Source organism: Cupriavidus sp. UGS-1 (genome assembly GCF_021213615.1).
Lineage (GTDB): Bacteria > Pseudomonadota > Gammaproteobacteria > Burkholderiales > Burkholderiaceae > Cupriavidus.
On the sequence record NZ_JAJQJF010000018.1, the window covers coordinates 55887 to 111306 of the forward strand.

Here is a 55420-nt window from a genome sequence, read left to right on the forward strand (position 1 = left end):
CAGTCCGGTTTCTAGCGCAACCAAGCAATCCGGCAGGCGCCGCCGCCTTGGCGCCAACTCAGTCATGCAGCCGCACGAGCCGCAGGGCCCCGTGTTGCCGCAAGACTTCCGCTGACGCCTTACCGAAGAGGACCACCATGCTGCAAGCCGACCGCTCCCTGACCCGCTACCCCGTCAAGCCGACGCCGTTCCGCCAGTCCAAAGGTGTCCGCATCTATCAGGGCGCGCAGCGCCGCACGATGGTCGGCAGCATGGCCGCGATCTGCCGGATGCTCGAACTCGATCAGCCGGGCGTGAAGCTGAACGCGTGAGCAAGTCTCGCTCGTGGGACCGCTGCGACAAGATCGACTGCGTTGAAGGTGTGAGAGCACGCTTGCGCGAAGCGTGAGATACGGCGGTCCGGCGACAAGCGACGCTTCTCGCGCATCGCAACAAACCTTTACAACTCGGACCGTGAATTCGTCGAAGCTTGGCCTAGCCTTTTCCCATGCTTTTCGAAGGAGACGGCCATGCCTTCGTCAGACGACACCATCAAGCTGCTTCGTCCCGGTCGCCGCACCATGAACTGGCACGACGTCGCACTGATTGCAGCCGGTTGGATCGCGCTGTGTGTCGGTGTCGGATGGACGATCACCAAGGCCGCTGCTCGGTTGGTCTGAAGACCACGAGCGCCCTCGCCCGCCAGCCGGTTTGTCTCGGCACAAAGCAAAACAGCCGCTCGATGAGCGGCTGTTTGCATGGGATCTTGGGGTGGCTGATGGGACTCGAACCCACGACGACAGGAATCACAATCCTGGACTCTACCAACTGAGCTACAGCCACCGTAGCGCCGTCGTCAGTACTGCTCGACGGAAACCAAGATTATACAAACTTCGTTTGGCGATGGCTAGTACTACGCACAAAAATTTTCGTGCAACCGAATGACGTATCAGGACCACCGGGCTTCGAGCCGAATTGCCTCGTGGATCGCATCGAGCGTCTCCTGCTCGGTCTGATAGGTGCCTGGCAGTCTTCGGCTCCTGCCGTTCAGCACATCGGTCTGCAGTGAGGCGGCGGCGGCCGCATCGGTGCCGCGATGCCAGCAGTAGCGCGCGGTCCAGGTACCGTTCTGCAGCCGCTCGACCACCCAGACGACGCGGAAGCCTTCGAACGCGACACCAAACAAGCCGTCTTCTTCTTCCATTCCACCCTCCGAGGCCAGATCTTCTTGTCGTTTTTGGCTACATCTTGCCATCACCCGGTTGGGGGGTCATCTCTTTGGATGAGGTAAACGAGAACTGTTAGCGGCGACGTTGCTCCGCGGCATCATGCAGAACGGGGAGAAAGCGAGCCGCGGACCGAGCGGAGCGGCAGACAGAGAGCGGGAAGGAGGACCGCTGCGGGAAGCGCCAGGCAAAAAAAAGTCCGCACACGGCGGACTCTTAAACTCTTGCGATCTCAATGCCCTGAAGGCAATTGCAATGTAACTGTCATCGCCGCCAAGCACTATTCGGGTAAACGAAAGGACCGGCGACCGCCGGGGCCCGAGACAAAAAAAGCCCGCGCGAGGCGGGCTCCAAAATCAGTTGAAGAAAGCCCTGTATTCGAGGGCACAGACAGTTTAAGAAAATCGGAATCGGCTTGGCTATCTAGGGGAATCCCTTTCCTGGTGCCTGGAATCGCCCCAACCGGCGCCGAAAGTGCCTCGAACACGGCGGTACGGAGCTTCGGGCACCATGCCGGATTCGAAATTAGAGTCTGGCCTCCAATCGGCGGGCGCCATCCTTTCGCAACAACTACGCGGCGACCCGTCCTTCGGTCACGCCGCCTGCAGCGAGCGCTCGGCATGCAGATGGCTGCGGGCCTCCTCGAACAGTGCGTCGACGCCGTCCCGCGTGCGGATCGCGTGCATCCGGCGCGCGTCCGACAGCACGCGCCGCCATCCTCGCCCACCGGCCACGCCGCGGTACAGGCCGAGCATGTGCCGCGTCGCCGCGCCCATATACCCGCCCCGCTCCACCAGGTCGCCGATATAGCGCTGCATCGCCAGTTCGGCATCAAGGCGCGACGGCGACGGCCCCGTATCGCCGTAGTAGCGACGATCGACCTCCGCGAGCAGGAAGGGCTGATGATAGGCTTCGCGGCCAATCATCACGCCGTCGACATGGCGCAGATGCGCGTCGATCTCGTCGTAGCGCGTGATGCCGCCATTGATCAGGATTTCGAGCCGCGGAAATTCCCGCTTCAGCTGGTAGGCGACCTCGTAGCGCAACGGGGGAATCTCGCGGTTCTCCTTGGGGCTCAGCCCCTTCAGGATCGCGTTGCGCGCATGGACGATAAAGGTCTGGCAGCCAGCTTCGGCGATCGTCCCGACGAAATCGCGAACAAAGTCGTAATGCTCGATCGTATCGATACCGATGCGATGCTTGACAGTGACCGGCACCGACACCGCGTCGCGCATCGCTCGCACGCAGTCCGCGACCAGTTGCGGCTCGGCCATCAGGCAGGCGCCGAACGCACCGCGCTGGACACGTTCGGACGGACAACCGCAGTTCAGATTGATTTCGGCGTAGCCCCAGCGCTCGCCCAGCTTGGCGGAGGCCGCCAGATCGGCCGGCTCGCTGCCGCCCAGTTGCAGCGCGACCGGTTGCTCGGCCGGATCGAAGTCCAGATGGCGGGCGACATCGCCATGCAGCAGCGCACCGGTCGTCACCATCTCGGTGTACAACCAGGTGTGGCGGCTCAGGTGGCGATGAAAGGTGCGGCAATGACGGTCAGTCCAGTCCATCATTGGCGCCACCGAAATGCGCCTCGGATTGGCCTTCTCGGGACCGGCTGGGGCCGGGGCCGCGCCAGCGGCAAGCGATTCGGACATGACTTCGGTCGGTTATCCCGTCCATCGACGGGAACGAGGAAAACCCGCGAGTTTACCAGCCAGCCCGCAACCTTGCCCGCTCGGCGGCTCAGTCGTTCAGTCGCTGCTGCCGAGGCTGCAGTTCCAGCCCCAGCTTGACGAACAGGTCGAAGGCGTCGGCCAGCAGGTGCTGCTGGCGCGGCAGCAGACTCGCATACGGCATGTCGTAGATCGACTGGTGCGCGCCGCGGTTGCCCTTGAGTCCGCGATCGCGGGCGATATCGGACAGCAGCGCCGCGAAGCCGGACAGATCCTCGGCATCGATGGCGTTGTTCAGCACGGTGGCCAGCAACTGCGGCGAGGCAGTGGCCCAGCACCCGACCAGTTCGGCGTTGGCCGCCCCTTCCGGGAAATCGGAGGAATTGTCGCTTGCATCCATATCAGCATTGTCGGCGCTGATTTCGCCATCTTTAGACCCCCCCTACGAGAGGGGGGGGGTCTCCAGGCGGCCGCGCCGTCACGGTCAGCTTGCGGCGTTGCGCTCCACCCAGGCCGCAAAGGTCGTCAGGAATTTGCCTAGAAAGGCACGTGTCGATTCGTTGCCAATATTGCCCTGCTCATCGAACAGCTTGTCGACACCACCGATATAGGCCTCCGGCATCTGGAGCACCGGTACGTTGAGAAACACCAGCGACTGGCGCAGATGGTGATTGGCGCCAAACCCGCCGATCGCGCCCGGCGAGGCGCTGATCACGGCCCCCGGCTTGCGATCCCACGCACTCTGCCCGTACGGGCGGGAACCCACGTCGATGGCATTCTTCAGCGGCGCGGGAACCGAGCGGTTGTATTCCGGGGTGACGAACAGCACCGCGTCGGCGCGGCGAATCCGGTCACGAAACGCGGTCCAGGACGCCGGCGGGTTCTCGTCTTGGTCCTGGTTGTACAGCGACAGCTGGCCGATCTCGACGATGTCGAGCTTGAGCTCGGGCGGGGCCAACTGCGCTAGCGCCAACGCCAGCTTGCGATTGAAGGAATCCTTGCGGAGACTGCCCACCAGTACCGCGACGTCGCGTGGAGTGCTCATCGTGCTTCCTTTTCTGAAAGAGACGGGGAAAGGAAAGACTGCCGAAAGGCCGCGGGAGCAGCGATCGCCGGCCCGCGCCCAGACCACACTCTAACCCGATGTCGTTTCAGCCGTGCGCAGAGAGCCCCTGTACACCGAAGCGCGTGGTGGATTACGACCGCAAGCCAGCGAGCGGATGCTCGTCGGTGCGCCACGGACTGTCGAAGAAGGCGAGCACCTTGTTGCGCTCGACCTCGTCGAGCCGGGCTGGCCGCCACTTCGGCGCATGGTCCTTGTCGATCGCCAGCGCACGGATGCCCTCGACGCCGTCGCCGTAGCGGAACACGTCGTGCATCATGTCGAGCTCCATGCGAAGTTCGTCCTCGAGCGCCATCGTCCGCGCGCGGCGGATCTGCTCCAGCGTCACACAAAGCATCAGCGGGGAGCGCGTACGCAAGGCGGCGGCCGTTTGCGCCGACCAGTCGTCGCCGGCATCACTGACGATGGCGACGATGTCCTGCACCGTGGCCGCGCCGAAGGCCGCGTCGATCGCGTCCAGCTGGCGCGCCAGCAGGCTCGCCGCCGGATCGCAAGTGGCGCGATGCACCGCGCTGCTGGCGTCGATCGCGGCCAGCACCTCATCGCCGCTGGCAAAGTTGCCGGCACGCAGCGACGCCACCAGCTCGGCCAGCGCGTTGCTCGGCACGAAGGCATCTGCCAGGCCGGCGTACAGCGCGTCGGCGGCGTGAATCACGTTGCCGGTCAGCCCCAGAAATTCACCCAGGCGGCCGGGTGTCCGCGCCAGGAACCAGCCGCCGCCCACGTCGGGAAACAGGCCGATATTCGTCTCCGGCATCGCCATCTTGGTCCGCTCGGTGACCAGGCGCCGCCGCGCCCCTTGCGAGATGCCCATGCCGCCGCCCATCACCACGCCGTCCATCAGCGCGATATAGGGCTTCGGATAGCGGTGGATCTTGTGATTGAGCGCGTATTCCTCGACGAAGAAACGGTCCAGCGTCGGGTCGCCGGCCAGCGCGGCCTGATGGAAGAAGCGGATGTCGCCGCCCGCGCAGAAGGCCTTGCCGCCCGCGCCCGCGACCACCACGGCGACGACGCCGGGGTCGGCCGCCCACTGGTCCAGCGCTTGCGTCAGGGCGCGCACCATGTCGAGAGACAGGGCGTTCAGGGCCTGAGGGCGAGCCAGCGTCAGATAGCCGACACCGCCGACGACTTCGGTTGCAACAAACTCGGTCATGTCTCCTGTTCCTGTGGTGACGAAATGCAGGCCGCCACTGTACACCAGCCATGCCGGCCCGCTATCCGTACCAGCGGCCGGATGGCGGGATTCGGGCGGGAATCAAGCGGAATCTACGCGAGGCGGAAGCGCCCCATCAGGCCGGTCAGCCGCTGCGCCTGGTCTTCCAGCGAGGTCGCCGCGGCCGCCGCCTGCTCGACGAGCGCCGCATTCTGCTGCGTCATGCCGTCCATCTGGGTCACCGCCTGGTTCACCTGCTCGATGCCCTGCGACTGCTCCATCGAGGCGGCGCTGATGCCGCCGACGATCGCGCTGACGCGGCGAACCGCGCCGACGATGTCTTCCATCGCGCGGCCTGCATCGGCGACGATATCGCTGCCGGCGCGGACGTTGCGCACCGACTCATCGATCAACCCCCGGATTTCCTTGGACGCGGTCGCGCAACGCTGCGCCAGATCCCGCACGTCGCCCGCCACCACGGCGAAGCCACGGCCATGCTCGCCGGCGCGCGCCGCCTCGACCGCCGCGTTCAGCGCCAGGATATTGGTCTGGAACGCGATCTTTTCGATCACGTCGATGATGTCGACGATCTTGTTGGCGCTGGCGTCGATCGCCTGCATGGTGTCGACCACGCGCGTGACCGCCTCCCCGCCCCGCTCCGCCAGCCCGCTGGCGTCGCCGGCCAGCGCATCCGCTTCGCGCGCATTGTCGGCCGTCTGACGCACCGTGCCGGTCAACTGCTCCATGCTCGACGCAGTCTGTTCCAGCGAGGCCGCCTGCTCCTCGGTGCGTTGCGACAGATCCGCGTTGCCCATCGCGATCTGCCGGCTCGCCGCGGCAATCGCATCGGCGCCGGTGCGCACCTCTCCCACCATGCCGGCGAGACTCGCTTCCATGCGCGCCAACATGGCCAGCATGCGGCTGGTCTCGTTGCGGCTCTCCTCCCCGGCCAAGCCGCCGTCACGGGCTCCAGCAGGACTATGCCGCTGTGGCGACGTATCGAGAGTCCGGGCCGCGCTCAAGTCCCCGCGCGCGATCCGCTCGAATCGCCCGATCGCAATATCGAGCGGACCGACGATCGATCCGCGCAGCCGCCAGGCAAAGACAGTGCTGAATGCCAGACCAAGCACCAGCAGCGCCACGGACCACGCGCGCAGCTTCGCATAGCGCTGCTGCGAATCCTGATAGACGGCCTCGGCCGCGGCGGTCTGCAGCTTGTTCAATTCCGCATTGGCCGATGTGAACGCGATATCGAGCTTCGGAATGGTGTCGAGCACCAGCGCCATCACACGCTCGCGATCGCCCGCCTTCAGCGCGGCAATCATCGGCTCGACCCCTTGCTTGTGCAGCGCCTCCCGGCGCGCCGACACCAGCTCCGCGGCACGGTCCTCCTCCCTCCCGCGCGGCAGTGCGAGATAGGCCTTCCACGCCGTCTCCGACGCACGCGCGAATCCGGCGGCGGTATCGGCGCGCGCCAGCGCATCGGCCGGATCGGCGGCGAACGTGGCCTGATCGAGCAGCACGCGCACCAGCAACTGGTTCGCGCGCGCCTCGGACAGGTGCATTGCAGCGGTCAGCTGATGCTGATAGATCTGCCGCGTGGCATCGTTGCTGCGGGACATGCCAAGCCAGCCAAAGGCGCCGACGATCAGCAGGATCAAATTGGTAACGACAATCAGGCCCCACAATCTGGCGCCAATGGTGGTGTTGCGAAACATTCGAGCTCCCCGGTCTTTTCGTGCGATCGCGGCATGTGCGCCGCCCCGCTATCAACGGCGTGCCCGGGCATTCCTTGACGGCATCGGAACGAAAGACTGTGTAACCGTCCGATGTACGAATCGGGCCGCCGCCGACCGCTCGAATCGAGCGATGGACCGTAGAATCGCCAGATCTGATCGCCGGAGAACCACCATGACCGTCAAGCGCATCGTCGCCAATATCGCAACCCCGAACATCGACCAAGCCCAAGCGTTCTATGGCGATTTGCTCGGCATGGAAGTCGTGATGGATCACGGCTGGATCCGGACTTATGCGACCGGACAGCACACCACGCCGCAGATCAGCATCGCGACCGAAGGAGGCTCCGGTACCCCGGTGCCGGACCTGTCGATCGAAGTCGACAACCTCGACGAGGTCCATGCCAAGGCCGTACAGGCTGGCTTGTCGATCGAATACGGCATCGCCGAGGAACCCTGGGGCGTGCGCCGCTTCTTCGTCCGCGATCCGTTTGGCAGGCTGGTGAACATCCTGTGCCACCTCTAAGCAAGATGGCTCCGCTTCGCAACGGCGCGGGCATAAAAAAGCCCGATGCCGGTGAAGGCATCGGGCAAATACAACCGACTAGGAAATAGGCGCTGACGAGACACGGCGACCGGCGCAGTACCGCTGATGGGGGCAGCGGCTCTGTTACCGCCCTACGCATCTCGTCCTCGCCCGCTGATACCTTAGTTCCAGCGTGCCGTGTCTCATACTGAAAACAGGCTCGGTTCTGTAGAGAACCGACGGCGCTGGCCCAACGCGAAGCGAAGACGGTCGCCATCATCGCGAAAAGGGCATCTTCTATCGCCTCAAGGCGGGAAACGCCCTTGTTGACCTGCGCGGCCTGGCGTCGCCTTCGAACACAGCAATCCGGACTGGCTGACGGAGCGCCCAATGCGGGACGGCCTTGCCGGAGCGGCCCTTTCGGAAGCACGAGCGTTGATCATGGAATGTGAAAGAAGGAAACCCGAATCCGACAGAAGCTTCTCCGACTGGTGGCGTAATGGCTGCCCGGCCCTTTCCATGGAGGAGATATGCCGTTCTGCAACGACACCCGCTATTTCACGCAAGAGGAAGATCCCGCTTACGAGCTCGTCCTCGCCCCTGGTGCCCAGGCACCGTACTCGGGCATCTATCGATGTGAGGGCTGCGGTTCCAGCGCCATCTCGCCTCGTGAACAACCATTGCCCCCGCCGAACCACCATGTTCATGGGGCCCTGCAGGGACACATCCGCTGGCGGCTGATCGCCAGAACGACCCACCCGTAATCCCGATGCCCGCAATGGGTTGACCCGTCAGGCCGGTACCCGAAACGCCCGATGAAGCTCGTCGGGCGTTTTGCATTGGAGCCTTGCCCGGTACGGCTGACGGGCAAAAAAAAGCCCGATACCACCAAAGGTATCGGGCAAAAACAACCGATCAGGAAATGGGCTCGGACGAGACGCGGCGACCGGCGCATTGCCGCCGATGGGGGCAGCGGCTCTGTTACCGCCCTACGCACCTCGTCGTCGCCCGGTGATACCTTAGTTCCAGCATGCCGCTCCTCATACTGAAAACGGGCTCGGTTCTATAGACAACCGACGAAGCCCGGCCAAGCACCAAGCCATGATGGTCCGATCGCCCGGCGAAGCACCGCCCGCAGACAACAAAAAAGCCCGCGTGGCGCTAACTACGCGGGCTTCTTCTTCGACTCGACTGCGTTTCTACTCGTCTTCCAACACTGCGATCAGGGCGTCGGCGTACTGAACGGCCCGCTTCGCGGTGGCCTCCACTTCGAGTTCGCCCGACATACTGGTGACCAATCCTTGCATCGCCATCGCGGCAAGATGCAGTCGTTGGCTTGTCGACGAAGCGGCGTAGAAGGACAGGTCGTCGAGACGTTCGACGATCTCTCTCACATGCTTGACGAGCTCTTGCGAATGGCTTTCGTCCATACTTCCTCCCTTCAGGGGTTGAGGAGCTGTCATGGTGCCAAGCCGAACCGGAACAAAGAAGCAGTTGATGATGGGAATCTTCGATACCGGAACGGAAATCGAAGGTTTGCGGTGCGCGGCTTTGCAGCTCGTCGATCGATGAGGCGCCGCAGTGACATGACCCATGCCCAAGCGGCACTCCCCGGCCGACCTGCCGGCGCCGACGGCTGAAGAGCCGCGCGACATCTGGGAGCGAAGCGGCTGCCTGACGTGACATGCTATGGGAAATCGCGCGCCTGCGGCAGCGTGTCGCCTCGACACACTAGTTCATAGCGCTGTTCGAGGCCGGCCAGCCCGGCGCAAAGTTGTGGCACACACCTACCTGGCCAAGTTCGACCGAGCCGTGCGCGCTCGAGGACATCGAGGCCGACTACAGCGGGCACACCTTGGCTCGCGGAAATGGCGCGGCGAGATCCGTACAGACGAAGAGCTGCAGCAGTTCAAGGCGATGCACCGTGAGGCGCACGGGGATCAACAAGCGGAAGCGCCGGGGGCGTCGGTGAACCTACATTGCCATCGACGCGCCCCAACTAGACTTGATGCCATGGGGATACTGCGTTGCAGGGAGGAGCCATGACCGCCACGACCGAGTCCGTCAGGCTGCTGCGCCCCCCGCTTCTGTTCGACCGGTTATACGCGGACGCAACCGGCGAATCTCACTTCGCTCCGCTCTCCGTCGCCATGACGGAACGGGTGTTTGCCCCACCAGCGCCCGCATTCTGGGTGTCGTCCCTGGCCGAAGCCACACAGCAAGGGTTTCTCTTCCTGCCCGCCGGCTGGACCGGGGAACGCCATCCATCCCCGATTCGCATGTGGATCTTCGTGCTGTCCGGCGCCATGGAATTCCAGGCCAGCGATGGCGACAGCCGCCCACTGCCGACCGGCAGCGCGTTGATGCTTGAGGACACCTCGGGCAAGGGACATCTCAGCTGGGTTGTCGACCCCGACGATGTCACGCTGGCTGTCGTGCAGCTACCAGAGGCGTAGGCCATGGCCACCGCTCGGCCGCCCGCCCCCTACGCTGGCCGAACTCTCGCCAATCTTCTGAACCGGATGCACGTACTTGGGAAAGAGAAGGGATCAATCGTGATCGTGCCCGGCTCTCAGTGGAGCACTTGGCTGGCGTGCCGCGACCTGAGGTTGTGCGCACGTTCCTGGGCTTGTACCCGGCAGACAGGATGGCACCCGAATCAGCGCCGCCCCCGCCGCGAACGAAGAAGCCCCAACAGTCGCGAGGGGCCGTCTCCGCTTCCTGATAGGGAGTCGGGCCCCTCGCGCAAGATGGAGAGGGACGCCGATCTACGTCAACCCGCCGCCTTTTCCTTGCGATGTACCTTGGCCTTGTGGGCGGAGCGATGCGTCCGCTTGTGCTCAGCCTTTGCTTTGGTGTGAGTGTCCTTGGTGGCGTTGTCTTTGGTGGCTGCCGGCGCCGCGGGGGTCGCCGGTGTGGCCGGTGTCGCCGGGGTCGCGGGAGTGGCGCCCTGAGCGAAGGCAGCCCCGGATACCAGCATGGAAACGGCAGTGGCAAACACAGCAAGCTTGCCGGTGGTTGCAATACGCATGGAATTTCTCCTTGGGTCGATGGGAGAACTGCTGCACGGAGTTGTCGGGGTTGGCACACCACTGCCACGCCCGACAAGTCCAAGAACGCGCCGCTCAGCGGGGTCGTTGACGCGATATCAGGGGGCAGTTACGGGGCCGACTGTCGCCGCCGATTTCCTGGCGATCCGCAAAGCGCCCATAGTCTTCGCATACGAGGGCATGCGCCGAGGGAAGGTGGAAAAGGTCGAGGCCAAAGTGGCCACCGGTAAGGGAGTGCAAGCCCTTGTCGGCCTTTGCAATGTGACATACCAACGTTCCGCTGACATCCGTCATCGCCCATGGTCGCAAGCAGATGAGGCGGCCGGCGTCATTCGCTTCGTGCCGAGCAAGGCGGAGGACAGCACCGGAGAGCCGGTCGACCGGCCACTCACACCAGAGATCGCCGCGGTGCTGAAGCGGGCGCAGGACTTGCGCACATCCCGTGAGGTTCAGAAGTTGGGCGACGACTATGTCCTGACGGACATGCACGGAAGCAGAAGACAGCGCCAGCTTGCCGCGCCCAGTGGCGCGAAGCGATGGCGCGTGCGGGCCTAGGTGAGAAGGACTACACCATCAAGGATATTCGCGCGAAGGCCATGACCGATGCGAGCAAGGTCGGCTACGACCTGGACGAACTGCAGGCGGCCGGCGCTTACGCTGCCCCCCCGACGACGCAGGGCTACATCAAGCAGCGCGAGGTTCCAGTGTCACTGTCCGACTGCTGTTGCCGGCGACTTGATATTGGATGCCATCCAAGAACCTGCCTCTAGCGCGCCACAGTAGAAAAAGCAAAAGCCCGCGCAATCTTGCGATTACGCGGGCTTCAATTTGGTCGGGGCGAGAGGATTTGAACCTCCGACCACCTGCACCCCATGCAGGTACGCTACCAGGCTGCGCTACGCCCCGAAAGCACAAGAGTATATCAGAAGCCCCACCGAAATGAATAGGCGGTGGGGCGCATTTTTTAGTCCTTGGCGGCGATCTGCTTCAGTTGCGCGAGCACGTGCTGCACCTGGATCAGGTCGGCACGCAGCGCGGGGACGTCGACGGTCAAGACGGACGCGGACGGCGCGATGCCGGTGCTCGCCGGAGGCAGCGGCGCGGCCTCTTCGGGCATGGCAGGTTCGGCGTGATGCCGCCCTTCGTCGAGCCGGTTGCGCGCGCCGTTGATGGTGAAGCCCTGCTCGTACAGCAGTTCGCGGATGCGGCGAATCAGCAGCACTTCGTGGTGCTGGTAGTAGCGCCGATTTCCGCGTCGCTTGACGGGCTTGAGTTGCGTGAATTCCTGTTCCCAATAGCGCAGCACGTGCGGCTTGACGGCGCACAGTTCGCTCACTTCACCGATGGTGAAATAGCGCTTGGCGGGAATAGGCGGCAACGTGATGCGCTCGCTCGATTTATCCGACATGCAGTGGACGGACGGGTTTCAGGCCGGGCCGGCGGTGGTTGGAGTGGGATGGCGCGCCGACTCGGCGCGCAGCAGCAGCATACAGACTGGCCGCGGGAGCGGCAATGGACCGCGTCGCTACGGCCGTCGACTGTCGTCAGTTGGTCAGTCGCTGGACGCCAGCCCGGCGCGTTCCTCGACCAGGCTCTTGAGCTTCTGGCTGGCGTGGAAGGTCACCACGCGGCGTGCGGTGATCGGGATGATTTCGCCGGTCTTCGGATTGCGGCCGGGGCGTTGCGGCTTGTCGCGCAACTGGAAGTTGCCGAACCCGGACAGCTTGACGCTGTCGCCCTGCTCCAACGCTTCGCGGATCACGTCGAAGAACGCTTCGACCATGTCCTTCGATTCCCGCTTGTTGAGACCGACCTGGTCGAACAGCATCTCGGCAAGTTCGGCCTTGGTCAGGGTAGGCACCTCGGTGACGCGCGGTTCCGGCGCTTCTTCCGGCTGCGTAGCCGCGCGCCGGTCGTCAGCTTCGCCCAATGCTGCTGCGGTCATCAGAGTCGCGTGTTGGTCGTTCATCTCGTCAGTCTGCCGCCCGGATGCGGGTGCCCGGGCGGCCCATTCAGGGTTCGGGCTGTGGCTAGCCGCGCAGCCTGGCGCCGAAGGCGGCGGTGGCGGCTTCGACCATGCAGCGCACGGCGCTGTCGACGGTCTCGTCCTGGAGGGTCGCCCCAGTATCTTGCAAGGTCAAGCGGAAGGCAAGGCTTTTCTCGTCCGCGCCGATGGCCGCTGAAGCGGCCTTCGGGCGGAATTCGTCGAACAGCACGAGGCTCTGCAGATAGCGTCCGAAACCCTGCTTGTCGAGGGCGGCGCGCATCGCATCCGTGAGATCCTGCACACGCACCGTCTGCTTGACTACCAGCGCCAGGTCGCGCACGGCGGCCGGGAACTTCGAGATCTCGGCATAGCCGGGCAAGCCGATGTCGCGCACCGCGTCCAGGTCCAGTTCGAACAGCACCGGCGCGTTGCTCAGCTCGTATGCCTGCAGCCACTGCGGATGCAGCTCGCCGATGACGCCGACCGGCTTGCCGTCGAGCAGCACCGTGGCGGCGCGGCCCGGATGCAGCGCGGGATGCGAGACCGGTTCGAAGCGCGCCTGGCGCGGATGCAGCAGCGCTTCGACATCGCCCTTGATGTCGAAGAAATCGACCGGCCGCGTCGGCACGCCCCACTGTTCTTCGAAGGCCGGGCCGTAGGCGATGCCGGCCACGCGCATCGGCTGATCGTAGCCTGCGACCGTCAGGCCGCCATCGGTGGTAGCGGCGTTGCGCAGGAACACGCGGCCAACTTCGAACAGGCGCACGCGTGCGGCCTTGCGGTTCAGGTTGTAGCGAACCTTGTCGAGCAGGCCGCCGATCAGCGTCGAGCGCATCACGGCGAGCTGGCTGGCGATCGGGTTCAGCAGGCGGATCGGGTTGCCGTTGGCGGCGAAATCGCGCTCCCACTTCTCCTCGACGAAGGCGAAGTTGATCACCTCGTGATAGTCGCGGGCGGCGACGGCATGGCGCACCGCATGGGTCGAGCGGCGTGCCTCGCCGGTCGGGCGCATCTCGCTCTCGGCGACCGGCGGCCGGGCCGGAATCCGCTCGAAGCCGTAGATGCGAGCGACTTCCTCGATCAGGTCCTCTTCGATTTCCAGATCGAAGCGATAGCTCGGCGGCGTGACCTCGAACACGGTGCCTTCCGCGCCCTCGTTCTGCGCGAACGGCAGGCCCAGCCGCTGAAACACGTCGGCGATGTCTGCGGGGTTCAGCGCGATGCCGAGCACGCGTTCGGCGCGCGCGACGCGCAGCCGCACCGGCGGACGCTGCGGCAGGTTGACCGCCTGATCGTCGACCGGGCCGGCCTGGCCGCCGCAGATCTGCAAGATCAGTGCGGTGATGCGCTCGATATGCTCGACCGTGGTCGCATAGTCGACGCCGCGCTCGAAGCGATGCGCGGCATCGGTCGAGAAGTTGTAGCGGCGCGCGCGGCCCTGGATCGCCTGCGGCCACCAGAACGCGGCTTCCAGATAGATGTTGGTCGTGTCCAGCGTCACGGCGGTGCTGTCGCCGCCCATGATGCCGGCCAGGCTCTCGATTTCCTTGTCGTCGGCGATCACGCCGACGTTCTCGTCGACCTCGACGGTATTGCCGTTCAGCAGCTTCAGCTGCTCGCCCTTGCGGCCCCAACGCACGTCAAGGCCACCGTGGATCTTGTCGAGATCGAACACGTGCGATGGACGGCCCAGTTCGAGCATCACGTAGTTCGAGATGTCGACCAGCGCCGAGATGCTGCGCTGGCCGGCGCGCTCGAGCCGCTGCACCATCCACGCCGGCGTCGCGGCGCGGGCATTGACGCCGCGGATCACGCGGCCGCTGAAGCGGCCGCACAGGTCGGGCGCGGAAATCTTGACCGGCAGCCGGTCATCGATGGTGACCGCCACCGGTTCCATCACCGGCAGCGTCAGCGGCGCGCCGGTCAGTGCGGCGACCTCGCGCGCGACGCCGTGGATCGACAGGCAATCGGCCTTGTTCGGCGTCAGCTTGATCACGAAGACCTGGTCGTCGAGGTCCAGGTAGCGGCGGATGTTCTCGCCGACCGGCGCATCGTCGGGCAGGATCAGCAAGCCTTCATGGTCCTCGGACAGCTTCAGTTCGCGCGCCGAGCACAGCATGCCGTAGCTTTCGACGCCACGCAGCTTGCCGACCTTGATCTCGAACGGCTTGCCGCCGGCTTCGGTCGGCGGCAGCACGGCGCCGACCAGTGCGCACGGCACCAGGATGCCGGGCTTGACGTTCGGCGCGCCGCAGACGATCTGCAGGGTCTCGCCGGTGCCGGCGTCGACCTGGCAGACGTTGAGGCGGTCGGCGTTCGGATGGCGCTCGGTGGCGAGCACGCGGGCGACCACGATCTTGTCGAACGGCGGCGCGACCGGCCCGACCTCCTCGACTTCCAGCCCGGCCATGGTCAGGCGGTGCGAAAGCGCGTCGGTGGTCAGGTTGTCGGGATTGACGAAGGTACGAAGCCAGGATTCCGAGAATTGCATGGCGCTACTGATCCGGTGGGTATGCTGTGGGCGGCGGCACGGCGCCGCCAGGGTTCGACGATGACGCTACGGCCGTTCGGGCTGGCAGGCAAGGCGCGGTGAAATCACGCGCCCGGGCCTTCACGCAAACTGGCGCAGGAAACGCACGTCGCCTTCGAAGAACAGGCGCAGGTCATTGATGCCATAGCGCAGCATCGTCAGCCGCTCCAGCCCCGAGCCGAACGCGAAGCCGATATAGCGCTCGGGGTCCAGCCCCATGTTGCGCATGACGTTCGGGTGCACCTGGCCCGAGCCGGAGATCTCCAGCCAGCGGCCCGCATTCTTGCCCTCCTCGAAGGCCATGTCGATCTCGGCCGACGGCTCGGTGAACGGAAAGTACGACGGACGGAAGCGCACCTGGATATCGTCGCGCTCGAAGAACTTGCGCAGGAAATCGGTATAGACGCCCTTCAGGTCGGCGAAGCTGACGTTCTCGCCGATCCACAGGCCTTCGACCTGGTTGAACATCGGCGAATGGGTCGCGTCGCTGTCGACGCGATAGGTGCGGCCCGGGCAGATCACCTTGATCGGCGGCATCGCCTTGCCGCGGTACTTCTCGACGTGCATGCGCGCATAGCGGACCTGCATCGGGCTGGTATGCGTGCGCAACAGCAGCAGCTTGTCTTCGCTGTCGCGGCCGTCGACGTAGAACGTGTCCTGCATCGAACGCGCCGGGTGGTTGTCCGGGTTGTTCAATGCCGTGAAATTCATCCAGTCGGTCTCGATCTCGGGACCGTCGGCGACATCGAAGCCGATCGATCCGAAGATCTGCTCGACGCGCTCCCAAGTGCGCATCACCGGATGCAGGCTGCCGCGCGCGACGGCGCGTCCGGGCAGCGTGACATCGATCGCCTCGGCCGCCAGCCGCGCGTTCATCAGCGCGTCGGCCAGCGCCTGGCGGCGCGCCTGCAGCGCGGCCTCGACCTGCTGCTTGGCCTGGTTGATGCGGGCGCCCTGCTCCTTGCGGGCCTCCGGGTCCAGTTTGCCGAGGCCCTTGAGCAGCTCGGTCAGCGCGCCGGTCTTGCCGAGAAAGCGCGCTTTCTCGTTTTCCAGCGTGGCGTTGTCGTTGGCGGCGGCGAAGGCGGCCTGCGCGTCGGCGACGATTTGGTCCGGATCCAGTGACATGGCGGTGGTCGGCGATGAATGGTGTATGGCTCTGGGTCCCGCACGCGGCGGGACCGGCAAAAAAAAACGGGACTCGATTCGGAGCCCCGTTTCGGCGGCCCCTTGGCGGAGGCCGCTTTCGACCTTGCGGTCGGTGCATGCGCCCGGTCGCTTGCGCGACCGGAACCGGCATCAGGCAACGGCGGCTTTCACCTGGTTGACGATGGCGGCAAAGGCAGGCTTGTCGTGAATCGCCATGTCCGACAGCACCTTGCGGTCCAGCTCAATCGAGGCCTTCTTCAGACCGTTCATGAACACGCTGTAGGTCATGCCATGCTCACGCGTCGCCGCGTTGATACGTGCAATCCAGAGGGCGCGGAACACGCGCTTCTTGTTGCGACGATCGCGGTATGCGTACTGGCCAGCACGCATGACCGCCTGCTTGGCGATGCGATAGACATTATTGCGACGGCCGCGGTAACCCTTGGCAGCGTCAATGACTTTCTTGTGGCGGGCCCGTGCGGTGACCCCACGTTTGACTCGAGGCATGAAACTCTCCTTTCGTTTTCGTCAGGGGTTAGGCGTAGGGCATCATCGCGCGAACGGACTTCAGGTTCGTCTCATGGACGTCCTGAGTGCCACGCAGTTGACGCTTGTTCTTGGTGGTCTTCTTCGTCAGGATGTGACGCTTGAAGGCCTGGCCACGCTTGAACGAACCGTTCGGACGCGCAGTAAAGCGCTTGGAAGCGCTTTTCTTGGTCTTCATCTTCGGCATGAAAAACTCCAGCTCTATGACATGCATGCAGGTGGACGGCTGACGCCGACGCTTGCAAGACCCGCATCCACTTGTTTTGCACGGCGCCGCGAGCGGCCCGCGCTGTGTTCGCGTGTCGTCCGGACGCACAACCGGCGCCCGCACGCCACGCAAAACCCGCTTACTTTTTCTTCTTGGGCGCCAGCACCATGACCATCTGGCGGCCTTCCATCTTCGGCATCTGCTCGACCTGGCCGAACTCCTCCAGATCGCTCTTGAGCCGCTCGAGCATGCGCGCGCCGATTTCCTGGTGGGCCATCTCGCGACCACGGAAACGCAACGTGATCTTGGTCTTGTCGCCGTCTTCCAGGAATCGCTTCAGATTGCGCAGCTTGACGTTGTAGTCGCCATCATCCGTGCCCGGGCGGAATTTGACTTCCTTGACCTGGATGATCTTCTGCTTCAGCTTGGCCTCGTGGGCGCGCTTGGCTTCCTCGTACTTGAACTTGCCGTAGTCCATGATGCGAACCACGGGAGGAGACGCGTTGGGCGCGATCTCCACCAGATCCAAGTCCTTGTCTTCCGCCTGGCGCAGTGCGTCCATGAATTTGACGATGCCCAGCTGCTCGTTATCAACCCCTACCAGGCGCACTTCGGGCGCGCTGATCTCGCGGTTGATGCGATGACCTTTGTCCGTAGCGATGTTCCGTTACCTCAAGAAGAAAAAAACAAGCCGTGCTCCCATCAGGCTTTGGTGGCGACGTCGTTGTTCAGACGCTCCACGAACGCGGAGACGGGCATCACACCCAGATCCACGTTGCCACGGGCACGCACGGCCACTTGATTGGCGTCCCGCTCCTTGTCGCCGACCACGATCAGGTACGGCACCTTCTGGAGCGAGTGCTCGCGGATTTTATACGTAATTTTCTCGTTACGCAAATCCGCCTTGGCCCTAAACCCTTGTTTTTGCAGCAGTTGCACGACGTTTTCCGCATATTCCGCCTGCGAATCCGCAATATTCATCACCACGACCTGCTCTGGGGCCAGCCAGGCCGGCAGCGCGCCGGCGTGGTTCTCCAGCAGGATGCCCAGGAAGCGCTCGAACGAGCCCAGGATCGCCCGGTGCAGCATCACCGGCCGCTTGCGCGAGTTGTCCTCCGAGACGAACTCGGCATCCAGCCGCTCCGGCAGCACCAGATCCAGCTGCAGCGTGCCGCACTGCCACGAACGGCCGATCGCGTCCTTGATGTGGTATTCGACCTTCGGGCCGTAGAAGGCGCCCTCGCCCGGCAGTTCCTCCCACTGCACACCGCAGGCGCGCAGCGCCATCCGCAGCCCCTCTTCGGCGTGGTCCCAGACCGCGTCCGAACCGGCACGCTGCTCGGGACGAAGCGACAGCTTGACGGCGACGTCCTTGAAGCCGAAGTCGTCGTAGACCGAGAACGCCAGGTCGTTGAAGGCCTTGGCCTCGGCGACGATCTGCTCTTCCGTGCAGAAGATGTGGGCATCGTCCTGCACGAAGCCGCGGACGCGCATCAGGCCGTGCAGCGCGCCGGACGGCTCGTTGCGGTGGCAGGAGCCGAATTCGGCCAGCCGCAGCGGCAGGTCGCGGTACGAACGCAGGCCGTGGTTGAAGATCTGCACATGGCCGGGACAGTTCATCGGCTTGATCGCGTAGTCGCGCTTCTCCGACTCCGTGACGAACATGTTTTCCTTGTAGTTCTGCCAGTGGCCGGACTTCTCCCACAGCGAACGATCCATCACCTGCGGCGTGCGTACTTCGCTGTAGCCGGCCTCCGTCAGCCGGCCGCGCATGTATTGCTCGACCGCCTGCCAGATCTGCCAGCCCTTCGGGTGCCAGAACACCATGCCGGGCGCCTCTTCCTGCAGGTGGAACAGGTCCAGCAGCTTGCCCAGCTTGCGGTGGTCCCGCTTCTCGGCTTCCTCGAGCATGTGCAGGTAGGCGTCCTGGTCTTCCTTGCGGGCCCAGGCCGTGCCGTAGATCCGCTGCAGCATCTCGTTGTTGGCATCGCCGCGCCAGTAGGCGCCGGCCACCTTCATCAGCTTGAAGACCTTCAGCTTGCCCGTGGACGGCACGTGCGGGCCGCGGCACAGGTCGACGAACTCGCCCTCGCGGTACAGGCCGATTTCCTCACCGGCGGGAATCGACGCGATGATCTCGGCCTTGTACTTCTCGCCCATCGACTCGAACAGCTTGACCGCCTCGTCGCGACTCCAAACCTCGCGCGACACCTTCTCGTCCTTCTTCGCCAGCTCCACCATCTTTTTCTCGATGGCTGCCAGATCCTCCGGCGTGAAGGGGCGCTTGTAGGCGAAGTCGTAGTAGAAGCCGTTCTCGATCACCGGACCGATCGTGACCTGCGCGTCGGGATACAGCGACTTGACCGCATAGGCCAGCAGGTGGGCCGTCGAGTGGCGAATGACCTCGACGCCCTCCGGATCCTTGTCCGTGACGATGGCCAGCGAGGCATCGCGATCGATCAGGTAGCTGGTATCGACCAGGTTGCCGTCGACCTTGCCGGCCAGCGCGGCCTTGGCCAGGCCGGCACCGATGCTCTGCGCGACCTGGGCGACCGTGACGGGTTCGGGGAACTCGCGGCGGGAGCCATCCGGCAGCGTGATTGCGATCATCTTGGACCTCTTACAGGGAATCCGCCGGCAACGATCGTCGCTTCGGGGCGGATGAATATTTCTCGACTGGCCGCCCCGCATGGGACCGGGCGACCGGCAGCTTATCAGGGTGCTGGCAGGCGACAGGCGAAAAAAAACGCGGCCAAGGCCGCGTTTTTCATAATTTCACCCAATCGATCGGCCCGATGTACCGGGCGACCTGGGACGAAGACGCACCTCGACCTACTGTCGCTTGTCAGCGGTAGTAGTTCGCGGTGTCATAACCATGGCGTCTGGATGTCCTTCGGTGAAATGTACTGGGTACTGCTGTCTTCGGTACTGCAATTCGTTGGTAGGCTCGATTGGACTCGAACCAACGACCCCCACCATGTCAAGGTGGTGCTCTAACCAGCTGAGCTACGAGCCTAGCGAAGCCGCAAGTATAGCATCACTTTCTTTGAGCCTGCAACACCCCGGACACCTCTTCGATCAGACCGAGCGCGCGCTGCAGCTGGGTGGCCTCAGCCACCTCGGCGGTGAACTGCATCCGGGCCACGCCCTTGCTGCTCAGCGTCTTGACCCCGGTGACGTTGATCTTCTCGCGCGACAGCACCTCGGAGATGTCGCGCAGCAGCCCCTGGCGGTCGATCGCCTCGACGTGGATCGTGACCGGATAGACCGCGTCGCTCTTCTTGCCCCACTCGGTCTGGATGATCCGCTCTGGCGCGCGCGCGGCCAGCTGCTGGAACGTATGGCACTGGCGCCGGTGGATCGACACGCCGCGTCCGCGCGTGACGAAGCCGACGATATCGTCGGGCGGCGCCGGCTTGCAGCAGCGCGACATCTGCGTCATCAGCGAATCGACGCCGACCACCAGCACGCCGCTCTTGGCGCCGCGCGCCACGCTGGTGGCGCGGCTCTTCTTGGTGACCGCCTCTTCCTCGCTGACCTGCGGCGCGCCCTCGCCCTCGGGATGGCGCAGCGCCTGCTCGACGTGGCGCAGGCTGAATTCCTCCTTGGCCACCGCCGCATACAGCTCATCCGGCGTCTTGAAGCCCAGCCGCGTCGCCAGCACGTCCAGATTGACCGCGGTCTTGCCCTCGCGCTGCAGCGTCTTGTCGATCAGCACGCGGCCCTGCGCGATGGTTTCCTGCGAATCGAGCGCGTTGAACCACGCGCGCACCTTGGCGCGCGCCCGCGAGCTGGCCAGGTAGCCGAGGTCCGCATTGAGCCAGTCGCGCGACGGGCCGCCCTGCTTGACCGCGACGATCTCGACCGTCTGGCCGTTCTTCAGCGGCGTGTTCAGCGGCACCATCGCGCCGTCCACGCGCGCGCCCCGGCAGCGATGGCCGAGGTCGGTATGCAGGTAGTAGGCGAAGTCGACCGGCGTCGCGCCCTGCGGCAGCGCGACCACCCGCGCCTGCGGCGTCAGCACGTAGATGTGGTCGTCGATCGCCGCATGCTTGAGCTGCTCCCACGGCGATTCGTCGTGCGCCACCGTGTGGTCGGCATCGTCCTTCCACGCCAGTAGCTGCCGCAGCCAGGCGATTTTCTCGTCGTAGCTCTCGTTGGCGGCGAACTGCCCGCTGTAGCCCTTGCCGCCGGCCTCCTTGTAGCGCCAGTGCGCGGCCACGCCGTACTCGGCGAAGTGGTGCATCTCGTGGGTGCGGATCTGCACCTCGAAGGCGCGCCCGTCGTCGCCGATCACCACCGTGTGCAGCGACTTGTAGCCGTTGGCCTTGGGACGCGAGATGTAGTCGTCGAACTCGCGCGGAATCGGCTGCCAGACGTGGTGCACGATGCCGAGCACCGCGTAGCAGTCCTTGATGTCGTCGACGATCACGCGGAAGGCGCGCACATCGTACAGATCGGCAAAGTCGAGATCCTTGCCCCGCATCTTCTTCCAGATGCTGTAGATGTGCTTGGGCCGGCCGCTGACCTCGGCGCGGATGCCGGCCGCGGCCAGCTCGCGCTGCAGCCGCTCGATCGCCTGCGCGATGTAGCCCTCGCGCTCGATGCGCTTTTCATCAAGAAGGCGCGCGATGCGCTTGTAGGTGTCCGGCTGCTCGAAGCGGAAGGCCAGGTCTTCCAGCTCCCACTTCATCTGCCAGATGCCGAGCCGGTTGGCCAGCGGCGCGTAGATGTCCAGCGTTTCCCGCGCCACGCCGGGCAGCGGCGCGTTCTTGGTCTGCGCCAGCCAACGCAGCGTCTGCAGCCGCGAGGCCAGTCGCACCAGCACGACGCGGATGTCCTGCGCGAAGGCCAGCAGCATCTTGCGCAGCGCCTCGACCTGCTCGTGGCGCGCCTGCGCCTCGTTGCGCGAGGACGGCGCCTCGACGGTATCGCCGCGATTGACCGCGATCGCGCCGATGCGCAGCAGCTGACGCACGTCCTTGACCAGGCGGGCGACCTCGTCGCCGAAGCGCTCGGGGATCTCCGCTTCGGTCTCCGGCACGAAGGCCGCCACCGGGAACAGGCAGGCCGCGGCGCGCGCGGCGTCGTCGATGCGCAGGCCGTCGAGAATGCGCAGCATCCCCTCGGCATGCGACAGCACGCTCTCGCCGGTGGGCAGCGCTACCGCCTCGCCATGCTCGCGCGCGTACGCCAGCGCCTGCTCGACCAGGCCCGCGTCCGGCGTACCGGCGATCTGCCCGGCCGCGTCGGTGGACGTCACCATGTCACCACTTCCCCTGCTGCACCTTTCAACCTACCTTCAATGCACCCTCAACGCACCCTCAACCCACCTTCAACGCCATTCGAACCAATACGCGTTCCGGCTCAATTCAGCGCCGCGGTGACCACCACTTCGATCCGATACTTCGGATTGGCCAGCTTCGCTTCGACCGTCGCGCGCGGCGGCGTATTGCCCTGAGGCACCCATTCGTCCCAGACCTCGTTCATCGCGCCGATATCGGCGATGTCGGTCAGGAAGATCTGGCACGACAGGATGCGCGTCTTGTCGCTGCCGGCCTCGGCCAGCAGACGGTCGATATGGCCGAGCACCTCGCGGGTCTGACCGCGGATATCGGCGTCGGGATCGACCTCGGGCACCTGGCCGGCCACGTAGACCACGCCGTTGTAGACGGCATATTCGGAAAGGCGTTTGCCCACATGGGCGCGTTTCAGTTCGGTCGTGCTCATCGTTCTATGAAGGCAGCCTGCGCTGCTCTGGGTTGACTGGCGCGGCAAGGGGCTCAGGCCCCTGCCGCGCCGATGAAGAATTCTCGCGCGATCGCGATCTGTGCCGGATCGACGAAGGTCGGCGCATGGCCCACGTCCGGCACCTCGACCGAACGCACCTGCTTGCCGCGCGCGACCATCTCGGCGACGGTCTCGCGCGTCAGCAGGTCCGACTGCGCGCCGCGCACCACCAGCACCGGCACCGGAATCGCCTCGAACATGCGCCACATCGTCGCCTCGCCGGCCGCGGCCATCTCGGGCGTGGTTTCACGGAACGGTACCGCGAGCGCCGGATCGTAGTGCAGGCCCCATTCCAGCCCTTCCGCGCCCTGCACCGGCTTGAGGATCGCGCCATTCAATTCGCGCCACTGCTCCGGCGTATGGCGGCCGAACGACGCGCTGATCGTCTGCAGATACGCGAGGCCCTCCTCGAAGGTCTTGAAGCGGACCGGCAGTCCCAGATACGAGCCGATGCGCTCGAGCGCCGAGGCGGCGATGCGCGGGCCGACGTCGTTCAGCAGCAGCTTGCGCACCGGGCTCTTCGGCAACGCGGCCAGCCCCATGCCGATCAACCCGCCCATCGAGGTACCGAACCAGTCCACCTGCTCGACGTTCAGCCGCGCGATCAGCGTCACCATGTCGGAGACGTACTGCGGCACGATGTAGCGGCGCGGATCGGCGAGCCAGTCGGAACGCCCGCGGCCGACCACGTCGGGACAGACCACGCGATATTCGCCGCTGAACGCGCGCGCGGTCTCGTCGAAATCGCGGCCGGTGCGGGTCAGGCCGTGCACGCACATCAGCACGCGCGGATTGCTTGGGTCACCCCACTCGTGGTACGCCATGCGGTGCAGGCCAGCGGGGCTGATGCACTGCACGAAGCCGAGGCGCGGACTGGCTGACATCTTGACTCCCTGCGCGAGGAACGCGAATAAGGCGCGGCAATGGCGCGCGTCGAACACCGCGACACGTATGCGTCGCGCATGGCGCCGCGGGGCGGCGCCGGCTGGGCAAAGCCCGATTGTACGCCAGCGCTACAATGCGACAGCAACGACGGCCGTGCCGCGGCGGCACGGCGCATTGCCACCCCATTTCTCCACGGAGGCTCATATGCTGAAGGGCAAGACGGCGCTGGTGACCGGTTCGACCAGCGGAATCGGTCTGGGCATCGCCCAGGCGCTGGCCGCGCAGGGCGCGCATCTGATCGTCAACGGTTTCGGCGATGTGGACGGCGCCAAGCGCCAGATCGAGCAGGCGGGCAGCGGCATCCGCGTCGGCTATCACGGCGCGGACATGAGTAAGGCCGCCGAGATCGAGGACATGATGCGCTATGCCGACAGCGAATTCGGCGGCGTCGATATCCTGGTCAATAACGCCGGCATCCAGCATGTGGCCAATATCGAGGATTTCCCGATCGAGCGCTGGGACGCGATCATCGCGATCAACCTGACCTCGGCCTTCCACACCACGCGGCTGGCGCTGCCCGGCATGAAGCGCAAGGACTGGGGCCGCGTGATCAATGTCGCGTCGACGCACGGGCTGGTCGCCTCGGCGCAGAAGTCGGCCTATGTCGCCGCCAAGCACGGCATCGTCGGCCTGACCAAGGTCACCGCGCTGGAAACCGCGCAGACCGGCGTCACCGCCAACGCGATCTGCCCGGGCTGGGTGCTGACGCCGCTGGTGCAGAAGCAGGTCGAGGCCCGCGCCGAGCGCGAGGGCATTCCCGTCGAGCAGGCCAAGCGCGAGCTGGTGCTGGAGAAGCAGCCCTCGGGGCAGTTCGTCACGCCCGACGAGCTCGGCGCGCTGGCGGTCTTCCTGGCAAGCGACGCCGCGCGCCAGGTGCGCGGCGCAATCTGGAACATGGATGGAGGCTGGGTCGCGCAGTGATGGCGCGCTCAGCAAAGACGATGAAGCGAAGAGAAGTCCTGAAGGGCCTGCTTGCAGGCGCTACGCTGTCGGCCGGCCTGCTGCCGCTCGCCCGGGCCGCAACCCCGGCGGCGAAGGCCTCGGCCACCGGCACCCCGATCGAGGTCTACAAGAGCCCGCTGTGCGGCTGCTGCGATGGCTGGGTCGCTCATCTGCGCGAGCATGGCTTCGAGGTCAAGGTGCACGACGTCGAGGACACCGGCGTGCACCGCGCGCGCCTGGGCATGCCGGAGCGCTTCGGCTCCTGCCATACCGGCGTCGTCGGCGGCTATGCGATCGAGGGCCATGTGCCGGCCGCCGAGATCCGCAAGCTGCTGGCAGGCAAACCGAAGGCGGTCGGGCTTGCCGTGCCCGGCATGCCGGTCGGCTCGCCCGGCATGGAGCAGGGATCGCGTGTCGATCCGTATTCGGTGCTGCTGGTGCGGGCCGACGGCGGCGCGTCGGTTTTCGCGCGCTATCCCGCTTCCGCCGTGGCGCGCTGACCGGCGGTGAGCGGCGCTGACCGGCGCCCTGGCCAATAAAAAACCCCGCCTCCATCGAGGCGGGGTTTTACGTTGCGCCAGGCGACCGCGCCCGCCTTACAGCAGCGGCACGCCGGTCTTGCTCTGGATCTCCTCGCGGCTGACGCCCGGTGCGGTCTCGACCAGCTTCAGACCTTGCGGCGTGACATCCATCACGCCCAGGTCCGTGATAATCTGGTCGACCACGCCCACGCCGGTCAGCGGCAGCGTGCAGGCCTCCAGGATCTTCAGGTCCTCGCTGCCGTCCTTCTTCTTGGCGGTATGTTCCATCAGCACCACCACGCGGCCGACGCCGGCCACCAGGTCCATCGCGCCGCCCATGCCCTTGACCATCTTGCCCGGGATCATCCAGTTGGCCAGGTCGCCCTTCTGGCTGACCTGCATCGCGCCCAGGATGGCCAGGTTGATATGGCCGCCGCGGATCATCGCGAACGAGTCCGCCGACGAGAAGATCGACGAGCCCGGCAGCGTGGTCACGGTCTGCTTGCCGGCATTGATCATGTCGGCGTCGACCTCTTCCTCGGTCGGGAACGGGCCGATGCCCAGCAGGCCGTTCTCGGACTGCAGCCACACCTCGACGCCCGGCGGCACATGGTTGGCCACCAGCGTCGGCAGGCCGATGCCCAGGTTCACATAGAAGCCGTCCTGCAGCTCGCGCGCGGCGCGCGCCGCCATTTCGTCACGGGTCCATGCCATGATCTGTCTCCTTGATCGTCAGGCCGCGGCACGCACGGTGCGCTGCTCGATGCGTTTTTCGGGATGGGCGTTCAGCACGATGCGCTGCACGAAGATGCCCGGGGTGTGGACCTCGTCCGGATCGAGCTCGCCGATCTCGACGATCTGCTCGACCTCGGCGACGGTGACCTTGCCCGCCATCGCGCACATCGGGTTGAAGTTGCGCGCGGTGCGGCGATAGATCAGGTTGCCGGCCTTGTCGGCCTTGTACGCCTTGACCAGCGCGACGTCGGCGGTCAGGGAGCGCTCCATCACGTATTGCTCGCCGTCGAATTCGCGGATCTCCTTGCCCTCGGCGACGATGGTGCCGACGCCGGTCTTCGTGAAGAAGGCCGGGATGCCGGCGCCGCCGGCGCGCAGCTTCTCGGCCAGCGTGCCCTGCGGCGTGAATTCGAGCTCGAGTTCGCCCGCCAGGTACTGGCGCTCGAATTCCTTGTTCTCGCCGACATACGACGAGATCATCTTGCGGATCTGCCGCGTGGCCAGCAGCAGGCCCAGGCCGAAGCCGTCGACGCCGGCATTGTTCGAGATGCAGGTCAGCCCTTTCGCGCCGCTGTCGCGCAATGCCGCGATCAGGGCTTCCGGGATGCCGCACAGGCCGAAGCCGCCGACCGCGATGGTCTGTCCATCGCGGACCACGCCGGCAAGCGCCTCGGCGGCGCTGGCGTAGACCTTGTTCATATCGTCTCTCCTTCCTCGATGATGTTCCCGGACGAGGCGGCGACGCCGCTCGCGGGTAACGTTACAATCGCTACGGCCGCGCCGGGCGGGACCCGCGCGCCGGCCGTCGACAGCGCTCCAAAGGATACGCAAGCCCCGCAGCGGACGCCAGTACGTAGAAATACATAAGGACAATGCCTGCCATCGACTATCAGACCGCCTTCCAGCTGGCGCCGGTCGGCCTCGTGCTGTCGCGCGAGCGCAGGATCGAGGACTGCAACGACGAGGTCTGCCGCATCTTCGGCACGACGCGGGAGGCGCTGATCGGCCAGTCGTTCCAGGTACTGTATCCGACCGCCGACGAGTTCGAGCGCACCGGCGCCCGCATCGTGCCGATCATGAACGCGCGCGGGCTCTATTCCGACGAACGGATCATGAAGCGGGCCAACGGGGAATTGTTCTGGTGCCATGTCACCGGCCGCGCGCTGGACCGGCAGCAGCCGCTGGGGGCCGGCATCTGGAGCTTCGAGGACCTGTCGCAGAAGCGTCCTGTGACCGCGCAGCTGACGGCGCGCGAGCGCGATATCGCGGCCCAGCTGGTCGAGGGCAAGACCAGCAAGCAGATCGGCAAGTCGCTATCGATCAGCCCGCGCACCGTCGATATCTACCGGGCGCGGCTGATGAAGAAATACGGGGCGCATACCGCGGTGGACCTGGTGCAGCGGCTGGTCAATCATTGACCTGACGAGGCGCTTCGTACCGCTTGTTTGCTCCCCTCTCCCGCGCCGCGGGACAGGGGTTGGGGGAGAGGGAGAACGGCAGCCGCCATACCGACACGGTAGGAGCATGGCGAACGCCTCTTGCCCTCTCCCCCACCCCTCTCCCACAAGTCGGAGAGGGGAGAAAACCCTCTGCCTTTCAGCAAACCCTCAGCCTTCCAGCAAACCCTCAGCCTTTCAGCAAACCCTCAGCCTTCCAGCAAACCCTCAGCCTTCCGGCAAACCCTCAGCCTTCCGGCAAACCCTCAGCCCTCCAGCAAAGCCCGGATCGCCGCCGGCAGCGGCACCGATTTCTCGGCCTCGTAGTCGCACCAGACCACCTTGGCGCCGCCATCGGCGAACACCGTGTCCGCGTCGTCGCTGCGGCGGATCTCCGCCCGCGTCTCGAAGCTGCTGCGGCCCAGTTCGCCGGCGTAGACACGGCATTCGATGTCGCCCGGATAGCGCAGCTGGCGCCGGAAATTCATATGGGCGTTGATGATCACCGGGCCCTGGCCGTTCTCGTCGCGGCCATTGCAGCCCAACGATTCGAACCACGAGATGCGCGCCTGCTCCAGGTAGCGGAAATAGACGGTGTTGTTGACATGGCCCATCGCGTCCATGTCGCCCCAGCGGATCGGCATGCGCAGCGTGAAGACGTGTTTCATCGCGTGTGGTTCGGGATTGCCGTGTGGTTCGGGATCAGGCCGGACGGACGTTCGCGCGCTCGCAGGCGCGGGAACGGCTGCCGTCCGGCTCTCGCACAGATCAGCGCTTGGCGATGGCCGCCTCGGCCTTACCGACCAGGTCGGCGCCGATCTGCTTCTTCCACTTGTCGTAGACCTTGGCGGTCGCCTTGCGGAAGGCATCGTGCTCGGCGGGGCTCAGGTGCGTGACCTTGACGCCGTGCGCCTCCATCTCCTTCCAGGCCGGCGCGCCCGGCTCGGCCAGGCCCTTGCGGGCCAGCGCGACTTCCTGCTTGCCGGCATCGATCGCGGCCTGCCTGACGATCTCGCGGTCGGCCGGCGTCCAGCTTTCCCAGATCTGCTTGTTGACGACGAAGATCAGCGGGTCGGCGACATAGCCCCAGGTCGTCACGAACTTCTGGCCGACCGTGTACAGCTTGGCGGCGGCGAACACCGACTGCGGGTTCTCCTGGCCGTCGACCGCGCCCGAGGCCATCGCCGGCTGCGCGTCGGCCCAGCTCATCTGGGTCGGATTGGCGCCCAGCGCGTTGAACGTGTCGATATACAGCGGCGAGCCGACGACCCGCAGCTTCAGGCCCTTCAGGTCCTCGGGCTTGCGGATCTCGCGCTTGGAGTTCGACACCTCGCGGAAGCCGTTCTCGCCCCAGGCCAGCGGCACCACGCCGGCCTTCTCGAGCGTGGTGAACAGGTGCTTGCCGACCTCGCCCTGCGTCAGCGCGTCGAGCGCCTTGTAGTCGGGCATCAGGAACGGCAGCGAGAACAAGTTCAGCTCGCGCACCTGCGGCGACCAGTTGATGGTCGAGCCGATCGCCATGTCGATCACGCCCTGGCGGATCGCCGAGAACTCGCGGGTCTGGTCGCCGGCCACCAGCGAGGTGCCCGGATACAGCTTGATATTGATGCGGCCGTTGGTGCGCTGGCGGACCAGGTCGGCCCAGATCTCGCCGCCCTTGCCCCACGGGAAGGCCGGGCCAAGCACCAGCGACATCTTGTATTCGGACTTGTAGGTCTGCGCCATCGCACCGGCGGGCGCGAGCGCGGCGGCGGCGATAGTGGCGGCCATCGACAGCATCAGGACACGGCGTTTCATGAGTCAGTTCTCCTCTCGGGAATCGTTATTTGGACTGAAGATCAAGCAGAAATACGGGGCCGGGGCACACGCACCCCGGACCTCAATAGCCGAGCCGTGCCGGCAGCCACGTCGCCAGCGGCGGGAACGCGAGCACCAGCAGCATCGCGCCGAACATCGCCAGCAGCATCCACACCACCCACGGCACGGTCTCCTCCATCCGCACGCGGGCGATCCGGCAAGATACCATCAGGTTCACCGCGAGCGGCGGCGTGAACTGGCCCAGCGCCACCTTCAGCGTCAGCACCACGCCGAACCACACCGGGTCCCAGTTGAACGCATTGGCGATCGGCAGCAGCAGCGGCACGAAGATCAGGAAGATCGAGATGCCGTCGAGGAACATGCCGACCGTGATCAGCAGCAGCACGATCAGCGCCAGCACGCCGTATTCGCCGACGCCCGAATTGGCGATCGCCTGCGCGAGCGGGTCGATCACGCCCAGCGTCGACAGCGCATAGGCAAAGATGCCGGCCAGCGCCACCACCAGCAGGATCACCGACGACGTCTCGGCGGCCTCGCGGAAGATCACGTACAGGTCGCGCAGGCCGATCGAGCGGTAGACCACCATGCCGACGAACAGGCCGTAGACCACCGCCACCACCGCGGCCTCGGTCGGCGTGAACCAGCCCGCGCGCATGCCGCCGAGGATCAGCACCGGGGCGAACAGGCCCCAGGCGGCCTCGCGCAGGCTGCGCCAGAACGGCGGCCGCGGCAGCGAGGCCTCGGCCGCGCCCATCCGGTGCTTGCGGGCCAGCCAGACCGCCGGCACGATCAGCGCGATGCCGGCCAGCACGCCGGGAATCATGCCCGCGGCGAACAGCGCCGGCACCGACGCGCCGGGCACCAGCACGCTGTAGACGATGAAGGCGACCGACGGCGGAATCAGGATGTCGGTGGCGGCGGCCGCGCCGACCACGGCGGCGCTGAACGAGCCCGGATAGCCGGCACGCGACATCGCGGCGATCATCACGCCGCCCACCGCCGCGGCGTTGGCCGGACCCGAGCCCGAAATGCCGCCGAGGAACATCGCCACCAGGATCGCCACCAGCGGCAGCATGCCAGGGCCGCGCCCGACCACCGCGATCGCCAGCGTGACCAGCCGCTGCGCGACGCCGGAGCGGTCGAAGATCGAGCCGACCAGCACGAACATCGGAATCGCCAGCAGCGGATACTTGGCCAGGCCCGCGTAGAAGTTCTGCGGCACCGCCAGCAGGCCGAACATCTGCGTATCGAGATTGGACAGCCCGATCGCCGCGAGGCCACCCAGGCCCAGCGCGACGCCGATCGGCACGCCGAGCAGCATCAGCACGATGAAGACGGCAAACAGCACGATGGCGATCAGCGTCATGGCTGGCGCTCCCCGCCGTCCTGCCGGCGCTGCGCGTGCAGCGCCTTCAATGCGCGCAAGTTGCGGCCGGCCAGCGCCAGCGCACGCAGCGCGATGCAGGCCGACAGCAGCGGCAGCCAGACCGAGTACCACCAGCTGGGCACGCCGATGCCGGGCGAGGTCTCGCCGTACGTGTATTCATCCCAGGTGATACGCGCGCCGAGCACCGCCAGCGCGACGAACATGATCGCCACCGCCAGTGCCGACACCACGGCCAGCCAATGCTGCCGCGCCGCGCTGCCGCGCTCGAAGAAGAATTCGATGCGGATGTGCCGGTCCCGCGCGACCGCGGCGCTGCCGCCGACCAGCGCCAGCACGATCATCAGGAACACCGAGAACTCCTCGGTCCAGGCGAACGATTCGTCGGTCAGATAGCGCACCACGACGTTGGCGAAGGTGATGACCACCAGCAGCATCATCACGACGATGCCGATCCAGTCTTCGATGCGGGGGCTGATGCGGAATTCGGCATCCGCTGCCTGGTCCACGGGTTCGGTGATCAAGGCCGAATCGACCGCGTGCTGTGGCGCGGCGTCGCGCCGTGCCTGCTCTTGCTGCTCCATCTCCCCGGCCTCCGGTCCGGTCTGCCGTGCCCTGCTGGACCGCGGCAGCTGCTGCATGACGCCTTGGCGGCGTACTTTTGTGAATGCGTTCTTTTCTGGCCGACGCCGCTGCCGCGTGGCCGCGGGGCGCGGCTAATTAAAGGCTTACGGAATCGGCACCAGCGAATTATGCCCACACTGGCGATAGGCGGACACCTCCAATACCCTAGGCAATGGCAGCGGCATGCAGGTGGCCAGGCGTCGGCCGTGGCGCCCGAGGGGACCGGATAAGCCCCGGGCTGGAAGGCCCGCCCCGCTTCTGGCGGGCGGCGGGCACAGGCGATCGCCGTGGATCGCGCGCCGACTCGCTGATGAAGCCGATATCGGCGGCGCGCGTGGCCGGCTTTATACCATACCGTCGTCGGCGGTGATCACGGCGCCGTTGATGAACTGCGACTGGTCCGAAGCCAGCAGCAGCAACAGGCCGTCGAGGTCTTCGGGCTTGCCGAGCCGCTTGCGCGGCAGCAGCTGGATCAGCTTCTGGCCGGCATCGGTGTCCCAATGATGGTGGTTGATATCGGTGTCGATATAGCCGGGGCAGATCGCATTGACGTTGATGCCATAGCGGGCCCACTCCAGCGCCATCGCCTTGGTCATGTGGACCACCGCGGCCTTGCTCATGCAGTAGACACCGATCTGCGACAGCACCTTCAGGCCGGCCACCGAGGCGATATTGATGATGCGCGACTGCGGCAGCGGCGTGCCGTTGCGCTCGGCGCCCTTGGACCGCGCGATCATCCGCTTGGCAACCTCCTGCGCGACAAAGAAGGCGCCGCGGGTATTGGTGTCGAAGACGAAGTCGAAGTCCTCGGCGGTGACATCGGTCAGCCGCTGCGTGGTCGACACGCCCGAATTGTTGACGACGATGTCGATCGCGCCCGCCTCGGTCTCGGCATGCGCCACCGCGGCGCGAATGCTGTCCGGATCGGTCACGTCGAGCCGCACCACATGGGCGCTGCCGCCATCGGCCTCGATTGCCGCCCGCAGTTCCTTGAGCCGCTCGGCGCGGCGGGAGGCCAGCACGACCTTGGCGCCCGCGGCCGACAACACCTGCGCGAAGCGCATGCCCAGCCCGCTCGACGCACCGGTCACCATCGCGACCTTGCCTTCCAGATTGATCGACAAACCCATATGGACCTCTGCAGTGGAACGCGTCCCGGCCTTGCCGGCGATCGCGTTCGATGGCTGCCCTCGTTTGACGGGAACGCGGGCAGTATATTAAAAAACGAACGATCGTTCCAAAAAATTGCTTGCCTGTGGGTGTCGAGTCCCGGACAATGCCGGAGATTCTAAGAACTCGGGCACAAAAAGGAAACAGCGAGGCAGAAGCACGCGGGCAAAAAACCGTTCGCCGATCCGTCGCGATCCAGCAGAAGAGCCGACCCCAAGCAGCCGGACCACGCGCCAACGCGCAGCACGCCGACCCCGCCTTGCCGGCCCCATGCCATCCTTGCCGACCTTGCCGTCGCCCGGTTCCGGCAGCACAGGCCACCCCGGATCACCGCTTCCCCCAACACAAGTACGCAGCAACAAAAGAGGGTTAGAGACAATGGACCAGCAGCAGCTCGTGGAGCAGTTCGGCCCCCGCGAATCCATGGAATACGATGTCGTCATCGTCGGCGGCGGTCCCGCCGGCCTGGCGACCGCCATCCGCCTGAAACAGCTGGCGCAGGACAATGGCAGCGAAGTCAATGTCTGCGTGCTGGAAAAGGGCTCGGAGCCCGGCGCCCACATCCTGTCGGGCGCGATCATGGACCCGCGCGCGCTGAACGAACTGCTGCCGAACTGGAAGGAACTGGGCGCGCCGCTGAACCAGCCGGTCACCGAGGACCAGTTCCTGTTCCTGAACGAGACCGGCTCGCGCGGCACGCCGCCGGCGCTGCTGCCCGAGTGCTTCCATAACGAAGGCAACTACATCGTCAGCCTGTCGAACTTCGTGCGCTGGCTCGGCCAGCAGGCCGAGGCGTTGGGCGTGGAGATCTTCCCGGGCTTCCCGGCCGCCGAGGTGCTGTACAACGAGGACGGCTCGGTCAAGGGCGTGGCCACCGGCAACCTCGGCATCGGCAAGGACGGCGAGCCGACCGACAACTTCCAGCTCGGCATGGAGCTGCACGCGAAGTACACGATCTTCGCCGAAGGCTCGCGCGGCCACCTGGGCAAGCAGCTGATCGAACGGTTCCGCCTCGATGCCGGCAAGGACCCGCAGAGCTACGGCATCGGCCTGAAGGAGCTGTGGGAGATCGACCCGAGCAAGCACAAGCCCGGCCTGGTGGTTCACACCGCGGGCTGGCCACTGGACCCGGCCACCTATGGGGGCTCCTTCCTCTATCACATGGAGGACAACAAGGTCGCGGTCGGCTTTGTCGTCGGACTCGACTACACCAACCCGTGGCTGTCGCCGTTCGAGGAATTCCAGCGCTTCAAGACCCATCCGCAGATCCGACAGTACTTCGAGGGCGGCAAGCGGATCGGCTACGGCGCGCGCGCGATCACCGCGGGCGGCCTGCTGTCGCTGCCCAAGACCATCTTCCCGGGCGGTGCGCTGGTCGGCTGCGACGCCGGCTATCTGAATGCCTCGCGCATCAAGGGTAGCCACGCCGCGATCAAGACCGGCATGCTGGCCGCCGAGGCCGCCTTCGAGGCGCTGCAGGCAGGCCGCCAGCACGACGAGCTGACCGCCTATCCGGCCGCATTCGAGAACAGCTGGCTGTACAAGGAACTGCTGCAGGCCAAGAACTTCAAGCAGTGGTTCAAGAAGGGCCGCACCACGGCGACGCTGATGACCGGCATCGAGCAGTGGCTGCTGCCCAAGCTCGGCATCCGCAATCCGCCGTGGACGCTGCACCGCGAGAAGCCGGATCACGTCTACCTGAAGCCGGCCGCCGAATGCCAGCAGATCGTCTATCCGAAGCCGGACGGCAAGCTGACGTTCGATCGCCTCAGCTCGGTGTTCATCAGCAACACCAACCATGAGGAAAACCAGCCCGCCCACCTGACGCTGAAGGACGCCAGCGTGCCGGTGCAGATCAACCTGGACAAGTTCGCCGGCCCGGAAAGCCGCTATTGCCCGGCGGGCGTCTACGAGTTCGTCGCCGACGAGGAACGCGGCGGGCAGCGCCTGCAGATCAACGCGCAGAACTGCGTCCACTGCAAGACCTGCGATATCAAGGACCCGACCCAGAACATCGTCTGGGTGACGCCGGAAGGCGGCGGCGGTCCGAACTACGTGGGGATGTAAGGCGGCTCACCGCCTTGCTGTTCTCCCCTCTCCCACACGTGGGAGAGGGGTCCGGGAGAGGGCAAGCGGCGTGCGCCATCGCGAACGCCCCCCGTTCATCGAACGCTGCTGCCCTCTCCCCCAGCCCCTCTCCCGCACGCGGGAGAGGGGAGCAAATCCCTCCCCGCCTACACCGTCATGCTGGCCGCGGCCAGCAGCTGCTCGTAGATATAGCAGTGCAATAACGCGGCCTCCCTTTCCCCCAGCAGATCGAACGCCACGCCGAACGCCGGAAACTCGGCGTCGCCGTCGTCGCGCGCCGGATTGCGCGCCCAGGCGTCGACCGTGATCTCGCTGTCGGTGCCAGCGGTGCGCAGCACGAAACGCAGCTGCAGCCGCGTGCCGGGAGCGGGCGTCGGGCCGGCCGTCTGCACCAGCGCGCCGCCGGCGCTCAGGTCCGACAGCACCGCCAGTCGCGGCGCGCCGGCCGCGTCGCCGTCCTGATCCATCAGCTGCGCCGCCAGCCGGGTCTGCACGCGCGGACTGCTGCGCACCGGCACCTGCTGCACCTCGGTCGGCACGGACAGCACCAGGTAACGGAACGGACTGCGGCACACCGCGGTCACGGTGCAGCGGAAGCTGTGGATCGACTGGCCGGTGAAGCCGCGCAGCAGCACCTCTTCGCCCGCCTGGAAGGTGGCGTCGTTGCCGCCGAACTGCGGCCAGCTGACGAACAGCCCCTGTTCGATAAAGCCGATCAGCCGGCTCGCCGCCGCGCGGCCGCCGTCGTCGGGCGCCTTGATCTGCAGCAGCGTGCCGACCTGCAGACCGAGCGGGCCCGAGGCCTGCGCGGGCACCGGATCGACACGCACCGCACCGACCGGCGCGGCATCGTCGGGCGGTAGCGGATCGGGCCGGCACACCGAGCCATGGCGAAACACCAGCGCGACGTCGCGGCCGTCGGCGAGCACCTTGCCGCTGCCGAGCAACAGGTTGCCCTGCCCGTCGAGCAGCGACCACGGCAAGGGCTGGCCGACCGGCAGGTCGTTCGGTGTCAGAGGAATCATCGGCGTCCCAATTTCAATGCCCACGGCCGTGGGCGACAGTGCGGGGGCGGCCGCCGGGCCGCGGCCGCGCCTCCCGATTCCACAGCTATCGGCGCCAGGCCCCAAAGGTTTAGCGACACCCTACCTTAGGGGGATAGCGGAACGGGCCGCCGGGCGGATGGCGGTGTGGCGCTGGCGGGGGCCCACCGTTTCCGCCTTGACGCAGGCGTCGAGTAACGCCAGAATCTCGCCAAAGCTGTCTGACAGCCTTACAGATTGCCACGACGACCCGGCCCGACGCGGCCACCTTTGGCCCATTTACCGACGACCCGCCAACGGAACCCTGCTTGGAACCCCTCACCCGCCCCTCCTCCCTGGCTTCACGGATCGCCGAAGCGATCCGCGCCGATATCGGCGCGGGCCGCTTCGTTGCCGGCGCGCGCCTGCCGGCCGAGTCCGCCCTGGCGGCGGCGTTTGGCGTCAGCCGGCCGATCGTGCGCGAGGCCATCGCGCAACTGAAGGCCGACGGCGTGCTGGTTACGCGCAAGGGCTCGGGCGCCTACGTCTCCGACACGCCGGGCGGACAGGTCTGGCGGCTGCGCGGCGATGCCGCCGGTGCGGACGGCGGCCCGGCCGACGGACCGACGCTCACGCACCTGTTCGAACTGCGCGTGATGGCCGAGACCGCCTGCGCCGAGCTGGCAGCACGCCGCCGTACCGACGCCGATCTCGCCGCGATCGCCACCGCCCTCGCCGCGATGCGGGCGCAGCGCGACGACCCCGCCAGCGCGGCGGCGGCCGACGTGGCGTTCCACCAGGCGATCGCGCAGGCCGCGCATAACCCGTGCATGGCGGGGCTGACCGATTTCGTCGGCCAGCAGCTTCTCGCCGCGCGCCGGCTGGCCTGGGAAAACGCCGCCCGCTATCGCGGTGGGCCGGGCGCGGCCGAGCAGGAACACACGGCGTTGGCCGAGGCGATCGCCGCCGGCGATGCCGGAGCGGCACGGCAGGCGGCGCGCCGGCATCTTGAAGCGGCCGCGGCGCGCATGGGGCTCGAACTGGATTGACCGCAAAAGACGAGGAAGCCGGTAGCGCGATCGCAGTCGCTGTCCCGCATTGGCTCCCTCGAAGACGCAACGAAGAAGCAACGAAGAAGCAAGCAAAGCAAGGGAAGCAACGATGGAATCAGTGGATTGCGTGGTAATCGGCGCCGGCGTGGTGGGCCTGGCGGTCGCGCGGGCGCTTGCGCAGCAGGGGCGCGAGGTGGTGATCCTGGAGGCGGAGAACACCTTCGGCACGATCACCAGCGCGCGCAACAGCGAGGTGATCCACGCAGGCATCTACTACCCGGCCGGCTCGCTGAAGGCGAGGCTGTGCGTGCGCGGCAAGGCGATGCTGTACGACTATTGCGCCAGCCACCAGATCGCGCACCAGCGTTGCGGCAAGCTGATCGTCGCGACCAGCGCGGCCCAGGTGGCCACACTCGAAGGCATCCGGGCAAAGGCCGCCGCCAACGGCGTCGACGATCTGCGCCTGCTGTCGCGCGGACAGGCGCTGGAACTCGAGCCGAATCTGCAGTGCGAGGCGGCGCTGCTGTCGCCGTCGACCGGGATCGTCGACAGCCACGGCGTGATGCTGGCGTTGCTGGGCGATGCCGAGCGGGCCGGCGCGATGCTTGCGGTGTGTTCGCCGGTGCAGGCCGGCGCCGTCACCACCGACGGCATCGTGCTGGAAGTCGGCGGCGACACCGCGACCACGCTGCTGGCCCGCACCGTCGTCAATGCGGCAGGGCTGACGGCCCCGGAATTGGCCCGCCGGATCGAAGGCATGCCGGCGGCGCATGTCCCGCCGCAGTTCTACGCCAAGGGGTGCTATTTCACGCTGGCCGGCCGGGCGCCATTCTCGCGGCTGATCTACCCGGTGCCCGAGGCGGCCGGGCTGGGCGTGCATCTGACGCTGGACCTGGGCGGCCAGGCCCGTTTCGGCCCGAATGTGCGATGGATCGACGAGATCGAATATGCCGTCGATCCGCACGATGCCGACAGCTTCTATGACGAGGTGCGGCGCTACTGGCCGGCGCTGGCGGACGGGGCGTTGCAGCCGGGCTATGCCGGCATCCGCCCGAAGATCAGCGGCCCGGGCGAGCCGGCCGCGGACTTCCGCATCGACGGTCCGGCCGTGCACGGCGTGCCCGGGCTGGTCAATCTGTTCGGCATCGAATCGCCGGGGCTGACGGCGTCGCTGGCGATTGGGGAGGCGGTGGCCGCGATCGCGGGATAGGACTGGAGAGAGGGTGGCGGCGATCGGCGGATAGAGGCGACGCGCCCGGAATAAAGCTCCCCTCTTCCGCTTTGGCGGGAGAGGGGTTGGGGGAGAGGGCACGGGCAGTTGCAAGACCAGCGTGGTCAGCCACTGGTGACGCCCCTTGCCCTCTCCCCCGCCCCTCTCCCGCAAGCGGGAGAGGGGGCGAAAACCTGCCGCTCCGCCCTGCGCCTTGGGACCGTCTCCCGCCAGCGGGAGAGAGGGGAAACCCGCCGCTTAGCCCTGTCCCTTCGGCGCCTGCGCCGGAATCCGCGGCGTCTCCACCCGCACGTCGCCGCATTGCGCGCGATGGCGCAGCGCGTGGTCCATCAGCACCAGCGCCAGCATCGCCTCGGCGATCGGCGTCGCCCGGATGCCCACGCACGGGTCGTGGCGGCCGAAGGTCTCGACCGTGGCGGCCTGCCCCGCCTTGTCGATCGACTCGCGCGGCGTGCGGATGCTCGAGGTCGGCTTGATCGCCAGCGACACGGTGATGTCCTGGCCGGTCGAGATGCCGCCCAGCACGCCGCCGGCATTGTTGGTGCGAAAGCCCGCCGCGGTCAGTTCGTCGCCATGGACGCTGCCGCGCTGCGCCACGCTGGCGAAGCCGGCGCCGATCTCGACGCCCTTGACCGCATTGATGCCCATCATCGCGTGCGCGATATCGGCATCGAGCTTGTCGAACAGCGGCTCGCCCAGACCCACGGGCACGCCGCTGGCGACCACCTCGATGCGCGCGCCGACCGAATCGCCGTCGCGGCGCAGCGCGTCCATATAGGTCTCCAGCTCGGGAACGATATTGGCGTCGGCGGCGAAGAACGGGTTGCGCGGCACTTCCGCCCAGTCGGTAAACGGCACCTGGATCTCCCCCAGCTGCGACATATAGCCCCGGATCTCGGTGCCGTACTGCTCGCGCAGCCATTTGCGCGCGACCGCCGCGGCGGCCACCACCGGCGCGGTCAGCCGGGCCGACGAGCGGCCGCCGCCGCGGTGGTCGCGGATGCCGTATTTCTGCCAGTAGGTGTAATCTGCGTGGCCCGGGCGGAAGGTCTCGACGATATTGCCGTAGTCCTTGCTGCGCTGGTCGGTATTGCGGATCAGCAGGCAGATCGGCGTGCCGGTGGTCTTGCCCTCGAACACGCCCGACAGGATCTCGACCTGGTCCGGCTCCTTGCGCTGCGTCACGTGGCGCGACGTGCCCGGCTTGCGGCGGTCCAGGTCGCCCTGGATATCGGCCTCGCACAGGCTCATGCCCGGCGGGCAACCGTCGACCACCGCGCCGATCGCGGGTCCGTGCGACTCGCCGAAGGTGGTGACTGTGAAGAGCAGGCCGAGGGTATTGCCGGACATGATGAAAACCACGCAGGAATTGGGAAAGGCCTACATTGTACGGCCTGATGTGACACTGGACGGCACCGCACTGCGGCGCCGGCTCGGACGCCGCGGGCCCTCGCCTACCGCCATTCGCCGCGCAGCCCCTGCACCACCTGCTGCAGGCCTTCGGGGGTGGCCTGCTCCGGCGCGATCGGCTCGCCCACCACCAGTTCGAGCCGGCTCAGGATGCCGCGCCGGAACGGCCGCGTCATCGCCGCCCCGCCCTTGCGCGAGAAAAAGCTGCCCCACAGGCCGCGCAGCGCCATCGGCACCACCGGCACCGGCGTGCGGCGCACGATCTGCTGCACGCCCTGCTTGAACGGATTGATGTCGCCGCTGGCGGTGATCTTGCCCTCCGGAAAGATGCAGACCAGTTCGCCGGCGGCGAGCGCCCGCGCGACCTCGTCGTAGGCGTGCTTCAGCGTCTGCGGATCTTCATGCGCCGGGGCGATCGGGATCGCGCGCGCCTGCCGGAAGAACCACGACAGCAGCGGCACGCGGAAGATCCGGTGATCCATCACGAAGCGCACCGGCCGCGGGCTCGCCGCCATCAGCACCACCGCATCGGCGAAGCTGACGTGATTGCAGACCAGCACCGCCGGCCCCTCGGCCGGAATCCGGTCGGTGTGGATCCGCTTGAGCCGGTACACCGTATGCACCAGGATCCAGGCGACGAAGCGCAGCAGGAATTCCGGCACCAGCGAATAGATGTAGATCGCCACCGCGGCATTGAGCAGCCCGACGGCCAGGAACAGCTCGGGGATGCTGTAGCCCGCGCCGGTCATCGCCATCGCCAGCAGCGCCGAGGCGATCATGAACAGGCTGTTCAGGATGTTGTTGGCGGCGATGATCCGCGCGCGATGCGTGGGCGCGCTGCGGCTCTGGATCAGCGCGTACAGCGGCACGCTGTAGAAGCCGCCGAACATCGCCAGCAGGAACAGATCGGCCAGCACGCGCCAGTGCCCGGGCTCGGCGATGAAGGCCGCGATGCCGCTCAGCGCCGCCGGCGCCTGGCCGCGGCTGGCGAAGTACAGATCGATCGCGAACACCGTCATGCCGATCGAGCCGAACGGCACCAGGCCCACCTCGACATGCCGGCCCGACAGCCGCTCGCACAGCAGCGAGCCGACGCCGATGCCGACCGAGAACACCGCCAGCAGCAGCGTCACCACGCTCTGGTCGCCGCCGAGGACGGTCTTGGCGAAGGCGAAGAACGAGGTCAGGAAGGTCGCGCCCAGGAACCACAGCCACGAGATGCCCAGCAGGCTCAGGAACACGGTACGGCTCTCGCGGGCCAGCATCAGGTTGCGCCAGGTCTCGGTCACCGGGTTCCAGTTCAGCTTCAGGTCCGGCTGCGGCGCCGGCGACAAGGGCACGCGGGACGCCGCCGCGCGGCCGACGATCGCCAGCGCCACGCAGGCCGCGCCGATATAGAGCGTGGCGGGAATGCCCGGCCGTGCCGCCGCTGCGCCCACCGCCGCCAGCTCGCCGCCCAGCACGGTGCCGAGCAGGATCGCGACGAAGGTTCCCATCTCGACCAGCCCGTTGCCGCCAACCAGCTCGCGCTCTTCCAGGTGCTGCGGCAGGTAGGCGTACTTGACCGGGCCAAACAGCGTCGAATGCAGGCCCATCAGGAAGGTCGTCAGGTACAGCAGCGGCGCGCTATACCAGGCGAAGCCCGCCAGCCCGACCAGCATGATCGCGATCTCGAGCGATTTGACCAACCGAATCAGCTGCGACTTCTCGATCTTGTCGGCGATCTGCCCGCTGGTGGCGGAGAACAGCACGAACGGCGCGATGAAGATCGCCGAGATCAGGAAGGCCGCGCTGGCCCCGTCCACGCCCTCGAAGCGCGCGGTCTGGTAGGTCACCAGCGAGGTGAACGCGACCTTGAACACGTTGTCGTTCATCGCGCCCAGGAACTGGGTCCAGAAGAACGGCGCAAAGCGGCGCTCGCGCAGCAGGCGGGACTGGCTCGATTGGCTCATGGATCGGGGAATGGCGCGGAGGGTGGCGCCAACGGTGGCGCAGAACGTCCAGGCGCGATCGCGGACGCGGAGTCGGGATTCGAACAGGTGGGAGCCGGGCGGGCGGCACCGCGATGGCCCGCCCCTCGCCGGCGGGACCGCTTCAGCTGGCCTTCTCTTCCGGCCAGTCGCGGATATAGGCCTTCAGCATCCGGTTCTCGAAGCTCTGCTCCTCGACCACGGCCTTGGCCACGTCGTAGAACGAAATCACGCCCATCAGCGTGCGGCTGTCGAGCACCGGCATATAGCGGGCATGGCGCTCGAGCATCATCCGGCGGACCTCGTTGACGTCGGTCTCGGGCGTGCAGGTCAGCGGCGCGTCGTCCATCACGCGGCGGATCGTCGCGTTGCCGACATTGCCGTTGTTCGAGGCCAGCGTCTGGATGATCTCGCGGAAGGTCAGCATGCCGACCAGCTCGCCGTACTCCATCACGACGAGCGAGCCGATGTCGCGCTCGGCCATCGTGGTGACCGCCTCCAGCAGTGACGTATCCGGCTTGACGGTATAGAGCGTATTGCCCTTGATCTGCAGGATGTCGCTGACTTTCATAATGGTCTCCCCTCGATGATGCCGGTGCGGCGGGCATCGCCTGCCTGAACCGCCCGAACCGCGTGACTGCGCAGGCTTTGCGCGCCATCCGCGATAGATGGGCCGATGCTAGCCGAAAGCGGGCGCCCAAGTAAAGCCGGAGCCCTTCGGCGCCCGCGCGGTCCGCCGCCGGCGGCCAATGCTACGATGCAGGCCGGCACATCCGCATGCCGCCGGACGTTCGCCCCGCGCGAGCGTGCCGGTACCGGCCGCTGTCAGACGGCTTCGCTGGAACCACGATACAAGGAGACACGAAAGAGACCATGTCCGATACCCGTTTCGATACCCTCGCGCTGCACGCCGGCGCCGCGCCCGACCCCGCCACCGGGGCGCGCGCCACGCCGATCCACCTGACCACCTCGTTCGTGTTCCGCGACAGCGAACACGCGGCCTCGCTGTTCAATATGGAACGGGCTGGCCACGTCTATTCGCGCATCTCGAATCCGACCGTGGCCGTGTTCGAGGAGCGCGTCGCCGCGCTCGAGAACGGCGTCGGCGCGATCGCCACGGCGTCGGGCCAGGCCGCGCTGCATCTGGCGATCGCCACGCTGATGGGCGCCGGCTCGCATATCGTCGCCTCGTCCGCGCTGTACGGCGGTTCGCACAATCTGCTGCATTACACGTTGCGCCGCTTCGGCATCGAGACCACCTTCGTGCAGGCGCGCGACATCGACGCCTGGCGCGCCGCGATCCGGCCCGAGACCCGGCTGCTGTTCGGCGAGACGCTCGGCAATCCGGGCCTGGACGTGCTGGACGTCCCGACGCTGGCCCAGCTGGGCGACGAACATGGCATTCCGCTGCTGGTCGACTCGACCTTCACCACGCCCTATCTGCTGCAGCCGTTCGCGCACGGCGCGGCGCTCCTCTACCACTCGGCGACCAAGTTCCTCGGCGGCCATGGCACCACCATCGGCGGCGTGCTGGCCGAAGGCGGCAACTTCGATTTCGAGGCATCCGGGCGCTTTCCCGAGCTGTCGGAGCCGTATGCGGGCTTCCACAACATGGTCTTCACCGAGGAGAGCACCGTCGCGCCCTTCCTGCTGCGCGCGCGCCGCGAGGGCCTGCGCGACTTTGGCGCCTGCATGAACCCGATGGCGGCGTGGCAGCTGCTGCAGGGGATCGAGACGCTGCCGCTGCGGATGGCGCGCCATATCGACAACGCGCGCCGCGTGGTGCAGTTCCTGGTCTCGCACCCGATGGTCGAGTCGGTGGCCTACCCCGAGCTCGAATCGCACCCGGACCATGCCATCGCCAAACGGCTGCTGCCGCGCGGCTGCGGCGCGGTGTTCAGCTTCAACCTGAAGGGCGACCGCGCCGCCGGCCAGCGCTTCATCGAAAGCCTGACGCTGTTCTCGCATCTGGCCAATGTTGGCGACGCGCGCTCGCTGGTGATCCATCCCGCCTCGACCACGCACTTCCGCATGGATGCCGCGGCGCTGCGCTCGGCCGGCATCGCCGAGGGCACGATCCGGCTGTCGATCGGCCTCGAAGATCCGGACGACCTGATCGATGACCTGAAGCGCGGGCTGAAGGCGGCGCAGAAGTCGATGGAGAAAGGCAGCGGCGGTGGCAGCGGCACTGCCGGCAACAAGACCAACGGAGGGAACGCCTGATGTACCTGAACGTCGATGGCCAGCGGGCCTACGCCTATACCGGCGGCAAACCCTTCGATCCTGCCCTGCCCTGCGCCGTGTTCGTGCACGGCGCCCAGAACGACCACAGCGTCTGGGGCCTGCAGACACGCTGGTTCGCGCATCACGGCTATTCGGTGCTGGCCGTGGACCTGCCCGGCCACAACCGCAGCGAGGGGCCGCCGCTGGCCACGGTCGAGCAGATGGCCGACTGGATCGCCGCGCTGCTGCGAGCGGCCGGCGTCGAGGCGCCCGCGCTGGTGTTCGGCCACAGCATGGGCTCGCTGATCGCGCTCGAATGCGCGGCGCGCCATGCCGGCGCGGTGCGCGCGATCGGCATGCTGGCGACCGCCTATCCGATGAAGGTGTCGGACGCGCTGCTCGACGCCGCGCAGAACCGCGAGCACGAGGCCATCGCGATGGTCAATGCGTGGTCGCATTCGAGCCTGGCCAACAAGCCGTCGGCGCCCGGTCCTGGCTTCTGGATGCATGGCGTCGGCCAGCGGCTGATGGAACGGGTCGGCCGCCGCAATCCGCAGGCGCAGGTGTTCCATACCGACTTTGCCGCCTGCAACGCCTACGCCAACGGCGAGCGCGCCGCGGCGGGCCTGCAGTGTCCGGCGCTGGTCGTGATCGGCAGCAAGGACATGATGACGCCGGCGCGCTCGGCCCGCGCGCTGGCGTCGACGATGCCGCGCGCCAGCGTGGTCGAAGTGCCCTGCGGCCACGCGATCATGGGAGAGAAGCCGGACGAGGTGCTGGACGCGCTGGCGGGCTTTGCGCGGCGCGTGGTGGCGAGCGGCGGTTAATCGCCCATACCGTCGTCCCCGCGAAAGCGGGGACCCAGTGGCTTGAAAAGACGCTGGGTTTCCGCGTCCGCGGGAACGACGCGATATCCCCCCTCAGACCTGCCCGTGCCAGCCGGGCGGGACCACCTCGAGCGTGCGGCGCTGCCCCTCACCCGCCGGCGTCTGCGGCGTCTGCGGTGGCGACATCGCGCCGGTGTCGAAGATCTCCTGCAGCGTCTTGTCCAGCATCGGGTTCTCCAGCACGCCGCGCAACGCGTCGGCGCCGTGGAGCAGCTGCGCCACCGCGGTGCGCGGCAGCCGCGGCAGGTTCAGCACCAGCCGGTCGTGCAGCAGCCGCAGCGGCACGCGCGCCGGGTCGCACAGCAGCGCCCAGTGCGCCTGGCCGCGATGGTGCTGCAGCTTGCCGACCAGATGCATCGCATTGAGCTTGCCCAGCAGCACCGCCAGATAATCGGCCTCGACCCGCAGCTTGCGGCCCAGGTCCAGTTCGCCGACGCTGCGCGGCGCCTGCTCGCGCGCGCGGTAGAGCACGTACAGCACGCCCAGCGCATCGTAGAACTCGCTACCGGCAAAGGTGCGGCGGCGCCAGTAGCCCTGCCGCACCACCGGCAGGTTGGCCGCGATGGTGGCGCCGAGCAGCGTCACCAGCCAGCTCAGGTAGATCCACAGCAGGAAGATCGGCAGCGCGGCGAAGGCACCGTAGACCGCGGTATAGGTCGGGAAGCGCGTGACGAAATAGCCGAAGCCGCGCTTGGACAGCTCGAATGCCAGCGCCGCCACCAGCCCCGCGAGAATGGCATCGCGCCATTCGACATAGGCGTTGGGCACGGCCGTATAGAGCAGGGCGAAGGCGATCGCCGACAGCAGCACCGGAGCGAGGCTGACCGCAAAGCCGACGCCGAACGGCATCGTGCCGACATAGCCGGCGGAGATCGAGATCAGGTACGAGCTGATCGACAGGCTGCCGCCGATCAGCACCGGGCCGCACGTCAGCACCGCCCAGAACACCAGCACGCGCTGCGCGAAGCGCCGCTTCTGCTTGACGCGCCAGATCGCATTGAGCGCGTCCTCGACCGTCAGCATCGTCAGCACCGCGGTGACCATCAGGCCGACCAGGCCGACCGCGGTCAGGCCCTTGGCATTGCGCGCGAATTGCCCCAGATAGCCGGTGATCGAATCGGTCAGATTGCCGGGAATCAGGTTCTGGAACAGGAAGCCTTCGATCGCGTTGCGAAAGTTCGCGAACATCGGAAACGCGGCGAGCAGCGCAAACGCGACCGTCAGCACCGGCACCACCGACAGCACCGTCGTGAAGGTCAGGCTGGCCGCGACCTGCGGCAGGCGGTCCTCGCCTGCGCGCCGCGCGGCATAGCGCAGCAACGCACGCAGCTTCTGCCAGTTCCATTCGCGGCGCAGGCGCGCGAGACGGTTGGTGCTGCGGGACAGGAGACTCGGATGGGACATGCGGGACAAACTCCAGGGCGGCGGGCGCCGAGCCCGCCACTATAATACGCCGGTTGCCCTGCATGGGATGCCCATGCGCCCAAGCGCGGATCGCCGCGCGCGCCGCAGCGCATGTTGCGCGCAATGCAATGCCCGTCCCGTTCCTGCCTGCCCTTCCGCCCTCATGTCCGACATCCTGGTCCTCTACTACAGCCGTCACGGCAGCACCCGCAAGCTCGCCGAACTGATCGCCACCGGCATCGACAGCGTGCCCGGCGCCCACGCGCGGCTGCGCACGGTGCCGCCGGTCTCGACGGTGTGCGAGGCCACCGCGCCGGACATCCCCGCCGACGGCCCGCCCTATGTCGAACTGCGCGACCTGCACGAGTGCATCGGCCTGGCGCTTGGCAGCCCGACCCGCTTCGGCAACATGGCCGCGCCGATGAAGTACTTCCTCGACGGCACCATCGCCGAATGGCTGTCGGGCACGCTGACGGGCAAGCCGGCCTGCGTGTTCACCTCGACCGGCAGCCTGCATGGCGGCCAGGAAACCACGCTGCTGTCGATGATGCTGCCGCTGCTGCATCACGGCATGCTGGTGATGGGACTGCCCTACAGCGAACGCGGGCTGATGACGACCGTGGGCGGCGGCACGCCTTACGGACCGAGCCATCACGCGCTCGGCGACAACAGCCGGCCGGTCAGCGAAGACGAATCGGCGCTGGCCATCGCGATGGGCAAGCGGCTGGCACAGACCGCGCTGCGGCTTGCCGACCACGCCTCCGCCAACGGAGCGTCGCGATGAACCCGGCCGACCCGCGCGACGACGCCGCGCTGCATAGTCCGCTGCTGTACCGGCTGAGCATCGCCAGCCTGCTCGCGCTGATCGCGCTGTCGATCGCCTGGGAATGGTTCCTCGCCCCGCTGCGGCCGGGCGGCTCCTGGCTGATCGTCAAGTTCGTGCCGCTGCTGCTGCCGCTGCGCGGCATGCTGACGCGCAACCGCTACACGATGCAGTGGTCGTCGATGCTGATCCTGCTGTATTTCACCGAAGGGGTCGTGCGCGCCACCAGCGATCGCGCGCCGTCGTCGTGGCTGGCGTGGTGCGAGGTCGCGCTGACCGTGCTGTTCTTCTTCGCGACCATCTTCTATCTGCGCCCGTACAAGCGCCGTGCGCGTGCGCAGGCCAAAACCCAGGCCGACGCAGCGGCTTCCACGCAGGCACGGCACTGAACCGCCGCGCCGTCTTTATCGGCGCTCCCATCGACGCTTCCTCCGACCCGACCCGACCGCCAACGCCATGACGCAAGCCCCGACCGACGCCCGCCTCCACTCCTTCCTGTCTTTGTGCCGCGCCGCGCTGGGGCCGACGCATGTGCTGACCGAAGCCGAGGACAAGGCGGCCTATCTGACTGACTGGCGCCGCCGCTATACCGGCGATGCGCTGGCCGTGCTGCTGCCGGGCACCACCGACGAAGTGGCCGCCGCGGTGCGCGCCTGCCACGCGCACCAGATCGCGATCGTGCCGCAGGGCGGCAATACCGGCCTGTGCGGCGGCGCGACGCCTGACGGCGCACAGCCTTCGGTGGTGCTGTCGCTGAAGCGCCTGAACCGCATCCGCCAGGTCGATCCGCTGAACAACACGATCACGGTCGAGGCCGGCGCGATCCTGCAGCAGGTCCAGCAGGCGGCGGCCGAGCACGAGCGGCTGTTTCCGTTGAGCCTGGCTGCCGAGGGCAGCTGCACGATCGGCGGCAACCTGGCCACCAATGCCGGCGGCACCGGCGTGCTGCGCTATGGCAATACGCGCGAGCTGTGCCTCGGGCTCGAGGTCGTGACCGCCAGCGGCGAAGTCTGGAACGGTCTGCGCGGCCTGCGCAAGGACAACACCGGCTACGACCTGCGCGACCTGTTCATCGGTGCGGAAGGCACGCTGGGCGTGATCACCGCGGCGGTGATGAAGCTGTACCCGGCGCCCCGTGCGCGCGTGACCGCGCTCGCCGCCGTGGCCGACCCGCGTGCCGCGCTGGCGCTGCTGGCGCTGGCGCAGAGCCACGCCGGCGCGATGCTGACCGGCTTCGAACTGATGTCGGCGATGTGCCTCGAACTGGTGACGCGCCACTATCCGCAACTGCGCTACCCGTTCGACCGGCCGCATCCGCAGGTGGTACTGCTCGAGCTGTCCGACAGCGAAAGCGCCGAGCACGCGCGCGCGACCTTCGAAACGCTGATGGAAGCGGCCTTCGAGGCCGGCATCGTCGCCGATGCGGTGGTTGCCGAATCGGTGCAGCAGTCGCGCGACTTCTGGAATCTGCGCGAGCACATCCCGCTCGCGCAGGTCGAGGAAGGCAAGAACATCAAGCACGACATCGCGGTACCGATCTCGCGCGTCGGCGACTTCATTGCCAGCACCGACGCGCAGCTGCAGGCCGCCTTCCCCGGCGTGCGCATGGTGACCTTCGGCCATCTGGGCGACGGCAACCTGCACTACAACGTGTCGCCGCCGGCGGGACAGGACCACGACGCCTTCCTCGCGCATCAGGATGCGATCAACCGCATCGTGCACGACAGCGTCCACGCGTACGATGGCTCCATCTCCGCCGAGCATGGCTTGGGCCAGCTCAAGCGCGAGGAGAATCGGCGCTACAAGAGCGAGGTCGAACTCGCGATGATGCGGGCGATCAAGCAGGCGCTGGACCCGCTCGGGCTGATGAATCCGGGCAAGGTGGTGTAAGGCGCGGCGGCAGCGGCAAGCGCGCATAAGCTCATGCGAAATCCGTCGTAGCGGCAGGCCCCGGTTTCGTTGACGCCCCTTTCGTCGCGACCTAGTGTAGATAGGTTCGCGCGGCACATCGCTGCAAGAAGGGGACTTCCATGAGCCTGCGGCCAGATCCCACATTCCACGCGTCGCCCGCGCTGGCGATGCAAGCGCCGGCGGAGGAGTACGCCTACACGGTGATGCTGAGCCCCGATGCCTCGCAGCCCGATGCGCTGGCCGTCATCGACGTCAAACCTGGCTCGCCGACCTACAGCCAGGTCGTGCATACGCTGCCGATGACCCACCGCGGGGACGAGCTGCACCACTTCGGCTGGAATGCCTGCTCGTCGGCGCTGTCCCCGCTGACGGGGCACGCGTTTCTCGAACGGCGCTTCCTGATCATCCCCGGCATGCGCTCGTCGCGGATCTATATCGTCGACACCAAACCGCATCCGACCCAGGCGGCGATCCACCGCGTGATCGAGCCCGACGAGATCTTCCGCAAGACCGGGTATTCGCGGCCGCACACCGTGCATTGCGGCCCCGAGGGAATCTATGTCAGCACGCTCGGCGGCGCCGGCAAGGATGGCACCGACGGCGCGCCCGGCATCTTCATCATGGACTGCGAGACGTTCGACGTGCTGGGCCGCTGGGAGATCGACCGCGGCCCGCAGGACAAGCACTACGACTTCTGGTGGAACCTGCCGCGCGACTACATGGTGTCGAGCGAATGGGCCCTGCCGCCGCAGTTCGAGAACGGCCTGGTGCCCGAGGACCTGCTGTCCAACCGCTATGGCCATCGCCTGCACTTCTGGGACCTGCGCGCGCGGCGCAATGTGCAGACGATCGACCTCGGCGCGCAGCATCAGATGGCGCTCGAAGTGCGCCCCGCCCACGACCCGGTGCGCGAATACGGCTTCGTCGGCGTGGTGGTCGACACCACCAATCTCGAAGGATCGATCTGGACGTGGTGGCGCGAGGACGGGCAATTCCACGCCGAGAAGACCGCGACGATTCCGGCCGAACCGGCCGCCACGGACGTGCTGCCGCCGATGTTGCACGGGTTCGGCGCCGTGCCGCCGCTGGTGACCGATATCGACCTGTCGCTCGACGACCGCTTTCTCTACGTGTCGTGCTGGGGCACCGGCGAGATGCGCCAGTACGACGTCACCGATCCGCGCAAGCCACGGCTGACGGGTTCCGTCCATCTGGGTGGCATCGCGCGCCGCACGCCGCATCCGAACGGCAAGCCGTTCGCCGCGGGACCGCAGATGGTCGAGATCAGCCGCGACGGCCGCCGCGTCTACTGGTCCAACTCGCTCTACTCCAGCTGGGACAACCAGTTCTATCCCGACGGCGTGCCGGCGGCCCAGGTCATGGCCCATGCCGATCCGGATGGCGGCCTGACGCTGGCCGACGACTTCTGGGTCGACTTCCCCGCGGGCTACCGCGCCCATCAGATCCGCCTCGAAGGCGGCGACTGCTCGACCGATTCGTTCTGCTATCCGTCCGTCGGACCGCGATGACGTGGGAACAGGCCGGCCTGTGGACCGGCGTGATGGTCAGCGGCCTGTATCACGGCCTGAGCCCCGCGATGGGGTGGCCGCTCGCCGTGTCGAACGGCCTGATGGCACGGCGTGACGACGCGGTGTTCGCCGCGCTCGGCTATCTGGGCCTCGGCCATGCCGGCGCGGTGATGGCCCTGACGCTCCCGTTCGGCCTGCTCGCGTCGCTGGCCGCCTGGCAGCGCGAGATCCGCTTCGTCGCCGCCGCCCTCGTGATCGGCTATGGCATCGCGCTGCTGGCGCGGCGCCGCCATGCACGCGCGCTCGCCCGCATCCCGCCGTCGCGGCTGGCGCTGTGGTCCTTCGCGATCGCGCTGGCCCATGGGGCGGGGCTGATGCTGGTGCCGCTCTATCTCGGCCTCTGCGGCACCGGGGCCGACGCGGGCCATCAGGCCGCGGCCTCGCTCGCCTTCGGCAACGCCGGCATGGCCGTGCTCGTCGCGCTGGTCCACACCGCGGCGATGATCGCGGGCGGCGGCGCGATGGCATGGGTCGCGTATCGCCACGTCGGCCTGGCGCTGGTCTCGCGCAGCTGGATCAATACCGACGCCGCCTGGGCGTTGAGTCTCGTGCTGGTGGGTGGGATGTCGCTGATGGCGGCGACGGCGCGCTGAACGTACCTGCATGCCGAACGCGCCTGGCGCCGATGCAAGGTGGAGCGCGACGGAACCCAGCTCCCAGACCAGAATTTTCATCCAATGAAAATCTGATCGCTTCGTTTGACGCTGCTTTCGGCGCCGCCCTACCCTGTGCCGCACAGAGTTTCCATTGACGAAACCAGCGTGCGCCTTGGCGCCGAGGAGACAAACCGATGAAGCGCCATTCCCCTGCGCGGCGCGCCCTGCTCGCCGCGATGGCGATGCTGTGCGCCGCGGCGATTCCCGCGACGTCTGCTGTCGCGGCCGAGGCCTTTCCCGGCAAACCCATCCGTCTGATCGTGCCATTCACGCCTGGTGGCACGACCGACATCCTGGCGCGGCTGGTCGCGCAGAAAACCGGCGAGGCACTCGGCCAGCCGATGGTGGTCGAGAATCGCCCCGGCGCGGGCGGCAACATCGGCGCGGAGGCGGCCGCACGCAGCGCCGCCGACGGCTACACGCTGCTGATGGGTACGCTCGGCACGCAGGTCACCAACCAGTTCATCTATCCACGCATGCCGTATGACAGCGCGAAGGACTTCGCGCCGGTGACGCTGGTCGCCAATTCGCCCAACGTGCTGCTGGTCAACAGCACGCTGCCGGCCAACTCCATCGGCGAGCTGATCGCGCTCGCCAGGCGCGAGCCCGGCAAGATCAACTACGCGTCGACCAGCACCGGCGGCTCGCCGCATCTGTCGGGCGAGCTGCTGAGCATGATGGCCGGCGTCAAGATGCAGCACGTGCCGTACAAGGGCGCGGCGCCCGCGATGACGGACCTGCTGGCCGGTCAGGTCAACCTGATGTTCGACAACCTGCCGTCCGCGCTGGCGCAGATCCAGGGCGGCAAGATCAAGGCGCTGGCCGTCACCGGCGTCAAGCGCGCCTCGGTGCTGCCGTCGGTGCCGACGGTGCGCGAGTCGGGGTTGCCGGACTACGAGGTCAATTCGTGGTTCGGCCTGCTGGCGCCGGCCGGCACGCCGCCCGAGCGCGTGCGCCGGTTGCAGCAGGCCGTCGACAAGGTGCTGGCGATGCCGGACGTGCGCAAGCGCATCCAGGAACTGGGCGCCGAGCCCGGCGGCGAAGGCTCTGTGGCGTTCGCGGCGCAGATCAAGGCGGATACCGACAAGTGGGCGCGCGTGATTCGCAGCGCGGGGATCAAGGCCCAATGAGCGTGCTGCACGTATCGCACGTACCGCGCGTACTGCACGTACCGCACGTCGTGCACGTACGGCTCGTATGGCACGCACGACACGTACCGCAGCAAAGAAGGACCCAGGCATGACGGACACCATGACTCGCAGCAGCACCCTTCGCATCGGCTCGGGATCGGGCTGGTGGGGCGATCGCGTCGAACCCGCAGAACGCTCGGCGCGCCTCGGCAAGCTCGACTATCTCTGCTTCGAAACGATGGCCGAGGCCACGGTCTCGGCCGCGCAGGTCCGCAAGCGGCGCGACCCGGCGTTCGCGGGCTACGACACCTATCTCGACGAGCGCATGCGCGCGGTGCTGCCGCACTGCATCGCCAACGGCACGCGCATCGTCAGCAATCAGGGATGGATCCATCCGCTGGGAGCTGCCCGGCGCGTCGCCGAGCTGTGCGACGAGCTCGGGCCGCCGGGAGTCAAGATCGCGGCGATCACGACCACCGACCTGACCGGCAGCATCTGCGATCTCGACCTGACGCTGCTGGAGAGCGGCGCGCCGGTGTCCTCACTGCGCGGCACGCTGATCAGCGCGGAGCCTTACGAGGGCGCGGCGCCGATCGTCGAAGCCTTGCGCGCCGGCGCGCAGATCGTGATCACCGGCCGCGTGGCCGATCCCTCGCTGTTCCTGGCGCCGATGATCGCGCATTTCGGCTGGTCGACCGACGACGCGACCCGTCTCGCACGCGGCAGCGCCATCGGCCACCTGCTCGAATGCGGCGCGCAGGTGACCGGCGGCTACTTCGGCGATCCGGGCTACAAGGACGTGCCCGAGCCGTGGAATCTCGCCTTCCCGATCGCGGAGGTCGAGGCCGACGGCAGCGCGGTGATCGCGAAGGTTGAAGGCAGCGGCGGGCGCATCGACCTGCAGACCGTCAAGGAGCAGATGTTCTACGAGGTCCACGATCCGCGCCGCTATCTCACGCCCGACGCGATCGTCGACTTCTCGAGCGCGGTGCTGGAACAGGTTGGGCCCGACCGCGTGCGCGTCAGCGGTGTCGGCGGACTGCCGGCCACCGACACGCTGAAGGTATCGCTGGGCTGCACCGAGGGCCATATCGGTGAAGACATGTTCTTCTATGCGGGACCGGGCTGCCTGGAAAAGGCGAAGCTGGCCAGGCGCATCCTCGAGGAACGCTTTGCCATCGCGAAGCTGCAGGCCGACGAGCTGCGCATCGATTTTCTCGGCGTCAACGCCGTGCATGGAGCCGCGTCGCCCGAACCGGCGTGCGAGCCGAACGAGATCGCGGTACGCGTGGCGGCGCGCACGCGCACGCGCGAGGAAGCCGCCAAGGTCGGCCGCGAGATCGACAGCATGGCGGTCTGTGGGCTGGCATCGACCGGCAAGCGCGTGCCGCATCAGGACCGCACCCGCGAGATCATCGGCGTCTGGTCTGCACTGGTGCCGCGCGCGCTGATCCGCTCCGAGATTCACTATCTGTAAGGAAGCGTCATGCGTGTACCCCTGCGGCGTCTGGCCCATAGCCGCTCCGGCGACAAGGGCAACACCTCGAACACGGCCGTGATCGCCTACGCGCCCGAGTTCTATCCGCATATCAAGGCGCAACTGACCGCGGCGGCGTTCAGGTCGTGCTACGGCACGCTGATCACGGGCGAGGTGACCCGCTACGAGGTCGACGGACTGCAGGTGCTCAACTTCGTCGCCGAGGGCGCGCTCGGCGGCGGCGTGTCGCGCAGCTTGGCGATCGACAACTATGGCAAGGCGCTGGCCAGCGCGGTGCTGCGCTTCGACGTCGAGATTCCGGACGAGCTAGCGCCGCTGTTGCGCGGGCCGGCGCGATAGGCGCACCGCCGTCACGCGGCCTCGTTCGCCCTGCGCGGCCAGCGCCGTTCCGGTCCATGCGCTGGCAATACGGCTGGCTTCGGCTTTCAGCCGCCGCGCAAGCACCGCTTCGCGCGCGCGCAACCGTACCGTCTGCGCCGCCACGCTGAGCGCGCCGATCGGGCGCCCCTGGTCGTCCAGGATCGGTACCGCGATGCCGCCCATGCCCTCCACCACCCAGTCCAGAAACATCACGTGCCCGCGCGCACGGGCCGCCTCGATTTCTTCTGCGATGGCGGCCGCGTCCAGGCGCGGATAGTTGGCAAGCTTGCGCGAGGTCTGCTGCAGGCGATGCGCCCGTTCGGGCGCCGGCAGCCAGGCCAGCACCGCCAGACTTCCCGCGCCGACGCCAAGCGGCCGGCGCGTGCCGACCGACACGTAGTTCGCGCTTTGAGCGACGGTACCTGGCTCCACGTCCGAACACACCGCCTCGCCACGGCTGGCCTCGGTCAGCACGGCGGTATCGCCGAATGCCTCGACCAGCCGCTGCAGGGCAGGCCGCGCCAGCTTGCGCAGCTCGGCCCGGCGCTGCGCGACGTCGGCCAGCTGGAAGATCTCCGGGCCGATGCCGTAGCGGCGCATCTCGTCCCGCGTGGCAAAGCCCTCCTGCACCAGCAGGTCCAGCATGCGCGACGCGGTGGCGGGGTCGAGCCCGGTCGCCCGCGCGACATCGCTCATGCGGCGCACTTCCGGGTCGGACAGCGCGCGCAGCACGGCAAGGGCGCGCTGGACCGGTGAGGGACGCGACGGCATCTCGCGACGTTCAGCGCGCGGGCGTGCCGGCCAGCGTATCGCGCTTGATCTTCTTCGCGAGCGACCACTTGTGGACCTCGGTGGGACCGTCGTAGATACGGAAGGCCCGCACCTCCCGCAGGATCTGCTCGACGATGGTGTCGCGCGACACGCCCAGGCCTCCCATGATCTGCACGCAGCGGTCGGCCACGCGGTACAGCGCCTCCGACACCGCGACCTTGGCCATCGAGCTCTCCGCCGTGCCCGCCGCGCCGCCGTCGAGCACGCCGGCGCACCAGTCGATCATCAGCGCGGCCTGCTGCAGATCGATCCGATTCTCGGCCAGCATGAAGCCCACGCCTTCATGATCGATCAGCAGCTTGCCGAAGGCCTTGCGCGTGGTGGCATACGCGCGCGCGATCTCGTCGGCCCGGACCGCGCCGCCAAACCAGCGCATGCAGTGCGACAGCCGCGCCGGCGACAGACGCACCTGCGCATAACGGAAGCCCTCGTTGACCTCGCCGAGCACCTGGTCGGCCGGCACGCGCAGGTCGTCGAGCAGGATCTGCGCATGGCCGCCCGGCATCGAGCTGTCGATGGTGTCGATCACGCGCTCGATGCGAATGGCCGGATGCGGCAGATCCACCAGGAACATCGTCGCCCGCGCGTGTTCGCCGTCGCCGGTTCGCGCCATCACGATGCCCACCTGGGCCCCTTCGGCGCCGGTGATGAATTTCTTGCGGCCGCGGATGATCCAGTCGCCGCCGGCTTGCGTCGCCGTGGTCTGCAGCATCGAAGGATCCGAACCGGCCCCGCCCTCCTCGGCCGGCTCGGTCATGAAGAAGGCGGAACGCGCCTCGCCGCGCACCAGCGGCTCGAGAAAGCGCTGCTTCTGCGCCGGCGTGCCGACCTTGCCGAGCAGGAACATATTGCCCTCGTCCGGCGCCATCGTATTGACCGCCACCGGTCCCAGCGGCGACAGGCCCGAGCGCTTGAGCACGGCCGCGGTTTCCAGCTGCGTCAGGTGCGATCCGTCGGGCAGGATATGCGGCGTCATCACGCCCGCGGCGCGAGCTTGCGCGCGCATCTCGTCGATCAGCTCGCTCGTCGGCCCGTGCGCCGTGCAGCGCGGATCGGCTTCATAGGGGACGACGACATCGCGGACAAAACG

At 67.0% G+C, this 55420-nt stretch carries 55 protein-coding genes and 3 tRNA genes (2 of these 58 only partly in view); 22 read left to right on the plus strand and 36 right to left on the minus strand.

Annotated elements, in window-relative coordinates; genetic code table 11:
* The 3 genes from lexA to LRR16_RS20040 all read left to right on the plus strand — a co-directional run.
* Positions 1-15, plus strand: the 3' end of a protein-coding gene (lexA, locus tag LRR16_RS20030; RefSeq protein WP_006575391.1) for a transcriptional repressor LexA. The gene continues 642 nt to the left of window position 1, outside the view; 15 of the gene's 657 nt are visible here — the last part of the coding sequence; its start codon lies beyond the left edge, outside the window; it ends in the stop codon at positions 13-15.
* A gap of 122 nt (positions 16-137) precedes the next feature.
* Positions 138-311: a hypothetical protein gene (locus LRR16_RS20035; protein WP_023265037.1), complete on the plus strand. Its 174-nt coding sequence runs from the start codon at positions 138-140 to the stop codon at positions 309-311.
* A gap of 198 nt (positions 312-509) precedes the next feature.
* On the plus strand, positions 510-659 hold the full coding sequence (locus LRR16_RS20040; protein ID WP_156526608.1) for a hypothetical protein: 150 nt from the start codon (positions 510-512) through the stop codon (positions 657-659).
* An 87-nt stretch (positions 660-746) separates the two neighbouring features.
* Here LRR16_RS20040 and LRR16_RS20045 read toward each other — a convergent pair.
* The 7 genes from LRR16_RS20045 to LRR16_RS20075 form a co-directional block, all read right to left on the minus strand.
* Positions 747-822 (minus strand) — tRNA-His (locus LRR16_RS20045).
* Between the two features lie 106 nt (positions 823-928).
* Entirely contained in the window at positions 929-1183 is a 255-nt protein-coding gene (locus LRR16_RS20050) for a hypothetical protein (RefSeq protein WP_006575453.1), read from the minus strand.
* 615 nt (positions 1184-1798) lie between these two features.
* Positions 1799-2854 carry a tRNA dihydrouridine(20/20a) synthase DusA gene (gene dusA, locus LRR16_RS20055; protein ID WP_232206907.1) on the minus strand — a complete coding sequence of 352 codons (1056 nt, stop codon included), beginning with the start codon at positions 2852-2854 and terminating at the stop codon, positions 1799-1801.
* A gap of 88 nt (positions 2855-2942) precedes the next feature.
* A complete protein-coding gene (locus LRR16_RS20060) occupies positions 2943-3272 on the minus strand; it encodes a hypothetical protein (protein WP_006575455.1) in 330 nt (109 codons plus the stop codon).
* 84 nt (positions 3273-3356) lie between these two features.
* Positions 3357-3917, minus strand: coding sequence for an NADPH-dependent FMN reductase (locus LRR16_RS20065; RefSeq protein WP_232206908.1), 561 nt, complete (start codon positions 3915-3917; stop codon positions 3357-3359).
* A gap of 151 nt (positions 3918-4068) precedes the next feature.
* A complete protein-coding gene (locus tag LRR16_RS20070) occupies positions 4069-5151 on the minus strand; it encodes an enoyl-CoA hydratase/isomerase family protein (RefSeq protein WP_232206909.1) in 1083 nt (360 codons plus the stop codon).
* Between the two features lie 113 nt (positions 5152-5264).
* A complete protein-coding gene (locus tag LRR16_RS20075; protein WP_232206910.1) occupies positions 5265-6869 on the minus strand; it encodes a methyl-accepting chemotaxis protein in 1605 nt (534 codons plus the stop codon).
* A 193-nt stretch (positions 6870-7062) separates the two neighbouring features.
* On the opposite strand from LRR16_RS20075, the gene LRR16_RS20080 reads away from it, so the two are divergent.
* Positions 7063-7413: a VOC family protein gene (locus tag LRR16_RS20080; protein ID WP_064577209.1), complete on the plus strand. Its 351-nt coding sequence runs from the start codon at positions 7063-7065 to the stop codon at positions 7411-7413.
* Between the two features lie 1199 nt (positions 7414-8612).
* Here the strand turns inward: LRR16_RS20080 and LRR16_RS20085 are convergent.
* Positions 8613-9008: a hypothetical protein gene (locus LRR16_RS20085; protein ID WP_232206911.1), complete on the minus strand. Its 396-nt coding sequence runs from the start codon at positions 9006-9008 to the stop codon at positions 8613-8615.
* 447 nt (positions 9009-9455) lie between these two features.
* On the opposite strand from LRR16_RS20085, the gene LRR16_RS20090 reads away from it, so the two are divergent.
* Positions 9456-9869 (plus strand): cupin domain-containing protein, encoded by a 414-nt coding sequence (locus LRR16_RS20090; RefSeq protein ID WP_232206912.1) that lies wholly within the window; start codon positions 9456-9458, stop codon positions 9867-9869.
* Between the two features lie 317 nt (positions 9870-10186).
* Here the strand turns inward: LRR16_RS20090 and LRR16_RS20095 are convergent, their stop codons facing one another.
* The gene (locus tag LRR16_RS20095; RefSeq protein WP_082928256.1) at positions 10187-10444 is read right to left on the minus strand and encodes a hypothetical protein; all 258 of its coding nucleotides are present in this window, start codon (positions 10442-10444) and stop codon (positions 10187-10189) included.
* A gap of 214 nt (positions 10445-10658) precedes the next feature.
* On the opposite strand from LRR16_RS20095, the gene LRR16_RS20100 reads away from it, so the two are divergent.
* A complete protein-coding gene (locus LRR16_RS20100; protein WP_232206913.1) occupies positions 10659-11018 on the plus strand; it encodes a hypothetical protein in 360 nt (119 codons plus the stop codon).
* 274 nt (positions 11019-11292) lie between these two features.
* Here the strand turns inward: LRR16_RS20100 and LRR16_RS20105 are convergent.
* From LRR16_RS20105 to LRR16_RS20165, 13 genes are all read right to left on the minus strand, one after another.
* Positions 11293-11369 (minus strand) — tRNA-Pro (locus tag LRR16_RS20105).
* Positions 11370-11427: 58 nt separating this feature from the next.
* Complete coding sequence (locus LRR16_RS20110) at positions 11428-11871, minus strand: MerR family transcriptional regulator (protein WP_232206914.1); 444 nt, start codon at positions 11869-11871, stop codon at positions 11428-11430.
* 144 nt (positions 11872-12015) lie between these two features.
* Positions 12016-12408 carry an integration host factor subunit alpha gene (locus LRR16_RS20115; RefSeq protein ID WP_370646864.1) on the minus strand — a complete coding sequence of 131 codons (393 nt, stop codon included), beginning with the start codon at positions 12406-12408 and terminating at the stop codon, positions 12016-12018.
* Positions 12409-12493: 85 nt separating this feature from the next.
* The gene (pheT, locus tag LRR16_RS20120; RefSeq protein ID WP_232206915.1) at positions 12494-14941 is read right to left on the minus strand and encodes a phenylalanine--tRNA ligase subunit beta; all 2448 of its coding nucleotides are present in this window, start codon (positions 14939-14941) and stop codon (positions 12494-12496) included.
* 120 nt (positions 14942-15061) lie between these two features.
* Positions 15062-16099, minus strand: coding sequence for a phenylalanine--tRNA ligase subunit alpha (gene pheS, locus LRR16_RS20125; RefSeq protein WP_172682488.1), 1038 nt, complete (start codon positions 16097-16099; stop codon positions 15062-15064).
* A gap of 177 nt (positions 16100-16276) precedes the next feature.
* Entirely contained in the window at positions 16277-16633 is a 357-nt protein-coding gene (gene rplT / locus LRR16_RS20130; RefSeq protein ID WP_006575465.1) for a 50S ribosomal protein L20, read from the minus strand.
* A 28-nt stretch (positions 16634-16661) separates the two neighbouring features.
* Positions 16662-16859 (minus strand): 50S ribosomal protein L35, encoded by a 198-nt coding sequence (rpmI, locus tag LRR16_RS20135; RefSeq protein WP_006575466.1) that lies wholly within the window; start codon positions 16857-16859, stop codon positions 16662-16664.
* A 160-nt stretch (positions 16860-17019) separates the two neighbouring features.
* Complete coding sequence (gene infC / locus LRR16_RS20140) at positions 17020-17541, minus strand: translation initiation factor IF-3 (RefSeq protein ID WP_082371427.1); 522 nt, start codon at positions 17539-17541, stop codon at positions 17020-17022.
* A gap of 41 nt (positions 17542-17582) precedes the next feature.
* Positions 17583-19490: a threonine--tRNA ligase gene (thrS, locus tag LRR16_RS20145; protein ID WP_232206916.1), complete on the minus strand. Its 1908-nt coding sequence runs from the start codon at positions 19488-19490 to the stop codon at positions 17583-17585.
* 329 nt (positions 19491-19819) lie between these two features.
* A tRNA-Val gene (locus LRR16_RS20150) sits at positions 19820-19896 on the minus strand.
* Positions 19897-19917: 21 nt separating this feature from the next.
* Positions 19918-22146 carry a bifunctional (p)ppGpp synthetase/guanosine-3',5'-bis(diphosphate) 3'-pyrophosphohydrolase gene (locus LRR16_RS20155; RefSeq protein WP_006575470.1) on the minus strand — a complete coding sequence of 743 codons (2229 nt, stop codon included), beginning with the start codon at positions 22144-22146 and terminating at the stop codon, positions 19918-19920.
* A 101-nt stretch (positions 22147-22247) separates the two neighbouring features.
* A complete protein-coding gene (locus LRR16_RS20160; protein ID WP_006575471.1) occupies positions 22248-22610 on the minus strand; it encodes a RidA family protein in 363 nt (120 codons plus the stop codon).
* 53 nt (positions 22611-22663) lie between these two features.
* Positions 22664-23554: an alpha/beta fold hydrolase gene (locus LRR16_RS20165; protein ID WP_006575472.1), complete on the minus strand. Its 891-nt coding sequence runs from the start codon at positions 23552-23554 to the stop codon at positions 22664-22666.
* 205 nt (positions 23555-23759) lie between these two features.
* Here LRR16_RS20165 and LRR16_RS20170 point away from each other — a divergent pair, with 205 nt between their 5' ends.
* Together LRR16_RS20170 and LRR16_RS20175 are read left to right on the plus strand one after the other, a co-directional pair.
* Positions 23760-24536: a 3-hydroxybutyrate dehydrogenase gene (locus LRR16_RS20170; RefSeq protein WP_006575473.1), complete on the plus strand. Its 777-nt coding sequence runs from the start codon at positions 23760-23762 to the stop codon at positions 24534-24536.
* Positions 24537-24556: 20 nt separating this feature from the next.
* Positions 24557-25057, plus strand: coding sequence for a DUF411 domain-containing protein (locus LRR16_RS20175; RefSeq protein WP_232206917.1), 501 nt, complete (start codon positions 24557-24559; stop codon positions 25055-25057).
* A 96-nt stretch (positions 25058-25153) separates the two neighbouring features.
* Here LRR16_RS20175 and LRR16_RS20180 read toward each other — a convergent pair whose 3' ends face one another.
* Both LRR16_RS20180 and LRR16_RS20185 read right to left on the minus strand, forming a co-directional pair.
* The gene (locus tag LRR16_RS20180) at positions 25154-25792 is read right to left on the minus strand and encodes a CoA transferase subunit B (RefSeq protein WP_006575475.1); all 639 of its coding nucleotides are present in this window, start codon (positions 25790-25792) and stop codon (positions 25154-25156) included.
* 18 nt (positions 25793-25810) lie between these two features.
* The gene (locus LRR16_RS20185; RefSeq protein ID WP_023265007.1) at positions 25811-26512 is read right to left on the minus strand and encodes a CoA transferase subunit A; all 702 of its coding nucleotides are present in this window, start codon (positions 26510-26512) and stop codon (positions 25811-25813) included.
* A 173-nt stretch (positions 26513-26685) separates the two neighbouring features.
* Between LRR16_RS20185 and LRR16_RS20190 the strand changes: the two genes are divergently transcribed.
* The gene (locus LRR16_RS20190) at positions 26686-27231 is read left to right on the plus strand and encodes a PAS and helix-turn-helix domain-containing protein (RefSeq protein WP_006575476.1); all 546 of its coding nucleotides are present in this window, start codon (positions 26686-26688) and stop codon (positions 27229-27231) included.
* Between the two features lie 284 nt (positions 27232-27515).
* On the opposite strand, the gene LRR16_RS20195 is transcribed toward LRR16_RS20190, so the two are convergent.
* The 5 genes from LRR16_RS20195 to LRR16_RS20215 all read right to left on the minus strand — a co-directional run bounded on the left by LRR16_RS20195 (position 27516) and on the right by LRR16_RS20215 (position 32205).
* Positions 27516-27917 carry a thioesterase family protein gene (locus LRR16_RS20195; protein WP_232206918.1) on the minus strand — a complete coding sequence of 134 codons (402 nt, stop codon included), beginning with the start codon at positions 27915-27917 and terminating at the stop codon, positions 27516-27518.
* 100 nt (positions 27918-28017) lie between these two features.
* Positions 28018-29046: a DctP family TRAP transporter solute-binding subunit gene (locus LRR16_RS20200; RefSeq protein WP_006577549.1), complete on the minus strand. Its 1029-nt coding sequence runs from the start codon at positions 29044-29046 to the stop codon at positions 28018-28020.
* 82 nt (positions 29047-29128) lie between these two features.
* A complete protein-coding gene (locus LRR16_RS20205) occupies positions 29129-30433 on the minus strand; it encodes a TRAP transporter large permease (protein ID WP_170265977.1) in 1305 nt (434 codons plus the stop codon).
* Positions 30430-31035 (minus strand): TRAP transporter small permease, encoded by a 606-nt coding sequence (locus LRR16_RS20210; protein WP_232206919.1) that lies wholly within the window; start codon positions 31033-31035, stop codon positions 30430-30432. The genes LRR16_RS20205 and LRR16_RS20210 overlap by 4 nt, the downstream gene beginning before the upstream one ends.
* Positions 31036-31419: 384 nt before the next feature.
* Entirely contained in the window at positions 31420-32205 is a 786-nt protein-coding gene (locus LRR16_RS20215) for an SDR family oxidoreductase (RefSeq protein ID WP_006578585.1), read from the minus strand.
* A 418-nt stretch (positions 32206-32623) separates the two neighbouring features.
* On the opposite strand from LRR16_RS20215, the gene LRR16_RS20220 reads away from it, so the two are divergent.
* A complete protein-coding gene (locus tag LRR16_RS20220) occupies positions 32624-34312 on the plus strand; it encodes an electron transfer flavoprotein-ubiquinone oxidoreductase (RefSeq protein ID WP_023265004.1) in 1689 nt (562 codons plus the stop codon).
* Between the two features lie 167 nt (positions 34313-34479).
* Here the strand turns inward: LRR16_RS20220 and LRR16_RS20225 are convergent, their stop codons facing one another.
* Entirely contained in the window at positions 34480-35358 is an 879-nt protein-coding gene (locus LRR16_RS20225; protein ID WP_006578584.1) for a flagellar brake protein, read from the minus strand.
* Positions 35359-35684: 326 nt separating this feature from the next.
* Between LRR16_RS20225 and LRR16_RS20230 the strand changes: the two genes are divergently transcribed.
* Entirely contained in the window at positions 35685-36404 is a 720-nt protein-coding gene (locus LRR16_RS20230; RefSeq protein WP_064573254.1) for a FadR/GntR family transcriptional regulator, read from the plus strand.
* Between the two features lie 49 nt (positions 36405-36453).
* The gene (locus LRR16_RS20235; RefSeq protein WP_232206920.1) at positions 36454-37617 is read left to right on the plus strand and encodes an NAD(P)/FAD-dependent oxidoreductase; all 1164 of its coding nucleotides are present in this window, start codon (positions 36454-36456) and stop codon (positions 37615-37617) included.
* Positions 37618-37875: 258 nt separating this feature from the next.
* Here LRR16_RS20235 and aroC read toward each other — a convergent pair whose 3' ends face one another.
* The 3 genes from aroC to LRR16_RS20250 form a co-directional block, all read right to left on the minus strand.
* A complete protein-coding gene (gene aroC / locus LRR16_RS20240) occupies positions 37876-38988 on the minus strand; it encodes a chorismate synthase (protein ID WP_149319247.1) in 1113 nt (370 codons plus the stop codon).
* Positions 38989-39092: 104 nt separating this feature from the next.
* Entirely contained in the window at positions 39093-41000 is a 1908-nt protein-coding gene (locus tag LRR16_RS20245) for an MFS transporter (RefSeq protein ID WP_232206921.1), read from the minus strand.
* Between the two features lie 142 nt (positions 41001-41142).
* Positions 41143-41589, minus strand: coding sequence for a CBS domain-containing protein (locus LRR16_RS20250; protein ID WP_006578180.1), 447 nt, complete (start codon positions 41587-41589; stop codon positions 41143-41145).
* 302 nt (positions 41590-41891) lie between these two features.
* Here LRR16_RS20250 and LRR16_RS20255 point away from each other — a divergent pair, with 302 nt between their 5' ends.
* Positions 41892-43241 carry an O-acetylhomoserine aminocarboxypropyltransferase gene (locus tag LRR16_RS20255; protein WP_006578179.1) on the plus strand — a complete coding sequence of 450 codons (1350 nt, stop codon included), beginning with the start codon at positions 41892-41894 and terminating at the stop codon, positions 43239-43241.
* Positions 43241-44068, plus strand: coding sequence for an alpha/beta fold hydrolase (locus LRR16_RS20260; protein WP_232206922.1), 828 nt, complete (start codon positions 43241-43243; stop codon positions 44066-44068). The genes LRR16_RS20255 and LRR16_RS20260 overlap by 1 nt, the downstream gene beginning before the upstream one ends.
* 93 nt (positions 44069-44161) lie before the next feature.
* Here LRR16_RS20260 and LRR16_RS20265 read toward each other — a convergent pair whose 3' ends face one another.
* Positions 44162-45532, minus strand: coding sequence for a YihY family inner membrane protein (locus LRR16_RS20265; protein WP_006578178.1), 1371 nt, complete (start codon positions 45530-45532; stop codon positions 44162-44164).
* 163 nt (positions 45533-45695) lie between these two features.
* On the opposite strand from LRR16_RS20265, the gene wrbA reads away from it, so the two are divergent.
* The 8 genes from wrbA (at position 45696) to LRR16_RS20305 (ending at position 53478) form a co-directional block, all read left to right on the plus strand.
* Complete coding sequence (gene wrbA / locus LRR16_RS20270) at positions 45696-46316, plus strand: NAD(P)H:quinone oxidoreductase (protein ID WP_006578177.1); 621 nt, start codon at positions 45696-45698, stop codon at positions 46314-46316.
* Positions 46313-46744 carry a DUF2069 domain-containing protein gene (locus tag LRR16_RS20275; protein WP_006578176.1) on the plus strand — a complete coding sequence of 144 codons (432 nt, stop codon included), beginning with the start codon at positions 46313-46315 and terminating at the stop codon, positions 46742-46744. The genes wrbA and LRR16_RS20275 overlap by 4 nt, the downstream gene beginning before the upstream one ends.
* A 67-nt stretch (positions 46745-46811) precedes the next feature.
* On the plus strand, positions 46812-48245 hold the full coding sequence (locus LRR16_RS20280; protein WP_232206923.1) for an FAD-binding oxidoreductase: 1434 nt from the start codon (positions 46812-46814) through the stop codon (positions 48243-48245).
* Positions 48246-48385: 140 nt separating this feature from the next.
* On the plus strand, positions 48386-49795 hold the full coding sequence (locus tag LRR16_RS20285) for a selenium-binding family protein (protein ID WP_232206924.1): 1410 nt from the start codon (positions 48386-48388) through the stop codon (positions 49793-49795).
* Positions 49792-50448 (plus strand): hypothetical protein, encoded by a 657-nt coding sequence (locus tag LRR16_RS20290; protein WP_023263608.1) that lies wholly within the window; start codon positions 49792-49794, stop codon positions 50446-50448. Before LRR16_RS20285 ends, LRR16_RS20290 begins: the two co-directional genes overlap by 4 nt.
* A 197-nt stretch (positions 50449-50645) precedes the next feature.
* Positions 50646-51641, plus strand: coding sequence for a tripartite tricarboxylate transporter substrate binding protein (locus LRR16_RS20295; RefSeq protein WP_232206925.1), 996 nt, complete (start codon positions 50646-50648; stop codon positions 51639-51641).
* Between the two features lie 121 nt (positions 51642-51762).
* Positions 51763-53118, plus strand: coding sequence for an acyclic terpene utilization AtuA family protein (locus tag LRR16_RS20300; RefSeq protein ID WP_232206933.1), 1356 nt, complete (start codon positions 51763-51765; stop codon positions 53116-53118).
* A gap of 9 nt (positions 53119-53127) precedes the next feature.
* Positions 53128-53478: a hypothetical protein gene (locus LRR16_RS20305; RefSeq protein ID WP_064573235.1), complete on the plus strand. Its 351-nt coding sequence runs from the start codon at positions 53128-53130 to the stop codon at positions 53476-53478.
* Here the strand turns inward: LRR16_RS20305 and LRR16_RS20310 are convergent.
* Positions 53446-54270, minus strand: coding sequence for an IclR family transcriptional regulator (locus tag LRR16_RS20310; protein WP_064573233.1), 825 nt, complete (start codon positions 54268-54270; stop codon positions 53446-53448). The two genes, LRR16_RS20305 and LRR16_RS20310, sit on opposite strands and share 33 nt — an antisense overlap.
* A 10-nt stretch (positions 54271-54280) precedes the next feature.
* Positions 54281-55420, minus strand: partial view of an acyl-CoA dehydrogenase family protein gene (locus LRR16_RS20315; protein ID WP_232206926.1) — the 3' portion only. It continues 54 nt past the right edge of the window; 1140 of the gene's 1194 nt are visible here — the last part of the coding sequence; its start codon lies beyond the right edge, outside the window; its stop codon occupies positions 54281-54283.

Excerpts from the sequence above, each read along its gene's own strand:
- LRR16_RS20035 (WP_023265037.1), top strand. The coding sequence starts at position 138 with ATGCTGCAAGCCGACCGCTCCCTGACCCGCTACCCCGTCAAGCCGACG.
- LRR16_RS20040 (WP_156526608.1), top strand. The coding sequence starts at position 510 with ATGCCTTCGTCAGACGACACCATCAAGCTGCTTCGTCCCGGTCGCCGC.
- LRR16_RS20050 (WP_006575453.1), bottom strand. The coding sequence starts at position 1,183 with ATGGAAGAAGAAGACGGCTTGTTTGGTGTCGCGTTCGAAGGCTTCCGC.
- dusA (WP_232206907.1), bottom strand. The coding sequence starts at position 2,854 with ATGTCCGAATCGCTTGCCGCTGGCGCGGCCCCGGCCCCAGCCGGTCCC.
- LRR16_RS20060 (WP_006575455.1), bottom strand. The coding sequence starts at position 3,272 with ATGGATGCAAGCGACAATTCCTCCGATTTCCCGGAAGGGGCGGCCAAC.
- LRR16_RS20065 (WP_232206908.1), bottom strand. The coding sequence starts at position 3,917 with ATGAGCACTCCACGCGACGTCGCGGTACTGGTGGGCAGTCTCCGCAAG.
- LRR16_RS20070 (WP_232206909.1), bottom strand. The coding sequence starts at position 5,151 with ATGACCGAGTTTGTTGCAACCGAAGTCGTCGGCGGTGTCGGCTATCTG.
- LRR16_RS20075 (WP_232206910.1), bottom strand. The coding sequence starts at position 6,869 with ATGTTTCGCAACACCACCATTGGCGCCAGATTGTGGGGCCTGATTGTC.
- LRR16_RS20080 (WP_064577209.1), top strand. The coding sequence starts at position 7,063 with ATGACCGTCAAGCGCATCGTCGCCAATATCGCAACCCCGAACATCGAC.
- LRR16_RS20085 (WP_232206911.1), bottom strand. The coding sequence starts at position 9,008 with ATGGGTCATGTCACTGCGGCGCCTCATCGATCGACGAGCTGCAAAGCC.
- LRR16_RS20090 (WP_232206912.1), top strand. The coding sequence starts at position 9,456 with ATGACCGCCACGACCGAGTCCGTCAGGCTGCTGCGCCCCCCGCTTCTG.
- LRR16_RS20095 (WP_082928256.1), bottom strand. The coding sequence starts at position 10,444 with ATGCGTATTGCAACCACCGGCAAGCTTGCTGTGTTTGCCACTGCCGTT.
- LRR16_RS20110 (WP_232206914.1), bottom strand. The coding sequence starts at position 11,871 with ATGTCGGATAAATCGAGCGAGCGCATCACGTTGCCGCCTATTCCCGCC.
- LRR16_RS20115 (WP_370646864.1), bottom strand. The coding sequence starts at position 12,408 with ATGACCGCAGCAGCATTGGGCGAAGCTGACGACCGGCGCGCGGCTACG.
- pheT (WP_232206915.1), bottom strand. The coding sequence starts at position 14,941 with ATGCAATTCTCGGAATCCTGGCTTCGTACCTTCGTCAATCCCGACAAC.
- rplT (WP_006575465.1), bottom strand. The coding sequence starts at position 16,633 with ATGCCTCGAGTCAAACGTGGGGTCACCGCACGGGCCCGCCACAAGAAA.
- rpmI (WP_006575466.1), bottom strand. The coding sequence starts at position 16,859 with ATGCCGAAGATGAAGACCAAGAAAAGCGCTTCCAAGCGCTTTACTGCG.
- thrS (WP_232206916.1), bottom strand. The coding sequence starts at position 19,490 with ATGATCGCAATCACGCTGCCGGATGGCTCCCGCCGCGAGTTCCCCGAA.
- LRR16_RS20155 (WP_006575470.1), bottom strand. The coding sequence starts at position 22,146 with ATGGTGACGTCCACCGACGCGGCCGGGCAGATCGCCGGTACGCCGGAC.
- LRR16_RS20160 (WP_006575471.1), bottom strand. The coding sequence starts at position 22,610 with ATGAGCACGACCGAACTGAAACGCGCCCATGTGGGCAAACGCCTTTCC.
- LRR16_RS20165 (WP_006575472.1), bottom strand. The coding sequence starts at position 23,554 with ATGTCAGCCAGTCCGCGCCTCGGCTTCGTGCAGTGCATCAGCCCCGCT.
- LRR16_RS20170 (WP_006575473.1), top strand. The coding sequence starts at position 23,760 with ATGCTGAAGGGCAAGACGGCGCTGGTGACCGGTTCGACCAGCGGAATC.
- LRR16_RS20175 (WP_232206917.1), top strand. The coding sequence starts at position 24,557 with ATGAAGCGAAGAGAAGTCCTGAAGGGCCTGCTTGCAGGCGCTACGCTG.
- LRR16_RS20180 (WP_006575475.1), bottom strand. The coding sequence starts at position 25,792 with ATGGCATGGACCCGTGACGAAATGGCGGCGCGCGCCGCGCGCGAGCTG.
- LRR16_RS20185 (WP_023265007.1), bottom strand. The coding sequence starts at position 26,512 with ATGAACAAGGTCTACGCCAGCGCCGCCGAGGCGCTTGCCGGCGTGGTC.
- LRR16_RS20190 (WP_006575476.1), top strand. The coding sequence starts at position 26,686 with ATGCCTGCCATCGACTATCAGACCGCCTTCCAGCTGGCGCCGGTCGGC.
- LRR16_RS20195 (WP_232206918.1), bottom strand. The coding sequence starts at position 27,917 with ATGAAACACGTCTTCACGCTGCGCATGCCGATCCGCTGGGGCGACATG.
- LRR16_RS20200 (WP_006577549.1), bottom strand. The coding sequence starts at position 29,046 with ATGAAACGCCGTGTCCTGATGCTGTCGATGGCCGCCACTATCGCCGCC.
- LRR16_RS20205 (WP_170265977.1), bottom strand. The coding sequence starts at position 30,433 with ATGACGCTGATCGCCATCGTGCTGTTTGCCGTCTTCATCGTGCTGATG.
- LRR16_RS20210 (WP_232206919.1), bottom strand. The coding sequence starts at position 31,035 with ATGGAGCAGCAAGAGCAGGCACGGCGCGACGCCGCGCCACAGCACGCG.
- LRR16_RS20215 (WP_006578585.1), bottom strand. The coding sequence starts at position 32,205 with ATGGGTTTGTCGATCAATCTGGAAGGCAAGGTCGCGATGGTGACCGGT.
- LRR16_RS20220 (WP_023265004.1), top strand. The coding sequence starts at position 32,624 with ATGGACCAGCAGCAGCTCGTGGAGCAGTTCGGCCCCCGCGAATCCATG.
- LRR16_RS20225 (WP_006578584.1), bottom strand. The coding sequence starts at position 35,358 with ATGATTCCTCTGACACCGAACGACCTGCCGGTCGGCCAGCCCTTGCCG.
- aroC (WP_149319247.1), bottom strand. The coding sequence starts at position 38,988 with ATGTCCGGCAATACCCTCGGCCTGCTCTTCACAGTCACCACCTTCGGC.
- LRR16_RS20245 (WP_232206921.1), bottom strand. The coding sequence starts at position 41,000 with ATGAGCCAATCGAGCCAGTCCCGCCTGCTGCGCGAGCGCCGCTTTGCG.
- LRR16_RS20250 (WP_006578180.1), bottom strand. The coding sequence starts at position 41,589 with ATGAAAGTCAGCGACATCCTGCAGATCAAGGGCAATACGCTCTATACC.
- LRR16_RS20255 (WP_006578179.1), top strand. The coding sequence starts at position 41,892 with ATGTCCGATACCCGTTTCGATACCCTCGCGCTGCACGCCGGCGCCGCG.
- LRR16_RS20260 (WP_232206922.1), top strand. The coding sequence starts at position 43,241 with ATGTACCTGAACGTCGATGGCCAGCGGGCCTACGCCTATACCGGCGGC.
- LRR16_RS20265 (WP_006578178.1), bottom strand. The coding sequence starts at position 45,532 with ATGTCCCATCCGAGTCTCCTGTCCCGCAGCACCAACCGTCTCGCGCGC.
- wrbA (WP_006578177.1), top strand. The coding sequence starts at position 45,696 with ATGTCCGACATCCTGGTCCTCTACTACAGCCGTCACGGCAGCACCCGC.
- LRR16_RS20275 (WP_006578176.1), top strand. The coding sequence starts at position 46,313 with ATGAACCCGGCCGACCCGCGCGACGACGCCGCGCTGCATAGTCCGCTG.
- LRR16_RS20280 (WP_232206923.1), top strand. The coding sequence starts at position 46,812 with ATGACGCAAGCCCCGACCGACGCCCGCCTCCACTCCTTCCTGTCTTTG.
- LRR16_RS20285 (WP_232206924.1), top strand. The coding sequence starts at position 48,386 with ATGAGCCTGCGGCCAGATCCCACATTCCACGCGTCGCCCGCGCTGGCG.
- LRR16_RS20290 (WP_023263608.1), top strand. The coding sequence starts at position 49,792 with ATGACGTGGGAACAGGCCGGCCTGTGGACCGGCGTGATGGTCAGCGGC.
- LRR16_RS20295 (WP_232206925.1), top strand. The coding sequence starts at position 50,646 with ATGAAGCGCCATTCCCCTGCGCGGCGCGCCCTGCTCGCCGCGATGGCG.
- LRR16_RS20300 (WP_232206933.1), top strand. The coding sequence starts at position 51,763 with ATGACTCGCAGCAGCACCCTTCGCATCGGCTCGGGATCGGGCTGGTGG.
- LRR16_RS20305 (WP_064573235.1), top strand. The coding sequence starts at position 53,128 with ATGCGTGTACCCCTGCGGCGTCTGGCCCATAGCCGCTCCGGCGACAAG.
- LRR16_RS20310 (WP_064573233.1), bottom strand. The coding sequence starts at position 54,270 with ATGCCGTCGCGTCCCTCACCGGTCCAGCGCGCCCTTGCCGTGCTGCGC.